The organism is Flavobacterium aerium (assembly GCF_030766725.1).
Classification (GTDB): Bacteria; Bacteroidota; Bacteroidia; order Flavobacteriales; family Flavobacteriaceae; genus Flavobacterium; species Flavobacterium aerium.
This window is the reverse complement of sequence record NZ_JARQWR010000011.1, coordinates 115343-158208: the sequence shown is the minus strand read 5'-3', so window position 1 is coordinate 158208 and position 42866 is coordinate 115343. Positions and strand designations below refer to the sequence as shown.

Genomic DNA, 42866 nt, shown 5'->3' with positions numbered 1-42866 from the left:
ATACTATCACAATTATTGATGAGAATGGATGTCAGCCAACGATAATTAAAGCTATGGCAATCAATTATCCACATTATTTTACACCAAATGCAGACGGTTATCACGATACTTGGAATATTATAGGATTAGGTGCACAACCTAACGCAAAAATTTATATATTTGACCGATATGGTAAATTAATAAAACAAATAAGTCCAGCAGGAGAGGGATGGGATGGAACCTATAATGGGCAGCCAATTACATCAACAGACTACTGGTTTACTGTTACATTCGAAGAAGACGGAACCACAAAAGAGTTTAAAGCACATTTCTCATTAAAACGTTAATCCCAATGAATTTTAAAAAGAGGTATTTAGTATTATTATTGTTTTTATCACAAATATCATTTTCACAAGAAGGAATCGCAGTATATTCAGATTATTTATCTGACAATTATTACCTAATCCATCCTTCAATGGCTGGTGCAGCGAATTGTGCAAAAATAAGATTGACTGCGCGTCAGCAGTGGTTTGGCCAAACAGATGCGCCACAAATGCAAACGATAAGTTTCAATACAAGTGTAGGAGAACAATCAGGTGTAGGGGTTATTTTATTTAATGACAAAAATGGTTATCATTCTCAAAAGGGAGCGAAGCTTACTTACGCACACCATATTCGTTTTTCAAGAGGAGATTATGATTTAAATCAATTATCATTCGGTATGAGTGCTGGTTTAATTCAGAGTCAATTGGATGAAACAAGTTTTACGGAGTTCGATCCAACAATTGGAGGAACTGTTCAGAAAGATTCTTACTTCAATGTTGATATTGGAGCATCTTATAACTATTTAGATTTTTATGCGCATTTTACAGTGAAAAATGCAATTGAAACAAGAAGAGATATCTATACAGATTTTGAATCTGATAATCTTAGAAAATATATCTTAAGTGCAGGTTATGTTTTTGGATATGGAAAAAGCTTACAATGGGAGCCTTCTGTAATGTTCCAATTAACAGATCAGACAAAAGAGAAAGCAATTGATGTCAATTTAAAAGTATATAAAGAAGTAGATTTCGGTAAAATCTGGGGTGGACTTTCTTATAGAAGAAGTTTTGATGGAGCTCAATTTGTTGATGGTAACAGTGTATCAGATCAAAAGCTTCAATACATTACACCAATTGTAGGTGTGAATTACAAAAACTTTATGGTAGCTTATACTTATTCTTATTTAACAGGAGATGTTAAGTTTGATAAAGGCGGTTTTCACCAAATCACTTTAGGGATGAATTTATTCTGTAAACGTGAGAAATACGATTGTAATTGTCCTGCAGTAAATTAATTTTTATAAGGTTATATATTAATTCCGTCCGCCCTTGTGGCGGACACTTTTTTTTAAAACGATGCTAATAAAATCTATTAAAGGTAAAAGTCCTATAATTCCAGAAGACTGTTATGTTGCTGAGAACGCTACTATTATTGGAGATGTTGTTTTTGGTGAGAATTGTAGTGTATGGTTTAATGCCGTAATTCGTGGAGATGTGCATTATATCAAGATTGGTAACAAAGTAAATATTCAGGATGGAGCAGTAATACACTGTACCTATCAGAAGCATCCTACAGTGATTGGGAATAACGTTTCAATAGGGCATAATGCCATTGTTCATGGTTGTACTATACAAGACAATGTTTTGATTGGTATGGGTGCTATAGTAATGGATAATTGTGTTGTTGAAAGTAATTCAATTGTTGCTGCTGGCGCTGTTGTTACTCAAAATACAGTAGTTGAATCGGGGACAATTTATGCGGGAGTTCCAGCTAAAAAAGTGAAAGATATTAATGCTTCTGCTTTCTCTGGAGAAATTGAAAGAATATCAAATAATTATATAATGTATTCCAGTTGGCTTAAAGAAGAAGAATAGAATACAGAGAGCACTATAATATTATAGAAAAGACTTTTAGACTTTAAGTAAGTTTAAAAGTCTTTTTCTATTACATCATATTGGTTTTCTAAAATTGAAGTAAGCACAGCTTTATTAGAGTTCACATAGAAGGTTTGTGTGCTATTAAGATTAGTGTTTAAAGCATTATGTTGTTGTAATATGAATTGAGTCTGTTTGGCTACAGCATCCCCTGAATCAATTATTTTAACGTGAGCAGGTATTATCTTTTTGATTTGTGGTACCAAATAGGGGTAATGACTACAGCCTAATACAAGATAATCTATATTCGCTTTAATCATGGGGGTTAAGTAGGTATGAAGCAACTCAGTCATTTCAGGCGAGTTGATATCTCCGTTTTCTATGAGTTGAACTAATCCAAAGCCTATTTGCTCGATGATCGTTACCTCATTGTAATGAGCAACCGCTTTATTGAATAAGTCACTGCTAAGAGTTCCTTTGGTGGCAAGCACACCTATAATTTGTGTTTTGCTGTTGTTTGCAGCAGGTTTGATGGCAGGTTCAATTCCAATGAATGGAACGTCATATTTAGCCCTTAATTCTTTAATGGCATTGGTGGTAGCTGTATTACAGGCCACAACAATTAATTTGGAATTTTGTTCTAGTAAGAATTCAGTGTTTTTAAAACTTAAAGCAATAATTTCATCTTTAGTTTTCTGACCATAAGGAGCATTTTTACTATCGGCTAAATATATGGTGTCTTCGTGGGGAAGTAATTTATGTATTTCTTTCCAGATGGATGTACCTCCAATTCCTGAATCAAATAATCCTATAGGTTGTATTGCTGTCATATAAAACAAATATAAAAAAAAACTGCTCATAATCTATGAGCAGTTTTTAGAAATATTTTTTAGAAAAAGATATTAGAAACCTAATTCTTTTTTTACGTCAGCAAGTAAGTTTGGTCCGTCAGCTAAGATAACACCACCACCATTTGAAGCATCAAGAACATATTGGTATCCTTTAGCTTTAGCAACTTTTTGGATAGCAGTTCTAGCTTTTTCCATTACTGGTTTAACTAGGTCAAGTTCTTTTTGTTGTAATTCTTTTGTTGCAGTATCTCTATAGTCAACAATTCTTTTTTGTAAATCTTGAACTTCTTTAGAACGATCATCATTTACTTTTTCTGTTACAGTAGCTGCTTCTTGATCGTATTTTTTCAATTTATTTTGATACTCTTCTACCATTGTTCTGTATTCAGCATCGTAGGTTTTGCTTAATTTTTCTAACTGACCTTGAGCCGTTTTCATTTCTGGCATTGTCGCCATTAATTCACTAATATCAATGTGAGCAACTTTTGCCTGTGCATTAATAGCTTGGTTTGCACCAAAAAACATAACAGCTGCGATTAATAAAGTTTTCAATTGTTTCATCATTTTAAAGTATTAAATAATTAATTTTCGTTTTTGTTTTCTTCTTTATTGTCTTGTTTCTCTTTAATCTTCTTTTCTCTTTCTAGCTTAGCAGCTTCTCTTTGCTCAAGAATTTTTTGTCTTTTTTCTTCAATAGCTTTTTTACGCTCTTCTAGTATTCTGTTCTTTTCTTCTAAAGCTTTTTTCTTTACTTCTGCAGCTTCAGCTTGTTTTTCTGTTGGAGCAGCTACGGTTGTACTAGGTTCACTCGTAGTATTTTTTTCTCCTTCAGGTTTTTTCTCGTCTTTCTTTTCCTCAGATTTTGGAGCTACGGTTGTTCCGTTTTTCTTAGCTTCTCTTTCTTCGATTATTTTTTGTTTACGTTCTTCGTATACTCTTTTCTTTTCCTCTTGTATTTTCTTTCTTTCTTCTAGAAGACGCTCTCTTTCTGCTTTACGATCATCCAATTTCTTTTGTCTTTCGGCAAGAGCTGGATTATCATCAACCATATCTTCTTTGTATTCTTTCTCTTCCATTTCTTTCAGCTCTTTTTTATTCAGCTGACTTCTTTTGGATGAACGAGTTAAAGCTCTTACAACTTGATCGCTAATGTCATGTCTCTTTGCGGCAAAAAGCATTGTTAAGTCTGAAGATTTATCAAAGATAAAATCATATTTTTTATTTTCAGAAATATCTTGAACAGCCGTGAAAATTTGATCTTGAATTGGTTTTACTAAAACTGCTTTTTGAATGATCAAATCACCATTAGGACCAAATCTTTTTTGTTGATAATCTAATAATTCATTTTCTAGAAAAGTAATTTCTTCTTCTCTTTCTTCAATTAATTCTTTAGTTAATAAAACTCGCTCTGTTTTTAAAGCTTCTTTGAGTTTTGTAACCTCATTTTTTTTAACCTCTATTTCTTGCTTCCATTTTTGAGCTTTTTGCTCCAATTGGTTTTTAGCTTCGGTATAATCTGGAACTTTTTGTAAAATGTATTCCATGTCAATATAACCAATTCTAATGCCCCTGGTTTGTGCATGAACTGTACCAGTAAATACAGTTAATAATATCAGTAATAAAAAATGTCTTTTCATATAGTTATATGTTTTATTAGAAAATACCGTGCCAAATTTTAAAATTGTTGACCAATGATGAAATGCGTCTCCCATCCATTTTTCTGCGTTTGTCCAGGTAAAGCATCAAATCCATGACCGAAGTCAATACCTAATAAACCAAACGCTGGCATGAATACTCTTAAACCTACACCCGCAGATCTTTTTAACTGAAATGGGTTATATGCTTTAAAGTTATCATAAGATGCTCCTGCTTCTAAGAATGTCAATGCATAGATTGAAGCGGCAGCTTTTAATGTAATTGGATAACGTAACTCTAATGAGAACTTATTGTAGATTGTTCCACCATCTGTAGAAGATAATGCCTGATTTGGATATCCTCTTAATTGTATAATCTCTCTACCATCTAAAGCATAGTTAGCTAATCCATCTCCACCTACAAAGAATCTTTCAAAAGGAACTAAGCCTCTATCTTGATTATAAGCACCTAGGAAACCAAACTCACCCAATGAACGCAATACTAATTTACCATAAATTGTGGTATACCAATCAGCTTTGAATTTAACTTTATAGTATTCTAACCAATTAAATTTCTTTTGATCAATTTTTGATTGATCCGGAGCAGCATCTTGATAATTAGTAACTCTGTTTCCTGTTTCGTTGATATAATCTCCAGTTGATACAAGGTTACCTGCACCATCAACGTAACTAGCTCCTTTATTTTTTAATTTATATTCTTGTTGATTTTTTAAATCAGCGTAATCTACATTATTTAATAGAGAGTAAGGTAAGGTAAATTTCGCAGATACACTAAATTCTGAACCATAAGTTGGGAAAACAGGGTTTACACCTTTACTGTTTCTACTTAACCCAATTGTGTATGCTAAGTTTTTTGAGCTACCATCACCAAATGTAAATAGACCTGTATTATAATTATTTAAATCATAGTATTGGAAACTTACAGCCTGTGATAGTACAAAGAAATCATCTGGTACATTTAATCTTTTTGCTAAACCAACCGATAATGTTGTAATGTTGAAACTTCTGTTACGGTCTACATCACGACTTTGATAGTTGTATAAGAACTGCTTACTGTGTGAAATAGAAGTAGAGAATTGTACTGGTTTTTTACCACCAAACCATGGTTCAGAAAACGAAACACTATACGTTTGGAAATAAGTACTTCCTTGTAATCTTAAAGATAGTTTTTGACCATCTCCCATTGGCAAAGGTTTGTAAGCATCTTTATTAAAAATATTTTTTAAGGAGAAGTTATTAAACGATAAACCTAATGTACCAATGAAACCACCTCCACCGTAACCACCTTGAAGCTCTACTTGACTTGCTCCTTTTTCAACTAAGTGGTATTCGATATCTACTGTTCCAGCAGCTGCATCAACATTTTTGAAGTCCGGTTTGATTGATTCAGGATCGAAGAAACCTAATTGACCAATTTCACGAATCGTTCTTACTAATTCTTCTTTACTGTATTTTTGACCTGGTTTTGTTCTTAACTCTCTGTAAATAACTTTATCATTTGTTCTGTCATTTCCTACTACAGATATTTTATTGAAATAAGCCATTGGACCTTCAACAATACGTACTTCAAAATCAATTGTATCATTGGCAGTTTTTACCTCTACAGCATTGATGTTTGAGAATAAATAACCATTGTTTTGGTATAAATTCGTTAAATCTTCACCATCTGGTTTAGTATTATCTGCAATCCTTTTTTGAAGTAATACTCCATTGTATACATCACCTTTTTTAACACCTAAAATACGTCTTAAAAGTTGGTCTGTATATACTGTATTTCCTAAGAATTTAATGTCTCCAACATAGTACTTTTTACCTTCTTCAAGGTCAATACTAATTGCAAGAGTGTTTTTCTCTTTATTATAGGTCATCGTATCTGATACAATTCGAGCATCACGATATCCTTTTTCTTTATATTTATTGACAATGTTATCTAAATCCTCTTTGTATTTACTCTTGATGAATTTAGAAGGTTTGAAAATACGCAATGGATTAAAAGGGCTCTTTGTTTTTGTGTTTTTCATGGCACCTTTTAACTTTCCTTCAGTTAATTGTTGGTTACCCTTGAAAGTAATAGATTCCACTTTAACTTTGCTGCCTTTATCAATATTGATAAGCATGTTTACCTCATTACCACTAGTGGTATCAGGAACAGTATTGATTACAACTTTAGTGCTGTAAAAACCATCTTTTTTATATTTATTTTCGATGTAGTTTCGAGTAGTAGTAATTAAATTGTCATTTACAACTTTACCTTTCGTAAGACTATTGTCTTTTATTAAGCCTTCTACTTTATTCTTTTTTACACCTTGAATTTTTACCTCTTTTAATTTAGGTAATTCATTGATGTTTAATTCTAAATAGATACTATCGCCTTCAACTTTATTGATATAAAAGTTAATATCATTGAAAAGACCAAGCTTCCATAATTTTTTAATAGCATTACTAATCTCTTCACCAGGAACAGTTATTTTTTGGCCTTTAGCCAAACCAGCAAATGTTACAATAGTTTGCTCGTTATAGCTTACTTTACCAGTTACTTCAACATTAGCTAAAATATATTGTTCTCCTTTATCGAAGGCTAAACTTTCTTGGGCATTGGCTTGAAAAATGCTCCCTAAAACTATAACCGTTAAGAATAGTTTAATACTCTTTTCTAACATTAAAAAATTATTTAATTTGTTCACTTGTTTTTCCAAATCTACGTTCTCTTTTTTGATAACTGATGATAGCTTCATATAAATTGTCTTCTCTAAAGTCGGGCCATAATACATCCGTAAAATATAACTCCGCATAAGCAATTTGCCATAGCAAAAAGTTACTAATGCGGTGTTCCCCACTCGTCCTAATTAATAAATCTACATCAGGTAGATTATGCGTGTAAAGATGCTGATTAATAATTGATTCGTCAATAGTGTCTATTGAAATTATATTATTTTTAACTTTACAACTAATATTTTTTATTGCACTGAGTAATTCCTCTCTAGCCCCGTAACTTAGGGCTAAAGTAAGCGTCATGCGTGTGTTGTCTTTTGTCTTATTTATGACTTCAAGAAGTTCTTTTTGTGCTGATTTTGGTAGTTTGTCAAGATTACCAATAGTATTCAAGCGAATATTATTGTCCTGAAGTGTTTTTAGTTCATTTTTAAGGGAACTAATCAGGAGCTTCATTAAAGTCTCAACTTCAAGTTTTGGACGGTTCCAATTCTCCGTTGAAAAAGCATAAAGCGTTAGATTTTCAATACCTAATTTTGCTGAAGTTTCTACGACTACTCGAACAGCTTTTGTTCCATTTTCATGGCCAAATGCTCTAAGAAAGCCTTTTTGTTTTGCCCAACGTCCATTTCCATCCATGATAATGGCCAAATGCTTGGGTAAATTGTCTTTATTTATCGTATCTATTAAACTCATTTTTTATTCTGCGCAATAGCAAGGTTTATTCCCAAAAGTATATGTAAGTGTAAACCCGCTAAATACATACCAATCATTACTATTTAAATTTCCAAATCGTAGACTTTTATACTTATCATCTTTAGGATAACTTCCATCTAGATTATCTGTAAAGGTATATCGTGCACTTACCTCAAATCCTAAAACAAATTGATCTGCTATCCTAGCTTTAATACCCACTGTCATTGGGATAGCTAATGATTTGTCATGATCATCTTCTCTTGTCTTTCCATTCAATACATATAATGTATTATAACTGAAATAACTAAGTCCAGTATATACATAAGGCGTCATTATGAAGCCAGGTTCGTGCAAATTAAAGTCAAAAAAATTGAATTCAAGGCCTAAAGATAATTCTTTTATATTATTTTCAAACGCATAGCCCCTTTGTTTTCTAGCTGGAGAGTCAGAATTGAGGTCATTTGATGAGATTTTCGACTGTGTGTATGAGATTCTATAAGAGTGTCTCGGGCTTTTATTCCACTTGTATAAAACACCTAAAGCTAGGTGATCTGGTGATATATAGGACGTTGGACCTACTTCACCGATGTAGTTACTACCTCCTAGAAATACACCTACTTCGTGTATTTGGGCGGTTGCAAACGTAAGTGTGAAAAAACAAAAAAATGTTAGTAATTTCCGATTCATTAATTCTATAAAATTGGGTGCAAATATAATAATTATCGATACGAAACAATCTACTAATGTCTAAATCTAATTTTTTTTATCAAAAGACATCATAATATTCTACAATTTGTAGATTGTGATTTCAATAAGAGTAAACGGAATTTATAACATATAAGTATGTATGTAGTCTTAAAAAATGAAGTTTAATTTCTTTTATCTTCTCCCCAAAGTAGTTTTTTTCGAATTGTTTTTAAGAAACCTTCCTCTGGAAATTCAATCATATTAATTTTAAAAGGAGTTTTCTTTATAGTCAATATAGTTTCGTTATTCATCGAAATAATGGTAGAATCTAATGAGACTAAATGTTGTGATTCTCGCCCTGATACCTTTAGTTTTATTTCAGTATTGTCAGGGATAACTAGAGGTCTGGCATTTAGATTATGAGGGGCAATAGGAGTAATGACTAAACTTTTTACATCTGGGGTTAAAAGAGGGCCTCCACAACTTAGTGAGTAACCTGTTGATCCAGTAGGTGTAGAAATAATCAGTCCATCTGCCCAATAAGAATTTAGATATTCCCCATTTAAATAAGTTTCTACAGTAATCATTGAAGTGGTATCTTTTCGATTGACTGTAATTTCGTTCATCGCAAAATTAATATTCTCTACAGCAGCATTTTTTGGAGAACACTTTAGGCTTAATAAAGTTCTTGGTGAAATAAGATATTTCTTTTGAAGTACTAAATCTAAGAATAACGCAATATTTTCCTGTTGAATATTTGCTAAGAAACCCAATCTTCCTGCGTTTATACCTAAAATTGGTACACCTGTATTTCGAATAAATGTAGCAGCTCTTAATATTGTACCATCTCCACCAATACTGATAAGCATTGCGTAGCTTTTGTTTAAATCTTTGTAGCTATTAAAAGTTTTGTACTCTTGTTTTATGATTTGATGTTCCGATAACATTTCACTGTACCGCTGCTCAATAACAATTTCAACTTTGTTTTGGTTTAAAAAATGAAGAATTTCACTGACAATTGGTTCAGTGTTACTTTGGTAATATTGTCCGTAGAGCGCAACTTTCATGGTAGGGAATTATATGTTCAAGTATTTATCTAAATAATCAGATCTTTCTTTTAGGTTTTGGATATAAATATCTTCCTGATGTTCTGAAATTATCTCATAATCGTAGCGTCTAAATGTTTGGATTATTTCATTGATTGCACCCAAACTTATTTTTACAGTAACTTGTATGCTTTCAGTAGTGGAACTAGAAATGAATAAGCCCAATAGTTTTCCGTTGTTGCTTTCTACAATTTGTGCAATTTCACTCATAGAATATTCAGAGATGCCTTTTTCTACAATAATAATTCCTCCTTGTTCGCGTAAGAATGGAGTTTCATGAAAAAATTTAATTACATCCAAAACATCATAATAGCCTAAATATGTATTGTGTTCATCCAATACAGGCATTATGTTTGTTTGGTTTCGAGCAAAATTTTCTAAAACATCTAACCAAATGGTATTGTTTCGAACCAAAAAACCTTCTAGGGCAAAGCGATAATCAGCGACTTTTTTGTCACTATCAAAAGTTTCAACATCTTCTGCTGCAATACTACCAATGTATATGCCTTCTTCAATGATAGGGAAATGTGAAAAAGGAACTTCTGCAAAAAAATCTTGAACAACTTCAATAGTTTCTTGACAGTCGATCGGTTTTATGTCGTTATTAATGTAGTCAGTAATAGCTGTCATAAGGTATAGGTCAAATATGGACTGCAAAATAATCAAAATTTAGGACAATAAGCCTTGTTTAACTTTGTATTTTTGTTGAAATTATAGTTGAACTTTATCTTTAAAATTGAAATATACAATACGATGACAAAATTAAGTGTAAATATCAATAAAATAGCCACACTCCGTAACTCAAGAGGAGGTGATGTTCCTAATTTGATTAAAGTAGCAAAAGATATTCAAATGTTCGGAGGGGAAGGTATTACGATTCATCCACGTCCAGATGAAAGACATATTCGATATCAAGATGCCCGCGATTTAAAACCTGTAGTGTATACAGAATATAATATTGAAGGAAATCCAGCGAAGAAATTTATTGATCTTGTTTTAGAAGTTAGACCAACGCAGGTAACTTTGGTTCCAGATGCCGATGATGCAATCACTTCAAATGCGGGATGGGATACGATTAAACATAGTGCCTTTCTGAAAGAAGTAATTCAAGAATTTCAGAGAAATGGAATTCGTACTTCGGTCTTTGTTGATCCCGTTTTATCAATGATTGAAGGAGCAAAAGAAATCGGAGCGGATCGAATAGAATTGTATACCGAATCATTTGCGCATGAATATGGTCTAGGAAATACAGATAGTATTAAGCCTTATATTGCTGCTGCAAAATTGTCAAATGAACTAGGGTTAGGAGTGAATGCAGGGCATGATTTAAGTTTGGAAAATATAAAGTTTTTTAAACAAAATATACCCGGCTTATTAGAAGTTTCCATAGGACATGCATTAATTGCTGAATCATTATATTTAGGTTTAGAAAATGTAGTAGCTATGTATTTAGAAAGAATGAAATAAAAATAAGGAAGTATGTTGTATTCAAGAATCGAAGGAGAAGGAAAACCACTATTGATATTGCATGGATTTCTAGGGATGTCAGACAATTGGAAGACATTAGGAAGTCAATATGCACAAGAAGGATATCAGGTGCATTTAATTGATTTGCGTAATCATGGGCGTAGTTTTCATTCCGATGAATTTAGTTATACCGTAATGGTCGAAGATCTTTTGTTGTATTGCGATCAAAATAATTTAAAAGAAATTAATCTTTTAGGCCATTCAATGGGTGGTAAAGTAGCGATGTTTTTTGCAACAACCTATCCAGAGAGAGTAGAGCGATTAATTATTGCTGACATTGGGCCAAAATACTACCGTCCACATCATCAGGATATTTTAGCTGGATTGTCTGCGGTTGATTTTTCTTTAAAACCAGATCGAGCTACCGTTGAAGAAATATTAAAAGGATATATTACAGATGTTGGGACACGTCAGTTTTTAATGAAGAACTTGTATTGGGAATCTGAAGGACAATTAGCTTTCCGGTTCAATTTACCTGTTTTTACAAAGGATACTGAGATTATTGGTCAAGCATTATCCGAAGACGCACGCTTTGGGAAGCCAACTTTGTTTTTAAAAGGAGATAAATCAAATTATATTCTTGCAGAAGATACTCAGACAATATTAAAGCATTTTCCAGATTCTAAAATTGTAACAATTGCTAATGCAGGACATTGGTTGCATGCTGAAAATCCAAAAGATTTTTTGATTGAAACAATTGGATTCTTAAAGCAAAGTTAATTTTTTTACTATATAGGTCTTTTTCATTGTAGAATTTAACATTTAACAAGGCCTAAAAAACAATCTTATACGGGATTATCATTTTTATTGCAATAAAAATGATAATCCCGTAATTTTTATAATGCTATTTTTAAGCCATTTTTATTATGTATGCATAATAAAATGAAATAAAATAGTATGAGTGCATAATAAAATGGTTAAAATTATTGTAAAATTCATATTTTGTTATAAATTTGAATATCGATTCTTTTTCGATTCTAACAAACAAACAAATTTTAACATTATGAGAAAACTGTTATCGTTAACTTTAATGACTTTTGCAACGTCAGTTGCAATTGCAGGAGGATATCGTGTAGCTCTTCAGGGTCAAAAACAATTGGCAATGGGGCATACGGGTGTTGCTGTGGTGAATAATGCCGAGGTTTTATTCTTTAATCCTGCGGGGATATCTTTTTTGGAAGATCGGTTTAACTTTTCTGTTGGAGGTAATGCTTTAGTTGCCAAGACAAAATTTCAGAATGAAACATACAATTGGAAAGCACATACAACAAACGTTGGGACACCTTTTAGTTTTTATGCAACATACAGAGCAACAGATTGGTTATCATTCGGTTTAGCAGTTTATACTCCTTATGGAAGTAGTGTTGAATGGGATCAAGATTGGCAAGGTTCTCATCTTGTAAATAATATTGATTTAAAAGCAATTTATGTACAGCCAACAATTGCTATTAAAGTAAACGAGAAGTTTAGTATTGGTGGTGGACCTATCTATGTAAATGGAGGGGTAAACTTTAATAGAAACTTGTCAAGAAGTTTAACAGATGAAACTGGTAATCGTTCAGATGTAACTATTGATGCACAAAGCGTATCGGCTTGGGGATATACAGTAGGTTTTATGTTTAATCCAACCGATAAATTGAGATTAGGATTTAACTACCGTTCAAAAATTACAATGGAAGCTCGTAATGGTGATGCTACATTCAATCACATTCCAGCGTATGCTCAAGGAACATTTACAAATACAACTTTTGATGCTGATCTACCTTTACCAGCAGAAATTACAGCAGGTTTGTCTTACCAGATTACAGATAAATGGTTAGTGGCTTTTGATTATAATAGAGCACAATGGGCAGCTTACAAAGCTTTAGTGGTAGATTTCCATAATAATGTACCAACATCAGTTAATCCAAGAAACTACAAAGATTCAAACACATACAGAATTGGTACACAGTATAAAGCAAGTGATAAATTTACATTTAGAGCAGGATGGTACAAAGATGAAAGTCCAGTACAAGACGGTTATTTTGCACCAGAAACGCCAAGAAATGACTCTATGGGGTATACAGGTGGTCTAACGTATCAAATTAATAAAAAATTTGGAGTTGACTTCTCATTCTTGTACTTACACTTTGATGAAACAAATAATTCTTATGATCATTTTGTTGAAGACGGACACGAAGTTTCTTTTGGAGGAACTTATAAATCAACAGTATTCTCTCCAGGTATCGGTGTATCGTACAGTTTCTAATTCTAAATAATAGTAAAAAATGAAAAATAAATATATATTTTTAGCACTTTTAGCGGCAGGATTCACAGCATGTACGCCAGAATTCGATAATCCTGTAGAGGATGGTAATTACAGTGCTGGTGAGGCTAATTTTACCTCATACGTAGCAGTTGGAAACTCATTAACAGCAGGTTATATGGATGGTACGGTTTCTAGATCTAGTCAATCGTATTCTTTTCCAAGTATATTGGCACAGCAGTTTGCAGTAGTTGGAGGAGGAGAGTTTACACAACCTTCTTATGCAGATGATGTGAATAATTTAGGAGGTTTAACATTAGGAGGGACTATTCTTGCTGGAACAAGATTAGTAATCGACGTTTCTGCTGGAGGTCCTGAAAACTTAGTAGGTACACCAACTATTGATATTTCACATTTACAAGCAAAAGCATTTAATAACATGGGAGTTCCAGGAGCGAAATCATTCCATTTATTAGCGCCTGGCTATGGTAGTTTAGCAGGAGTACAAACGGGTCAAGCAAATCCATATTTCGTGAGACACGCAACATCTGCAACAGCTACAGTTTTAGGAGATGCCATGACTAAAAATCCAACTTTCTTTACGAACTGGATTGGAAACAATGATATCTTAGCGTTTGCTACTTCTGGAGGAACTGGAGTAGATCAAACAGGAAATTTAAACCCTGCAACTTATGGGGCAAATGATATTACAGATCCAAATGTTTTCGCTAGTGCATACAGCACAATTGTAAATACTTTAACTTCAAATGGAGCTAAAGGAGTGGTAGCAACAATTCCAAATGTTACAACAATTCCTTTCTTTACAACAGTGCCTTATAATCCTTTAACAACTACAGTGTTAGGAGAAGGAAATCCTGCAACTGGAGTAGCTACAGTTCAAGCATTAAATGCACAGTTATACGGTCCTTTAAAACAAATATTGACGGCTTTAGGACAAGGAAATAGAATCAATTTATTGTCTACTACTGCACCAAACCCATTGTTGATTAAAGATGAGAACTTAACAAATTTAAGCGCTCAAATTACAGCAGTAGCTTCTACTATTCCACAATTAGCACCGTTAGCTACAGTTCTAGGACAAGTGTACGGCCAAGCAAGACAAGCAACAGCTTCAGATTTAGTATTGTTAACAACAAGAACAGCTATTGGAACAGCTCCTACAGCTCCAGTTCCGGCTCCGTTGAATAAATATGGAATTACATATCCATTAGAGGATAAACACATTCTGACTTCTGCTGAGATTACGTTAGTAAATACAGCTATGACAAGTTATAATAATACAATTAAATCAATCGCACTCTCTAAAAATTTAGCGGTAGCAGATATGAATGCCATCATGACACAACTAGTAAGTGGTTTAAGAACAGATGACGGTCAGATCTATACAAGCAATTATTTTGCAGGTACAGCGACATTAAGCACAGTATTATTCTCATTGGATGGTGTACATCCAAATGCAAGAGGATATGCAGTAATTTCTAATGAAATACTAAAAGTGATTAATGCACATTATAAATCAAAATTACCATTAGTAAGTGCAGCGGGTTATCCTGGGCCAACATTAGTACCAACTAATTAATGGATAAAAGAATATTTATTGGAAAAAGCACCGAGTAATCGGTGCTTTTTTTTTAAATTTATTAAAACATATAAAAATCTGAATTATGAAACTATTAATTAGAGTACTGTTAACAGCTGTTTTGGTCTATTTTATTGCAAATTTTCTTCCGGGAGTAACGGTAGATAGCTTTACTACGTCTATAATTGTAGCTGTAGTTTTGGGGTTATTAAATTTGTTTATCAAACCATTATTGGTGTTGTTTACATTGCCAGTGACTATTGTAACGTTTGGGTTGTTTCTATTAGTAATCAATGCAATTGTTATTATGCTGTGCGATAAGATTGTTGGGGGCTTTGGAGTAAGCTCATTTTGGACGGCTTTATGGTTCAGTATTTTGCTATCCGTTTTCCAGTCGATTATCTTCTCATTGATGAAAGAAAATCAATAATATGAATTAATATTTCAATTAAATTAAAGACTTAAATAGTTAATTGAAATTCAATAGATTAAAAAGTTGGTTGGGTTGTAAAAATATTATAATTTTGCAACCCAATTTTATAGTATAAAAAAAGTAGAAATGAATATCACAAGAGAACAACTAGATGCATTAAATGCGGTTGTAACTATAGCGGTTACTAAAGAAGATTATTCTAATCAAGTAGAGAAGGTTTTACTAGACTATCGTAAAAATGCAAGCATCCCTGGATTCAGAAAAGGTGCGGTGCCAATGAGTTTGATTCAAAAACAATATGGTAAAGCTGTACTTCTTGATGAAGTAAATAAAATATTACAAGACTCTTTAAATAATTATTTAAGAGAAGAAAAAATAGAAGTTTTAGGGAATCCATTACCAAAAATTAAAGAAGATTTTGATTGGGACGCGGATGATTATTCTTTTGAATTTGAATTAGGATTAGTTCCGGAATTTGAAGTTGATTTAGGTGCAAAAAATAAAATTGTAAAATATACAATTACTGCAGATGAAGATATGATCAACGAACAAGTTGTACGTATTCAAAAACAATATGGAAAAATGATCTCTAAAGATACTGTGGAAGCAGAAGATGATATTAGAGGTGTTTTTACAAATGAAGAAAAAGAAATCAACAGTGAAGCAACTTTCACATTAGATATTTTCAAAGATAAAAAAACAATCAAGAAATTTATTGGTAAAAAAGTTGGTGACGTTGTAACAATCGGAACAAAAGGACTTTTTGCTGATGATCACGATTTAATGAAATACTTGAATGTATCTCATGATGACGTTCATGGATTAGATGTTGACGTTAATTTCACAATTGAAGAAATTACGACAAGTGAGTTAGCTGAAATGAACCAAGAATTATTAGACAAATTATTCGGAGAAGGAAAAGTAACTTCTGTTGAAGAAGTAAAAGAAAAAATTAAAGAAGATGCTGAAAAGCAATTTGCTACTCAAGCAGATCAAAAATTCTTAAATGATGTAACAGAATCATTATTAGAGAATACAAAATTTGAGTTGCCAGCAACATTCTTGAAAAAATGGATTCAAACTGTAGGAGAGACTCCATTAACACCAGAACAAGCAGAAGAAGAATATGCAAAATCTGAAAACGGATTACGCTACCAATTGATCGAAGGAAAAATTATTACAGAGAATAACTTACAAATTACTTTTGATGATTTGAAAGCATATACTTCTGAAGTAATCAAAAAACAAATGGCTCAATTTGGTCAAATGAACCCAACAGATGCTGACGTTGAAAACATCGTTGCTAGAGTTTTATCTAACCAAGAAGAGGTGAAAAGACTTTCTGAGCAAGTGATGAGCGAAAAAATGGTAAGCCTTTTCAAAGAGAAAGTAAAAGTAAAAACCAAAGAGGTTACATACCAAAACTTTATTAAAGAATCTTACGGAGAATAAATTTTGTAAAAAATCAGTATATTTAGGGCGTCAAACTTTTTTAAGTAAGACGCTCTTTTCTGTTTAATATAAAACAAAAAAATACTATGAACTACGGTAAAGAATTTAAAAAATATGCTACTAAGCATCACGGAATAAACAACATGTATTACGATAAAATCGTAAGCCAAGTGACACCAGTAGGGATGACACCTTACATTATGGAAGAACGTCAAATGAATGTGGCACAATTAGATGTATTCTCTCGTTTAATGATGGACAGAATTATCTTTTTAGGAACAGGTATTGACGATCAAATTGCAAATATTGTACAAGCACAATTACTATTCTTAGAGAGTACAGATGCTTCAAAAGATATTCAAATCTACATTAACTCACCAGGAGGTGGAGTATATGCAGGTTTAGGTATTTATGATACAATGCAGTACATCAAACCAGATGTTGCTACAATTTGTACAGGTATTGCCGCTTCAATGGGAGCAGTATTATTATGTGCTGGAGCAGACGGAAAACGTTCGGCTTTACCACATTCAAGAGTTATGATTCACCAACCATTAGGTGGAGCACAAGGACAAGCATCTGACATCGAAATCACAACACGTGAGATTTTGAAATTGAAAGATGAATTGTATGAAATCATTGCCAAACACTCAAAACAAACGATTGAAAAAGTACACCATGACAGTGATCGTGATTACTGGATGAAAGCAGATGAAGCGAAAGTTTACGGAATGATTGATGAAGTATTAGTAAGAGGATAATTGTTTGTTGAGTTTAAAATAAAATTATGGCTAAAGAAGTATTAGAGTGTTCATTTTGTGGAAGGAAAAAGCCAGAAACTAGTTTATTGATTGCTGGAATCAATGCACATATTTGTGATAAGTGTATCGAGCAGGCACATGGAATTGTTTTAGAAGAATTAAAACAGACAAATAACTCTAGTTTGTTGACTGATCTAGTATTGAAAAAGCCAAAAGAAATTAGAGCTTTTCTAGATCAATATGTAATTGGGCAGGATCAAACCAAAAAAGTGATGTCAGTTGCTGTTTATAATCACTATAAACGTTTAATGCAACAACAGGAGGATGATGAAGTTGAAATAGAAAAAAGTAATATTCTGATGGTAGGTCAGACTGGTACAGGAAAAACATTGGTTGCGAAAACAATTGCAAAAATGTTGAATGTTCCATTGACTATTGTAGATGCTACAGTTTTGACAGAAGCAGGTTATGTAGGGGAAGATGTTGAAAGTATCTTAACGCGATTGTTGCAAGTGGCAGATTATGATGTTGAGAAAGCTGAAAGAGGAATTGTTTTTATTGATGAAATTGATAAAATTGCCCGTAAGAGCGATAATCCATCCATAACAAGAGATGTCTCTGGTGAAGGTGTACAACAAGCTTTATTGAAATTACTAGAAGGAACCGTTGTTAATGTACCGCCAAAAGGAGGTAGAAAACACCCAGACCAAAAGTTTATTGAAGTAAATACACAAAACATTTTATTCATTGCTGGTGGTGCTTTTGATGGAATTGAACGCGTAATTTCAAAACGTTTAAATCGTCAGGCAGTTGGATATAGTGCTTCAAAGAATGTAGATAATATTGATAAGGAAAACCTATTACAATACATCATACCAAAAGATATTAAAGATTTCGGATTGATTCCGGAGATCATCGGTAGATTACCTGTACTGACTCATATGGATCCTTTGGATAGAGCAACTTTAAGAGCAATCTTGACTGAACCTAAAAATGCTTTAATTAAACAATATACAAAGCTATTTGCAATGGATGATGTTGACTTTGAAATTACAGATGAAGCATTGGATTTTATTGTGGATAAAGCCTTAGAATACAAACTTGGAGCAAGAGGATTACGTTCATTGTGCGAAGCAATTTTAACCGATGCAATGTATGAACTACCAAGTTCGGAACATAAAAAATTAAGTATCGACCGCGATTATGCTGAAGATGCTGTAAATAAAAATATGTTACAACGTATGAAAGCAGTTTCATAAGGATTAAAAATAAAAAGCCCCGATACTTATCGGGGCTTTTTTTATGCAATTCACAGTCATTTAAACATTGGATAAATCCATGGCTTTTAACTGTTCCAAATAATTACGTTGATTCGATAACCTTGGGATTTTATGTTGACCACCTAGTTTATCATTATCTTTTAGCCAGTCATAAAATAAATTAGTTCGAGCAATATTGATAACCGGAGGGTTCAATGTCATATTGTTATAACGTTTGGCTTCATAATCAGAATTTAGAGATTGTAAGGTCTTATCTAATATCTGATTAAAGGCAAATTGATCTTTAGGAGATTTTCGGAATTCTATAATCCATTCGTGCGCACCCTTTTCTCTTCCTTCCATAAAAACGGGAGCAACAGTATAATCAGATACTTCGGCTTCTGTCTCATGACAAGCTTTGGCAATAGCCTGATCTGTGTTTTCGATGATTAATTCTTCCCCGAATACATTGATGTGATGTTTTGTTCTCCCAGTAATTTTTATACGATAAGGGTTCAGCGATGTGAAACGTACGGTATCACCAATTTGATAGCGCCATAGGCCAGCATTCGTTGTGATAACAATCGCATAATTCTTAAATAACTCTACTTCAGATAAACGTACTATCTTTTGATCAGGAGTTCCATACGTATCCATAGGAATGAATTCATAGAAGATACCATAATCAAGCATCAGTAATAATTCGGAAGAATTATTCAAATCTTGAATCGCAAAGAAACCTTCCGAAGCATTGTAAATTTCATAATAGTTGAAAGATGTGCTTGGGATTATTTTTTTGTATTGTTCACGATAAGGATCAAAACTGACACCGCCATGGAAATAGACTTCCAGATTTGGCCATATTTCTAATAAGTTTCCTTTGCCAGTTTCTTCCAATGTTTTGTTTAGTAAAACAAGCATCCACGATGGTACACCGGCAAAACTGGTTACGTTTTCCTGAATAGTTTCTCTAACGATAGCAGAGAGTTTGGTTTCCCATTCGCTCATCAAGGAAACCTTATTACTTGGTGTACTACTAAATTCAGCCCAAATAGGCATGTTTTCAATAAGTATAGCCGATAAATCACCGAAGAAACTATTGTTATCCTCATAGAGTTGCTTGCTACCACCTAAACGAAGGCTTTTCCCAGTGAATAATTGCGATTCTTCATTATTGTTGAGGTATAAGCACAATAAATCTTTTGCAGCCTTGTAATGGCAGTTTTCAAGAGCTTCATTGCTTACAGGAATGAATTTGCTTTTTGCATTAGTTGTACCACTCGATTTTGCAAACCATTTAATTGGCGTTGGCCAAAAAACATTTTGTTCCCCTTTACGGGTAAGTTCAATAGAAGGCTCTAAATCCTCATAAGTAGATACAGGAAGTCGCTCGGTAAAAGTCTGATAAGATTTAATCGATTCAAAGTCATACTGTTTGCCAATTACAGTGCTTTCGGCAGTGCGAATTAAACTCAATAATAGTTCTTCTTGTACCTCATTTGGATATTTGATAAATAATTCGATTTGGTGAATTCGTTTTTTTAGTATCCAAGATGCAATTGAATTGATTATTGGTAATGCCATATTTCTCTTATCTTTATGCCATAAAAATAACAAATTTTATTCATGCAATACGAAGGAGTACTCACAAAAATGCAAACTGAGTTTGGAAATCCTATTCAATACTACTTAGTTTTTGAAAATAGCTTTTTGAATGTCAATCAATTATTAAATAAAGAGATTGAGATTAACTTTCTGAAATATCAATGTTTGAATTGTGGGAAGACAAAAAAGATTTTCAGACAAGGATTTTGTTACGATTGTTACAATAGTAGTGCACAAGTAGGAGACTGGATTTTTAGACCTGAATTAAGCACTGCGCACTTAGGAATCGAAGATCGAGATTTGGCTTATGAGGAAAAAGTACAATTACAACCTCATATTGTTTATTTAGCTTCCTCTAGTGAAGTGAAAGTAGGAGTGACTAGGAAAACACAGATTCCAACACGATGGATTGATCAAGGGGCAACAGAAGCAATTGCTATTGTAGAAGTTCCAAATCGCTATTTGGCAGGAATATCTGAAATTGCATTAAAAGATCATTTTGTTGATAAAACCAATTGGCGCAAGATGCTACAAAATGATATTGTAAAAGCGGACTTGTATGCAGAACGATTGAAGCTAGTGGAATTTTTACCAGAAGAAGTCAGAGGTTATTTTAATCCAAATTTCATTGACCATTTTGAGTTTCAGTATCCCGTATTACAATATCCAAAAAAGATCAACAGTTTGAATTTAGACAAGACACCATATTTTAAAGGCAAGCTGATGGGGGTGAAAGGACAATATTTGCTTTTTGAAGATGGAACCGTATTTAATATTCGAAATTCAGAAGGATACGTGGTTAGTATCGCGGTATAATATGAGCCACTTATAAACATAAAAAACCTACAGAACAAATGTGCTCTGTAGGTTTTATGATTTAAAATACGTGTATTTATTCTTTCTTCTTCTTGCTAAAGAGTCCTTTAAGAGCGTCAGAAGCTTTTGTTTTTATATCCTCATTAGGAGCAGTTTTAGTGGTGTCAGCTGGTTTTTTACCACCCAATAAATTACCCAAAGCATTCGTTCCTTGATTAATCAACTTGTCTTTTTGCTTACTAACCAATTGTGTGGTCACATTAGTTACAGCCTTAGTAAGATCTGTGTTCACTTTTGGACTTTTGAAATTACCGGTCAGATTTGCTGTAATCGGTACGCTAATTTTATCAGCTTCATTAGGATTTAATGAACCCAATAATTTAGTAACATCACTACCCAAGTATTTTGCAGGTACATCAAATTTGATATCATAATTCATGTTTTGATCAAAACCATGTTGTCCGCCAATGTTTACTTTGATATCCTGATATTTAATATCGAAAGGTTTTACATTTACCTTTCCATCACTAAACGTAAGGTGTGTTTTCAGATCATTTAAATTTACTTTTTTCAAATCAATAAATTTTAAATTAGAACCCAATGCATTTAAAACATTAGAATTATTTGCATTTATTGTTGTGGAAAGTAATTGCGCTAACATATCTCCTGAAATTGTTTTTAAATCAGGTGTCATTTCTTTGCTGTCCAATTTACCAGATAATTTAATCGTAGAGTTCATTTTACCATTAATCACATTGGCAATTGGAGCAATTGATTTTAGCATATCAAGCTGGGTGAATGATTGTGCAATATCAAAAGAATTAATACCTAAATCCATATTAAACGTAGGCGTTGCTTCTTTTGTAGAAACTGATCCATTTACGGCGACCTGTCCTCCAAATATTGAACTTTTTAAGTTTTCCAACTTCACAGCTTCATCTTTAATGATCATTTTTCCTGAAACATCTTTCAATGTTAAGTTATCATAGAGTACCGTATTGGCTGTGGCAGTTAAAGTGCAATTTAAGAATTTTGGGATTTTTACAGCATCTTTGGAAGCAGTAGCTTTTGTTCCTGTTTTTTCTGTATCACCCTTCTCCGTTGTTTTTGCAGGCTCGGCTTTGGTCATGAAATCAGCCACTGCAAATTGATTGGATTTTAAATCAAAATTACCTTTCAACTCTTGTTTTTTGAATAAGAAACCATAGAAGTTGTCCAGTACTCCTGTTACCTTTAAATCGGTCTTCCCAGTGGTAGCATCCAATTGTTGTAAATTGATGCGAGAAGGCGTGAATTGAACTGTAGCTTGATTGATGTTGATTGCTTTATTAGTATCATCCACATATTTGAATTGTGATAAATTCATTGTACCCGAATTTTGAATATTCTGATACTGATTCGTTTCAACAGATTTCATGTCAAATTTGGTCACCACATCCGCTTTCAAAATACCAGTCAATGGTTTGTCTAATTTGATTGGGTAAGCTTTAGATAGGTTGGCAAGATTAATAACACCATTTAACGAGGCATCTACTAAAGCATTTTCGCTTAGATTTCGAATGTTTGCTTTGGCATTAAATATATCTTGATCAATTTTGAAAGATAATTTATTCAAGTTGACATACGTATCATTCATTTTCCCAGTTTCGTTAATGATTTTTGTATCGATAATGATATTCGTTACAGATTTTGGTAAATCAGGATATTTGAAAGAAGCATTGTTTGAAGCAATAGCAACATTAAATTTTGGGACAGTAGTGTCACTTAATAAACCATTTGCTTTTCCTGCAATCGTAAAATCTCCAGTCGTTTGAACCTTGTCTAAATTTCCTGCATAAGCAGAAGGAATAACGCCTAAGAAATTTTTGAAAGATGAGGTAGGTGTTTTGAAAGTCAAATTGTATTCTTGACCTGCTTCTACCATTTGAATAGAACCATCAAATTCTAAAGGCAATTGGTTAATTAAAGCTTTGTTTTCTTTAAATGTATAAAGACTTTTATCCAAGTCAATCCCTAGAATAGCGTCCAATGTAATTGGAATATTTTTCATGAAATTGGTTTGATCCATATCCAATGAAACGGTTGCTGTGGTTTGTGTTGTTAAATCCAATTTGGAAGCGGCAAAGTCACCCTTTCCTTTATGGTTTAATTGATCGATAACCATTTTTATTTTAGAAGTCTCATCGTAGTATTTGATTTTGAAATTCTCAATGGCATAATCCTGTATATTTAAAGCTAGTGGATCATCACTTTTCCCATCGTCTTTTCCTTCCTCTTTTTTGATTGCGATATCGTAGTTCGCAACACCATCTTTGTTGACATGAATATTAACCAACCCATTTTTAGAATGAACAGACTTGATATTCATTGCTTCGGTTTTACTTTTCCATAGCTCTTTAACCGACATCTTTAAGTTTAACTCGTCAAAGTATACCAAGGTATCGCCTTTAAAAGGTGCTTTATTGATGATACTTAAATGATCAATAGTTACATTGGCTTGAGGAAAACTTTTAAGTAAACTCAAATCTACCGCATCAAAAGCCACAGTAGCATCTACATTTTTGTTGATCGATTCAACAATCATTTCTTTGATCTTGTCCTTGAAGAGAAAAGGAATTGAGGCTAATGCAATGATGCTTACCAATAGAAAGATGCCTACTCCAATTAGAATTTTCTTTAACATAGGTTTAGTTTTAGTCAATTTATAATAATAAAAAATGGGTTGAAAAGACTCCAACCCATTTAGTTATGCAAAAATCTTGCCTTTTGTTAAAATTAGTGTTTTTAATTGATATTTATCTCAAAAGGCATTAAAGTTTGTAATCCTTTTTGACTGCTTAAACGTCTCATTTGTTGAATTACAAGATAATTCTCTTCACCAATTTCTTCTTTGATGAATTCTTCCTTTGTTTTAGAAAAAGGAGAACCACTAAGATTACTTAAGATTCCTTGGAAATCTTTCTCGTATTCTGGGAAATTGATTGTTTTGTATTCTTTGATTTTGGCCATAGTTGCAGCTTCTTTAATAGCAGCATCCAATCCTCCAATTTTATCGATTAATCCAATTTTGATTGCATCGGCACCAGTCCAAACTCGACCTTGCGCAATAGCATCTACTTGATCAAATGTCATATTACGACCTTTAGCAACACGGTTTACAAAAGTAGTATAGATGTTCTCAATACTTTCTTGAACAACCTCTTTGTAATTTTCATCTAAAGGTTTGAAAATGCTGTATCCTGCAGAATTCTCATGTGTTTTTACTACTTCGGTATGGATACCAAGCTTATCCGTTAATCCAGTTACATTTGGGAGAGTTCCAAAAACACCAATTGATCCCGTGATTGTATTCGGTTCTGCAAAAATCTTATTGGCATTACAAGCAATATAATACCCTCCAGACGCTGCTAAGTTCCCCATAGATACGATAACTGGTTTTGTCTTTTTTGCCAATTCTATTTCTCTCCAGATTAATTCTGAAGTTAAAGCACTTCCTCCTGGAGAATCGATACGCAATACAATCGCTTTAATATCTTTGTCTTTGCTGGCTTCTTGTAATGATCTTCTCATAGATCCTTCTCCAATAACATTTACATCACCCTCGCCGCCAAGAATAACACCTTGTGCATAAATAATAGCAATGTTACCATCTTTTCCACTTTCACCTTTAGAAGTTAAAGCAATATCGGAGACATAATCTAAAATGTCAATTACATTATAGTCGTCTTTTTGATCCACTTTTAATGCCTTTTTAATTCCAGCATGGTATTCATCTTCATATCCAATTTTATCAATTAGATGTTTTGATTTTGCCATTTCCGGTGTGCGGGCAGATAAATGATCAGCATATGAATTTAAGCTATCCAAAGATATTTTTCTACTGATAGAAATATCCTGAGCCATAGAATTCCAAACCGATTTCAGTAATACCGAAATTTGTTCTCTATTCTCTGGACTCATTTCGTTAGCCAAGTATGGTTCAACAGCACTTTTGTATTTTCCATGGCGAATCACTTCCATTTTTAAACCTGATTTATCCTGGAAATCTTTGTAGTACATCATCTCCGAAGACAATCCTTTAAAGTCTAATTCTCCAATTGGATTCAGGTATACGGTATCGGCAATAGAATTTAAATAATACTCTTTCTGTGAATAAGCATTCGAATAAGAAACTACGAATTTTCCTGATTTTTTAAAATCAATTAATTGATCACGCAGTGCTTTACTCTGTGCCATTCCTAGCATTGTTGAGGTATTTAATAAAGAGATACCTTTAATTTTTTTATCTGTTTTTGCTATTGCAATGGCGTTAATGACATCAGATAAACCATTAGTTTCCTCTGAGTTCAGAAAGCTGTAGTCTTCATAGATGAATTTTCCAGCATAATCGTTGGTAACTTTATCAAGATTTAATTCAATAACAGAATTGTCTTTTACAATGACCGATTTTGAACTTCCTCCAAAAATGGCACCGATGATAATAATTCCAAAAAACAATAACATTAAAAAAATGAACAGCCCTATTATTGTGGCTAATACGTTTCCTAAAAATTTCATACGCTTTTTTATTTATAAGTAGTGTAATGTCTATAAAAGTTACAATAATGTTTTTTAAATATTCCTTAAAAGAGAAAAAAAATTAAAAACAGAATAAAAAAATTTATCAACAGTCCTTGCAAATATACCGTTTTTCTAATTTTCTTTTAGTTAATTTGCCCTTAATATGAAGGAGCAAAATAGAGTAGTTTTATCAATAGGAAGCAATCAAGGGGATCGACTAAACGTTATAGAACAATGTATTAAATTGATTCAGAGGGAAGTCGGTACAGTTGTCGACGTGTCCAGAATATATGAAACTCCAGCTTGGGGTTTTGAAAGCGAGCCTTTTTTGAATTGCGCTATACTTCTTCATTCCTACAAATCGGCTCAAAATATTTTAGAGGATGTGCTGAATGTTGAAAAACAATTAGGACGAATCCGAAAAATTTCACCAGAATACCAAGCCAGAATTATTGATGTTGATGTAATCACTTTTAATGAAGATGTTATTATTACAGATACATTAATTGTGCCACATCCACACATGCAAAACAGACTTTTTGTTTTGTTACCGATGCAAGATTTGAAAATGGATTGGACCCATCCGAAATTGCAAAAAACAGTTACTCAGTTAGTCGTAGAGTCGAATGATGCAAGTGAATGTAAAGTATTTAAAGTAGTAAAAAAACCACTTGAGGAATATCAATTTGTACACTACAATTATATTGCAATAGAAGGGAATATTGGGGCAGGAAAAACGACTTTGGTCAATAAAATAGCCGATGACTTTAATGCAAAAACAGTTTTGGAACGTTTTGCAGATAATCCTTTTCTGCCGAAATTCTATAAAGATCAGAATCGCTATGCTTTCTCCTTGGAAATGTCTTTTCTCGCAGATCGATACCAACAGTTATCAGACGATTTAGCGCAATTCGATTTATTTAAAGATTTTATCGTAGCAGATTACCACATTTTTAAATCACTGATTTTTGCTAAAGTAACATTGACAGAAGATGAATACCGACTGTACAGAAAATTATTTGATATCATCTATAAAGAAATGCCAAAACCAGATTTGTATGTCTACTTGTACCAAAATACAGATCGTTTGCTGCAAAATATAAAAACAAGAGGTAGAGAATACGAAAAAGATATTGCACCCGATTACTTAGAGCGTATTAATCAAGGATATTTAGACTACATCAAATCTCAAACAAATTTGAACGTTTTGATTATCGATATGTCTGAAAAAGACTTTGTTGAAAACCACGAAGATTATCTTTTTGTTCTCGATGCTATTCAGAATAAAATAAAAGACAGTTAATTCGAATTAGAAACGCATCTTTTGGAATAAATCCCATACAACAATCCCCGCGCTTACTGAAATATTCAAGGAGTGTTTTGTTCCTAATTGTGGAATTTCAATAGAACCGTCACAAAGTGCCACTGCTTCTTGAGAAACTCCTTTTACCTCATTCCCAAAAACAAGCGCGTACTTTTGATTTTCAGCAGGAACAAAGTTTTGTAAAAATACAGCACTCTCTACTTGTTCAATAGCTAATACTATTACCTTTTCTTGCTGTAATTGAGCAATTACGTCTAATACATTTTCAGAATATTCCCAAGCCACAGTATCTGTAGCGCCTAAGGCCGTCTTGTGAATTTCTTTGTTTGGAGGAGTTGCAGTAATACCACACAGATAGATTTTTTCCAATAGAAAAGCATCAGCAGTTCTAAAAACTGAACCAATATTGTGAAGACTACGGATATCATCCAATATGATTGTGATTGGAGTTTTGTCAGCATTTTTAAACTCTTCAATGTTTTTTCGATCCAGTTCGGCGTTCTCTAATTTTCTCATGGTGCAAAGATAAGAAACGAAAATAGCTGAAGAAACTCCAAGATAAATTTTATTGAGACTTCGAAAAGAAATAATCAATTTGAACAGTATGAATAATTGGTCATGATTACCAACTTATGGAACTTTTTAACAAGAAATAGAGGAGTAAATTTGTAATAATAAGATTTAAGAATGTTTAAGTAATAGATTAAAAGAATCGTGTTGTCATGTTTACAAAATTGATTTTCAGTGAAAAAACAATCTTAATAATAGTTTAGAAGTAATATGCAGATTGAAGGTTGAAAATTCCATTCTTATATAGATTATTTGTGGGGAATCTCGGGGGAGTTAGCAGATTTTCGAAATAAAGAAGGAGTTATACCACAGTTTTTCTTAAAGAAGCGACTGAAGTGTGTAATATCATTAAAGTTCAGTAAATATGAAATTTCCTTTATGGTTTTTGAGGTATATTTCAATTGATACCGAGCCTCTTGAATAACACGAAAATGAATCATGGATAACGCAGTTTGACCTGTTTCAGTTTTCACAATTTCGCTCAAGTATTTAGGACTAATTGTTAAAAGATCTGCATATTCTTTTACAGTTTTGGAAGTGCGAAAATGTTTATCGATAAGTTCTTGGTATTGACGAATCAATTGTTCACCTCTTGGAAGTGAAGATTCGAGGGGAAAAGGATCTTCAATACACAATCTGTTAATTCGATATAACAATTCGATAAGCATATTGATTAGAATATTACGGCTAAAGAATTGATCAAGGTTGTATTCGTCATTAATGCGGCCATACAAATCATACATAGTGTCGAAGCTATTCTCATCCAATTGAAAATAAGGAGGATATTTTGGGCTTAACAGTAAAAGTTGCTCAATTATGTCAGAAGAAATAGGAGTGTCAATGAAAAAAGAAGGTAAGAATGTGATGACTAAACAATGAATATCAGTACTCACATCAAAAAATACCTGCTGTTGATTAGGTCTTGTAATGTGGATGGAATGCGGTGTGATATTAAAGGTATGTGGTCCTGAAGTTTTGGTGTAGCTACCCTTAATGCATAAAATGATAGAGTAGGATTCCGTTTTGAAAGGAATATTTTCTTTGATATTGTTTTTTATTTCAAACAGTAATAAATCGTTATTATAATTTGAAATTGGATTTTTTTGTCCAAAGGAAGAATCGGTAGTGTTATTTTCTATGAATAGTGCATGAGCCTCTTCCGTATTTAAAATGTGCTTTTTTTTCGCATTCATCGCGTTCAGTTTGGTTATAAATATGGGGGGAGAGAACTTCTTTTTATCAAAATATATACCACAAATGTTAAATGTTTGAAATTAAGTATAAAAATAAGACTAGTATTCAGGTTTTAGTGCTGAATATAATATGATATTGATGCAACTTTGTTTTTAATTGTTTTTTATCTAAACCAACAAAAGTGATTTTTTTGTTGGTTTTTTTTATGAATTAACCTCCAAGAGAAATATACTTTTAAAGTCTTTAGCCAGATAAGACTACTGATTTCCCGCATTTTTTTTTAACTTCGCAACATATACTAATGCGTTAAAAATACACGTTGTGGCTAAGAAATCTACTTCCAATACGGACAAAGCACCCAAAGAAACACCATTAATGAAACAATACAACACGATAAAGGCGAAATACCCTGATGCGTGTTTATTATTTAGAGTAGGGGATTTTTATGAAACCTTTGGAGAAGATGCGATACGTGCTTCCAAAATTTTAGGAATCGTTTTAACGAAAAGAGGAGCAGGGTCGGAAACTGAAACGGCACTGGCAGGTTTTCCTCACCACTCCTTAAATACCTACTTACCAAAATTGGTAAAGGCGGGACTTCGTGTGGCGATATGTGATCAGTTGGAAGATCCAAAAATGACTAAAACGATTGTGAAGCGTGGTGTGACAGAATTGGTTACCCCTGGAGTTTCGATGAATGATGAGGTGTTACAATCAAAGTCAAATAACTTCTTAGCATCCGTTTATTTTGGAAAGAAAACAGTAGGGATCTCTTTTCTAGATGTTTCTACAGGAGAGTTTCTTACGGCACAAGGAAATGAAGAGTATATTGATAAATTATTGCAAAATTTTGGGCCTAGTGAAGTATTAGTACCAAAACAAAATAAGAATGATTTTAAAACGCATTTTGGCGAAAACCATCATACCTTTTACTTGGAAGATTGGATTTATAAGCAAGATTATGCTTTTGAAACGCTAACAAATCATTTTCAAACCAATTCTTTAAAGGGGTTTGGAATAGAGGAATTGGCTGAAGGAATCATTGCCTCTGGAGCGATTTTATATTATCTATCCGAAACACAACATAATAAGTTACAACACATCAGTACTATTAATCGTATAGCTGAAGATGCTTACGTTTGGATGGATCGTTTTACTATTCGTAATCTAGAGTTGTATTACAGTACAGCGCAAAATGCTGTCACGCTTTTGGATGTAATTGACAGGACACTATCCCCTATGGGAGGTCGATTGTTAAAACGCTGGTTAGCCTTACCATTGAAGGATATTCATAAAATTAGAGATCGCCATCAAGTGGTAACCTATTTTAAAGATAATCCAGAAGTATTACAAAAAATTCAATATCAGATTAAGCAGATTTCAGATTTAGAACGTCTAATTTCTAAAATTGCTGCGGGCAAAGTAAGTCCTAGAGAAGTAGTTTATCTGAAAGACTCTTTGGATGCAATTATTCCCATAAAAACACTAGCCTTAGAAAGTCCAAATCCATCAGTAAAAGCGATTGGAGATAAGTTGGAAAGCTGTGAATTGCTGCGTGAAAAAATAAAAACAACACTAAATCAGGATGCGCCGGTAGCTATTGCAAAAGGAAATGCTATTGCAACAGGAATTAATCAAGAGTTAGATGAATTGCGTAGTATTGCTTTTTCTGGAAAAGAATATTTGGAAGGAATAGAAGTTAGAGAATCACAGAGAACAGGTATTACTTCGTTGAAAATATCATTTAATAATGTTTTTGGATACTATATAGAAGTTCGAAACACACACAAAGATAAAGTTCCGCCAGAATGGATTAGAAAACAAACGCTAGTAAATGCAGAACGATATATCACGGAGGAACTGAAAGAATACGAAACAAAAATACTAGGTGCCGAAGATAAAATTCATCAATTAGAAGGACAGTTGTTTGAGCAATTGGTCGGATGGATTACAGGATATATTAAACAAGTTCAGTTGAATGCTAGTTTAGTAGCGCAGTTAGACTGTTTGACTTCGTTTACGCAGTTGGCAATAGAGAACAAATATGTTTGCCCAACGTTGGAAGAAAGCTTCGAATTGGATATCAAAAATGGAAGACATCCTGTTATTGAAAAACAATTACCAGTTGGAGTTCCCTATATTGCAAATGATGTATACTTAGATAATGTAACTCAGCAATTAATCATGATTACGGGGCCTAACATGTCTGGTAAGTCGGCGATATTACGTCAAACGGCTTTAATAGTACTGTTGGCTCAGATGGGGTCTTTTGTGCCGGCAGAAAGTGTTAGAATGGGTGTGATCGATAAAATTTTCACACGTGTTGGTGCTTCAGATAATATTTCGATGGGTGAATCTACCTTTATGGTTGAAATGAACGAAACGGCTTCCATTCTAAATAACTTATCCGATCGCAGTTTGGTTTTATTGGATGAGATAGGAAGAGGAACCAGTACCTATGATGGAATATCTATAGCATGGGCTATTGCAGAGTTTTTACATGAACATTCTGGAAGACCAAGAACACTATTTGCAACACACTATCATGAATTAAATGAAATGTCGGATATTCTGGAACGTATTCAGAATTACAATGTAGCGGTAAAAGAATTGAAAGACACCGTTCTGTTTGTTCGAAAATTAGTCAAAGGAGGAAGTGAGCATAGTTTTGGTATTCATGTGGCTAAAATGGCAGGAATGCCTCAAACCGTAATTCAGAAAGCGCAAAAACTTTTGAAGAAACTAGAAAAAGACCATTCAGGAGAAGCATTAAATGGAATTAAGTCGGAAAAAGAAGAAATGCAATTGAGTATTTTTAATATGGATGATCCATTGTTGGAAGAAATAAAAGAAGAAATACTAAGTTTAGACATCAATACCTTAACACCAGTAGAGGCTTTAATGAAGCTGAATGAGATAAAAAGGATGCTTACGAAGAAATAAATTAATATTTCAGAAAAAATATTTGGGTTTAATATTAACGTTATCAGAAAGTTATATTTTTAGGTAAATTTTTTTTCAAAAAAGGCTTGTGTAATTGAATAAATGTACTAAATTTGCAACCGCAATACAGAACAAGTAATGCGGTTCATTTGAAAAATTGATAACGCGAAAATAGCTCAGTTGGTAGAGCGCGACCTTGCCAAGGTCGAGGTCGCGGGTTCGAATCCCGTTTTTCGCTCGGCTACTTATAATGCTTGGATGGTGGAATTGGTAGACACGCTGGACTTAAAATCCAGTGAACAGTAATGTTCGTGCGGGTTCAAGTCCCGCTCTGAGTACTCAGAAAGCCCGTATTTATACGGGCTTTTTCTATTTATACCCATTACGTATTTATAGATTTAAATTAGATAAAAAAAAGCTCCTAAGAAATTAGGAGCTTTTTTTTATGGCCATTTTTTATTGAAAAATTCTATAAAATAATTTAATTGGGTGATTGCGGCATTGGACCAATAGGCTGCAGTATGTCCTCCGGGACGCTCGATATACTCGTGTGGAATCTTATTATTTAGCAAAGATTGATGAAATTGCCGATTTTGATCAATCAATGGGTCTTCCGTTCCGCAATCAATAATAATTTTTTGCTGTGTATTTTTGAAAAAGGAAATACGATTAGCAATAACATATTGTTCCCAGACAAAACCATCTTGACCTAGCACTTTGTCTACTTGATAATCCTTGATAAAAGGTCTGAAATCTAAGGCGCCACACATACTCCCGATAATGCCAAAGGTATTTTGATATTCGCTTCCAATTAACAATGTACCATAGCCACCCATACTCCATCCTAGTAATCCTCTTTTGTTTTTATCATTATGAGTTGGGAAGTGATTGTCGATGTAGTCTACCAATTCTTGTCCAATAAAAGTCTCGTATTGGGAAGAAGATTCAATAGGGCTATTTACATACCAGCTGCTAAAGTTACCATCGGGAAGAATAAAAATGGTATGATCAATATCAGCGCGTTTCGATAACGTTGGAATGTCCTGTTCTAAAGTGCGGGTTGGGTTGCCGCTATACCCATGAAGGATGTATACGCTGTTTAATTTTTGGTTTTTAGTATAATCGGGTGTAATTACTATAACAGGAATACTTTTGTTCATAGCGGTGCTAAAAACGCTTATAGTTTTTGTGTTTGCCGATTGACAGAAGGTGCTGATGCATAAAAATAAAATAACCCAAGTATGTGGAATGTGTTTCATGATTTTGGAATTAAGATTATTTACTTTTTTTGTAGGCGATAGCATCAACTTCGATTTGCATGCCGTCAATAGCCAAACGGGGAACTGGAATAAGTGTGCTTGCGGGAAAATTTTTCGGTTCCCATACCTTGTTCATTTCTTCCGACCAGATTTTTAATTTCTCAGGAGAATGATCTACGATTAAGATTGTGATTTTTGTAGTGTTTTGTGGTTTGAGTCCATGAGAATCCAGTACGATAACAAGATTTTTTAAAGCAACTTGAACCTGCGTTCTAAAATCAGAACTTAAGATGTGGGATTTTCCTTGGCCTCCACTTTGTCCAGAGATGAAAATTAATTCGCCTTGCAAAGGAACTGAGACGGAGTGATTGAATCCGTAAGGAGTCGGATCGAATAATTCTGCTGGATTTTTGAAATTTTGAGCCTGACTAAAGTACCCACAAAATAATAATCCTAAGGATAATATGCGTTTCATAATTTTAATGTTTAAATTTTATAGGACAAAATTCTGACATTAAAAAATGGAAAACATTTACATATGTTGATGTTTTAAGATAAATCTAAATCCTTGCGAATTCGACTTAATTGAGTAGGAGTAATGCCTAGAAAAGAAGCAATATGATGTTGTTTAAGACGATGTTCTATAGTGTGGTAATCCTGTTGAAATTGAAGATACCGTTTTTTGGCAGTTTCGTATTTTAATGTAATTTCTGAATTTTCTTTGGCTACAATCCAGTTCTTTTCAATATATCGGATGTGGTACAGCGCTAGGTCATGATGTACTTCAAGTAATCGTCTAAATTCAGAAGCGCTAAATTGTATGACTTCAGAATCTTCTAAAGCATAAATAGAGAATAAACTCGGCTGTTGTTGTATAAGTGCTGAGGTTGATGCGACAAAAGAATTTTCTGCAAAAAAGATTTTGATGACCATATCACCATTTTCTGCAAGATAATAATAGGAAAATAGTCCTTTATTAACGAAGTAATACTCTTTAGGAATCTCTCCTGCTTTCAGTAAAAAATCACCTTTTGAGATGTTTCTTTTGATGAAAGATGTTGCGAGATCTTTTTTGCAAGCCTCGGAAAGAGGATAGTAAGAATCCATTTGTTCGAAAATAGTTTTCATAGTGGCGTTCTCAGGGTAGATAGATTAGACTTTTTTAAGTACTAGGGGTTTGTGTTTATGTTCGAAAATCATTTTTGTAAGATTTTGTGCTGTGGAACAAACAGTAGAATGCTTTTTCAGATAGATTTTAAGCTTATGTTGGCTTTTAATTGGCTCGATGCGGTTAGTGGTTATAGGTATTTGGAATAATGGCTTAGAAGTCAAATTTAAGGAAAAATACGAAATGGATGGATTGATTTTTTAAATTTTAAAACAATAGGAAGCTGTGATCGATGTTGAAAATTATGATAAACTTAAGAGGTTAAGGCTGTGTGTTTTCCCTTTTTGTGCGTTATAAACTTTATAAGCATGTTTTTAATTTGTAAAATTTGTAAGTATTTTTGTAAAAATCGACTATATTGTGAGGTGTGTCGATAGAGTGTAATTTGAATGATATTAGTTATGGGAGCGTTTGTTATAAGCAAAAGAGAAAATGGGGAATATAAGTTTGTTTATACCAATAGAAGAGGAAATACAACTTTAACCAGTGCAAAGTATGCTACGAAGGTAGAATGCGAAGAAGATATTGAAACGATTAAAGCAAATACAGAATATTGTTATTATGTACGCTTTAAGGCATCAAACGGTAAATTCTTTTTCAGGATAATATTAAACGGACAGGTTTTGGCAACCAGCAGAAAATTTAATACTGAATTGAGAATAGCAAAAGGGATTGATGAAATTAAATTATATGCCTCAAAAGCAGAGACTTTAGATTTTTCTGAAAATGATTTCTTCTTTACAGAGGAAGAGCAGGAAGAGAAAGTGGCTTAGGGCTTTGTGATGATTAAGATATATAAGGTTTGACTTTTTGAAGTTGAACCTTTTTTTTATGGAATAAGCTAGCGAAAGAATAGGTTTTGAAAAGTATATAAAATAAAAAAGCCACGCTAGGCGTGGCTTTAAATGCTTTGACTAATTAAATATTAGTGAGCAGCTTTAACTTCTTCTACAGCTTTGTCAGCAGCAGCTTTAGTAGCATCTACAGCTTGAGTAGCAGCAGAATCAACAGCTTGAGTAGCCTCAACTGCAGTTTGTTCAACTGTTTCAACAGCCTCAACAGCTGGAGTTTCTTCTACTGGAGCTTCTGTAGCAGCATCTTTACAAGAAACTACTGTCATCATAGCAACTAATGCTAAGCTTAATACAACTTTTTTCATCTTACTAAATTATAAAGGTTAATTATTAATTCGAGGCAAAGATATAAATTTTTTAATACGATAAAATAATTCTAATAAAATTTTTTTAAAGTTTTTGAAAATAAATAAATATGCTGTTTTTCAATGCTTTAACGCCGATTTTGAGGTGTTTTTTTTAAGAATTTGACAAAAATATCGTTGAAAATTAGTTATTCTCAGTTAAAATACATTCGGATTAATTCTTACAACACCTTTTTTAATTATTTTCGACCTATTTTTTCTTTGGGTGAACGAGTTTCATTTCGTCAATTAAGTGCTTTGCACCCGCATATTTATCAATAATAAATAAGACATATCTCATGTCTACCATAATGTTTCTACAAATTGCAGGATCATAATAGATATCACTCATGGTTCCTTCCCATACACGGTCAAAATTTAAACCAATTAAATTTCCTGAAGCATCAATTGCTGGGCTACCAGAATTACCTCCAGTAGTATGATTTGTTCCAATAAAGTTTACAGGCATTTTCCCATTTACACCATATTGACCAAAATCTTTTGCGTTGTAGAGTTGAATTAATTTCTCTGGAACATTAAATTCATAATCTCCTGGAATATATTTTTCCATTACACCTTCTAAATACGTTACAGGTTCGTAGTGTACCGCATCTTTAGGCTCATATCCATCAACTTTACCATAGGTTACTCTTAAAGTACTATTTGCATCAGGGAAAATACGAGAATTTGTATTCAACTCTAATAATGCTTTCATATAGGTACGTTGTAAAGCTGTAATTTTTAAGTTGATCTCATCATATTTAGGGCTAACGTTTTTAAAGTAATTATCCGCTAATGATTTTACGAATAAAAAGCCTTTGTCTTTATTTATTTTTTTGATCACTTCTTTTGCGTCTCCTTTTAATAGATTCTGGAATCCATTGTAGTCCGTCAATTGAGATTTACCATATATTTCAGCCGTTAATTTTTTGTAATTAGCATTCTGCAAAGTAGCTGGTAAAAATTGTTTAGGTGATTTTGTTCCGTATAATTGAACCAATTGTTCAAAAACTTTTTCATCTACATTTTTATTGAAATCCTTATAGAATTCCTCTTGTCCCTTAATTAGGTTTGCTTTACGATCATTAAAAGATTGTTCTCCTTTATTAAGGTAAACTTGCTCTAATTGATAAAGTTTAAATCCAGCGCTTAAAAGCTCAGTATTACGCAATACAACTTCAGTAAAGTAATCTCTACTTAAGGCATAAGGAGCAATCTCTTTATAGTTTGTTTCAAAATCAGCTAACAGAGTACCATATTCAGACTCTTTACCCGCTTTAGTTACTTTTTGTTGGAATTCTTTTTCAGCAGTTCTTTTTATTGCAATTGCATTCGATTTTTTAATTCCTTGTGTTTCTCCAATCCATTTTTTCCAATAGTTTGCAATGCTAGCATATTTTGAAGCATATTGAATTTTGATAGCATTGTCTTTTCGCATGAAACCATCTGCTATTTTTAAAGCCGCATCACGCACTTCAATTTTTGCAGGGTTTAACTCATTTACGATTTGCTCAATAGCGATAGAAGGTAAATACTCTGTTGTTCTACCTGGATATCCAAATACTAAAGTGAAATCATCTTCTTCGATACCATCTAAAGAAATTGGTAAGAAATGTTTTGGTGTATAAGGTACATTGTCTTTAGAATAAGAAGCTGGACGATTGTTTTTGTCAGCATATATTCTGAATAGACTAAAATCCCCTGTATGTCTTGGCCATACCCAGTTGTCTGTATCAGATCCGAATTTTCCAATAGAGGAAGGTGGAGCACCTACTAAACGAACATCTTTGAATGTTTCAGTAACAAATAATAAGTACTGATTGCCTTCATAGAACGTACGGATTTTATTTTCCTGCCAAGCTTCTTTTTTGAATGAAGCTGTAACTTTAGCAATGTTTTCTTGAATTTTTTGTTGTTTTTCCTGTTCAGTAGGCAATAACAAGACACCGCTCAATACTTGTGAAGTTACATCTTCAATCTTAACGATAAAAGTAGCTACTAAATCTGGATTTGGTAATTCATCCTCTTGTTTCATTGCCCAAAAACCATCTGTAAGATAATCATGGTCAATTGTAGAGTGCGATTGAATTTCTCCAAAACCACAGTGGTGATTCGTTAATAATAAACCTTTTGGAGAGATAACTTCAGAGGTACAACCACCATTAAAGTGTGGTACAGCATCTTTTAAGCTAGAATTGTTTGTGTCATAAATATCTGAAGCAGACATTTTCATACCTAAACTTTTCATTTCTGTTTCATTCATCCCTTTTAATAAAGAGGGAATCCACATTCCACCTTGCTGCGAATAAATTGGCAGAGCAATCAGTAGAACAAATAATTTTAAAAATCTCATAGTTAAAAATTTAATTGGGTGTGTTTACAATGGCAATGTTTAACGAACAATGTATTTCATTAAATCTCTATTGTGCATTGTGAAATCGTTGGCAATATACAATTTTTGGGCGTTTTTGTTGTGGTTTTCTACTTCTAAATAGACTATTTTTAGTGATAGTTTAAGAAATTCTTCTCGTAAGAAAGTCATTGCCTTTTTTCCGGCACCTTTACCTCTGGCAGTCTCGGCTAAATATAATTCATCCAAGAAAGCAATGCGGCCATTGTATTCGAAGCTAAAAACAAACGTGATAATACTATATCCAATAGGAGTGTTGTTATCAAGGATTAACCAACCTCTCCCTAAGTTTTCATTACTGATGAATTCATGAAGTAATTTTTTGGAATTTTCCTTTTCAATTGGATAATTGTCAATGGCATAAAAATCCTGCATCATATCGGCTAAGATATCGATGTCTGAATGGTCGATAGCCTTAAATTCGATTTCCGTTTTCATTTAAAATTTGTTTTAAAATAATTGTTGTAGCGTTTTTATTCATTTGCACAAATGTGCTGCAAATGTGTCCTTTTTCATATCGTACGTCAATATTGAAAATTAAATCTTCAAAAGTGTCTTTTAATTCTTCCCGGGTTTGAATTGAAATGCAACCTCCCATATTAACCAAAGCAGTAGCTTCCGCAAAGTGAGAATAATTTGGACCAATGATTATTGGGATTCCAAAAGCAGCAGGTTCTAATATGTTATGCACACCAGGGTTACCAAATCCACCACCTATATAAGCGATGTCAGCATAACTGTATATTTTAGTCAAAATACCAATTGTATCAATGATAAAAACGTCGTAATCGGCTAGGTTTTTTCCTTCTTTTTCAGAAAATAAAATTACCTTTTTCGATAGGCTATTTTTCAATTGAGCAATTTGATCCGGTTTTATATTATGTGGCGCAATAATAAATTTAGTATCCCAACTATTATTATTGATTAATTCGATGAGTAGATTCTCATCTTTTGGCCAAGAACTCCCCACGACAACGGTAGTAATATCATTTTTAAATTCACGGATAAACTCAAGAGAATTATCTTTTTCCATGATTTCAGCCACACGATCAAATCGAGTGTCTCCACTTACGGTAACATTGGTTTTTCCCAAGCGATTTAATAATTCTTTTGAGGTTCCATTCTGTACAAAAAAATGATTAAATGTGTTTAATGCATTGCGATAAAATCCGCCATACCATTTGAAAAACATCTGATTTTCTCTGAAAATCCCTGATATAAGATAAGTAGGGATTTCTTTATTCTTTAATTCTTTCAAATAGTTAGGCCAATACTCATATTTGATAAAAAACACCATTTCTGGATGAATCGCGGTAATGAATTTTTTAGCATTCGAAGGAGTGTCCAAAGGAAGATAACAAATTACATCAGCAACAGTAGCATTTTTTCGGACTTCATAGCCAGAAGGAGAGAAAAATGTAATGACAATTTTATGCTGTGGAAAATGCTTTTTGATTTGTTCTATTACAGGAAGACCTTGTTCATACTCACCTAAAGAAGCAGCGTGAAACCAAATAGTCTTATCTGTGGGATTTATTTTTTGATTTAAAGTAGGGAAAACTGTTTTCCGACCATCCACAAAAAGTTTTATTTTGGGGTTAAAAAGAGCAATCAATTGAAGTAATTGTTGCGCTACATAGGTCAGTAAATTGTAGATTATAAACATAAGCGATATATTGTGTGGCTAAATTACATCACTTTGCATTAATTTCATTGGTAGGCAGTCATTAAATTAGTAATTTTGCTTGTTTTAAATTTTATTTTAGATGAAAAAAATTCAAATGGTTGATCTTAAAGGTCAATATGAAAATATTAAAGAAAAAGTAAATAACTCAATTCAAGAGGTTTTAGATACTAATGCTTATATCAACGGACCTCAGGTTCACCAATTCCAAAAAGACTTAGAGCAATATTTAGAAGCAAAGCATGTCATTCCTTGTGCGAATGGTACTGATGCATTGCAAATTGCTATGATGGCTTTGGACTTAAAGCCAGGAGATGAAGTTATTACAGCCGATTTTACATTTGCTGCAACAGTAGAGGTAATTGCTTTATTGCAATTAACACCGGTATTAGTAGATGTTGAAATGGATACTTATAATATTTCCGTTGAAGCGATAGAAAAAGCAATTACGCCAAAAACAAAAGCAATTGTTCCTGTGCATTTATTTGGACAAACGGCTAATATGGAAGCTATCATGGCTTCGGCAAAAAAACATAATCTATATGTTATTGAAGATAATGCTCAAGCTATTGGAGCAAATTATAAGTTTGCAGATGGAACGAAGAAAAAAGCAGGTGTCATTGGACATGTAGCTTCTACTTCATTTTTCCCATCAAAAAACTTAGGTTGTTATGGTGACGGTGGAGCAATTTTTACGAATGATGATGCATTAGCACATCAGTTGAGAGGAATTGTAAACCATGGAATGTATGTACGTTATCACCATGATGTGGTAGGAGTGAATTCTAGATTAGATTCAATTCAAGCGGCAGTATTGAATGCAAAATTGCCAAATCTTGATACCTATAATGAAGCAAGAATAGCCGCTGCAACAAAATATAGCAAAGCATTAGCAAACCATAAAAATATTGTAACACCAGTGGTTACAGGTGATGCGGATTCTCATGTATTTCACCAATATACGTTAAGAATTGTAAACTCTAATCGTGATGGTTTAATGCAACATTTATTAGACAAAGGAATTCCATGTGCAATCTATTATCCAATTCCATTACACAGTCAAAAAGCATATTTAGATTCTCGTTATAAAGAAGAAGACTTCCCCGTTACAAATCAGTTAGTACAAGAAGTTATTGCATTACCAATGCATACTGAATTAGAAGATGATCAAATTAAATTTATTACGGATTCAATTTTAGAATTTTTAAATAAATAATAAAAAAAAATTAAATGAAAATTCTTGTAACTGGAGGTTTAGGATTTATTGGCTCGCATACAGTAGTTGAATTACAGAATGAAGGCTATGAAGTTGTAATTATTGATAATCTTTCGAATGCTTCAGAAGAGGTTTTGGATGGGATTACTAGAATCACAGGAAAATCTCCAATTTTTGAAAAATTAGATTTACGTAATAAATCAGAAGTTCAGGAGTTTTTCAAGAAATATGAAGATATTTCTAATGTCATTCATTTTGCAGCATCAAAAGCTGTTGGAGAAAGTGTTCAAAATCCTTTGATGTATTATGAAAATAATATTAATTCATTAGTTTACCTTTTACAAGAATTACAAAATAGAAAAGAGGCTAAATTTATTTTTAGTTCTTCATGCACCGTATATGGGCAGGTAGATGTAATGCCAATTACTGAAAATGCACCGATTCAACCCGCTTCGTCACCTTATGGTAATACAAAGCAAATTGCAGAAGAAATAATTGAAGATGTTGCTAAAATTTCAGATTTCACGGCAATTCTTCTTCGTTATTTCAATCCAATTGGAGCACACTCTTCAGCAGAAATTGGAGAATTACCAATTGGTGTTCCGCAGAATTTAGTGCCGTTTATCACACAAACAGGAATAGGTTTACGCAAAGAATTATCTGTTTTCGGGTCGGATTACCCAACGATTGACGGAACTTGTATCCGAGATTATATCCATGTAGTTGATTTGGCAAAAGCCCATGTTGTGGCGCTGCAAAGATTAATTGGCAATAAAAACGATACAAAAGTCGAAACGTTCAATATTGGTACCGGAGCAGGAAGCACTGTTTTACAAGTTATAGAATCTTTTGAGCAAGTTAGCGGACAAAAAATCCCTTATAAGTTTGTGGACAGGAGAGCAGGTGATATTGTTGAAGCCTATGCGGATACGCAAAAAGCAAATACAGTTTTAGGATGGAAAGCAAAACAATCACTAAACGAAGCCTTAGAAAGTGCTTGGAAATGGGAACAAAAAATTAGAAAATAATTGTTTTTACAATAAATAAAAAGCCCGATATGAATTTCATATCGGGCTTTTTTGATGTTTAATGATAATAGTTACGCAGAAGCGACTTCTGCATTTTTATCAATTTTTTTGATCAAACCTTGTAATACATTTCCAGGACCAACCTCAGTAAATAGTGTAGCGCCATCTGCAATCATTTGTTGTACAGATTGTGTCCAACGTACTGGAGCGGTTAATTGGATGATTAGGTTTTTCTTGATTTCGTTTGGATCAGATACCGCACTTGCCGTTACATTTTGATATACTGGACAAATAGGTTGAGAGAAAATAGTGTTTTCAATTGCTGCTGCAAGTTCTTCCCTAGCAGGCTCCATCATTGGAGAGTGGAAAGCACCACCTACAGGTAGTAATAAAGCACGTTTTGCACCTCTTTCTTTCATCACTTCACAAGCCTTATTAACGGCTTCAATTTCTCCAGAGATCACTAATTGACCTGGACAGTTATAATTTGCAGCGACTACAATGCCATCAATACTAGCACATACTTCTTCTACGATAGAATCTTCTAATCCTAATACAGCTGCCATTGTTGAAGGTGTTATTTCGCATGCTTTTTGCATGGCTAAAGCACGTTGAGAAACTAAACGTAACCCATCTTCAAAAGATAATGTACCATTTGTTACTAGAGCAGAAAACTCTCCTAAAGAGTGACCTGCCACCATTTCTGGCTTGAAGCTATCCCCTAATGTTTTGGCTAAAATTACAGAATGTAAAAAAACAGCTGGTTGTGTAACCTTAGTTTCTTTAAGCTCTTCGGCAGTACCTTCAAACATAATGTCTGTGATTCTAAAACCTAAAATTTCATTTGCTTTTTCAAAAAGCTCTTTGGCTAGTGGCGATTGCTCATATAAGTCTTTTCCCATTCCTGTAAATTGGGCACCTTGACCAGGAAATACATATGCTTTCATGTGTTACATTTAAAATTTAGAGATTGAATAATACAATTCAATCCGAAGGCAAAAATAATCTT

The 42866-nt window shown here is 33.2% G+C and carries 38 protein-coding genes and 2 tRNA genes; 19 read left to right on the top strand and 21 right to left on the bottom strand.

Annotated features, from left to right (window positions below; all coding sequences use genetic code 11):
• From P6733_RS15370 to P6733_RS15360, 3 genes are all read left to right on the top strand, one after another.
• Positions 1-326: T9SS type B sorting domain-containing protein (locus P6733_RS15370; protein WP_306353815.1), on the top strand; the 326-nt coding region annotated here is incomplete at its 5' end.
• 5 nt (positions 327-331) lie between these two features.
• Entirely contained in the window at positions 332-1318 is a 987-nt protein-coding gene (locus P6733_RS15365; RefSeq protein WP_306353814.1) for a PorP/SprF family type IX secretion system membrane protein, read from the top strand.
• 61 nt (positions 1319-1379) lie between these two features.
• Complete coding sequence (locus P6733_RS15360) at positions 1380-1898, top strand: gamma carbonic anhydrase family protein (RefSeq protein ID WP_306353813.1); 519 nt, start codon at positions 1380-1382, stop codon at positions 1896-1898.
• Between the two features lie 53 nt (positions 1899-1951).
• Here P6733_RS15360 and murI read toward each other — a convergent pair whose 3' ends face one another.
• The 8 genes from murI to P6733_RS15320 all read right to left on the bottom strand — a co-directional run bounded on the left by murI (position 1952) and on the right by P6733_RS15320 (position 10235).
• Entirely contained in the window at positions 1952-2728 is a 777-nt protein-coding gene (gene murI / locus P6733_RS15355; RefSeq protein WP_306353812.1) for a glutamate racemase, read from the bottom strand.
• A gap of 72 nt (positions 2729-2800) precedes the next feature.
• Positions 2801-3310, bottom strand: a complete 510-nt coding sequence (locus P6733_RS15350) for an OmpH/Skp family outer membrane protein (RefSeq protein ID WP_306353811.1) — start codon at positions 3308-3310, stop codon at positions 2801-2803.
• A gap of 20 nt (positions 3311-3330) precedes the next feature.
• A complete protein-coding gene (locus P6733_RS15345) occupies positions 3331-4386 on the bottom strand; it encodes an OmpH/Skp family outer membrane protein (RefSeq protein ID WP_306353810.1) in 1056 nt (351 codons plus the stop codon).
• A gap of 38 nt (positions 4387-4424) precedes the next feature.
• Entirely contained in the window at positions 4425-7139 is a 2715-nt protein-coding gene (locus P6733_RS15340; protein ID WP_306353809.1) for a BamA/OMP85 family outer membrane protein, read from the bottom strand.
• Positions 7072-7812: an isoprenyl transferase gene (locus tag P6733_RS15335; RefSeq protein ID WP_306353808.1), complete on the bottom strand. Its 741-nt coding sequence runs from the start codon at positions 7810-7812 to the stop codon at positions 7072-7074. The genes P6733_RS15340 and P6733_RS15335 overlap by 68 nt, the downstream gene beginning before the upstream one ends.
• Before the next feature lie 3 nt (positions 7813-7815).
• Positions 7816-8499, bottom strand: a complete 684-nt coding sequence (gene porG / locus P6733_RS15330; protein WP_306353807.1) for a type IX secretion system protein PorG — start codon at positions 8497-8499, stop codon at positions 7816-7818.
• 182 nt (positions 8500-8681) lie between these two features.
• Entirely contained in the window at positions 8682-9566 is an 885-nt protein-coding gene (locus tag P6733_RS15325; protein WP_306353806.1) for an NAD kinase, read from the bottom strand.
• Positions 9567-9575: 9 nt separating this feature from the next.
• Positions 9576-10235 carry a CBS domain-containing protein gene (locus tag P6733_RS15320; RefSeq protein ID WP_306353805.1) on the bottom strand — a complete coding sequence of 220 codons (660 nt, stop codon included), beginning with the start codon at positions 10233-10235 and terminating at the stop codon, positions 9576-9578.
• Positions 10236-10358: 123 nt separating this feature from the next.
• Between P6733_RS15320 and P6733_RS15315 the strand changes: the two genes are divergently transcribed.
• From P6733_RS15315 to clpX, 8 genes are all read left to right on the top strand, one after another.
• Positions 10359-11072 (top strand): pyridoxine 5'-phosphate synthase, encoded by a 714-nt coding sequence (locus tag P6733_RS15315; protein WP_306353804.1) that lies wholly within the window; start codon positions 10359-10361, stop codon positions 11070-11072.
• A 12-nt stretch (positions 11073-11084) separates the two neighbouring features.
• Entirely contained in the window at positions 11085-11852 is a 768-nt protein-coding gene (locus P6733_RS15310) for an alpha/beta fold hydrolase (protein WP_306353803.1), read from the top strand.
• Between the two features lie 283 nt (positions 11853-12135).
• Entirely contained in the window at positions 12136-13380 is a 1245-nt protein-coding gene (locus tag P6733_RS15305) for an OmpP1/FadL family transporter (protein WP_306353802.1), read from the top strand.
• Positions 13381-13399: 19 nt separating this feature from the next.
• Positions 13400-14977: an SGNH/GDSL hydrolase family protein gene (locus tag P6733_RS15300; RefSeq protein WP_306353801.1), complete on the top strand. Its 1578-nt coding sequence runs from the start codon at positions 13400-13402 to the stop codon at positions 14975-14977.
• Positions 14978-15062: 85 nt separating this feature from the next.
• Entirely contained in the window at positions 15063-15407 is a 345-nt protein-coding gene (locus P6733_RS15295; protein WP_306353800.1) for a phage holin family protein, read from the top strand.
• A 129-nt stretch (positions 15408-15536) separates the two neighbouring features.
• Positions 15537-16862 (top strand): trigger factor, encoded by a 1326-nt coding sequence (tig, locus tag P6733_RS15290; protein WP_306353799.1) that lies wholly within the window; start codon positions 15537-15539, stop codon positions 16860-16862.
• An 86-nt stretch (positions 16863-16948) separates the two neighbouring features.
• Positions 16949-17623, top strand: coding sequence for an ATP-dependent Clp endopeptidase proteolytic subunit ClpP (clpP, locus tag P6733_RS15285; protein WP_306353798.1), 675 nt, complete (start codon positions 16949-16951; stop codon positions 17621-17623).
• Positions 17624-17649: 26 nt separating this feature from the next.
• The gene (clpX, locus tag P6733_RS15280) at positions 17650-18882 is read left to right on the top strand and encodes an ATP-dependent Clp protease ATP-binding subunit ClpX (RefSeq protein ID WP_306353797.1); all 1233 of its coding nucleotides are present in this window, start codon (positions 17650-17652) and stop codon (positions 18880-18882) included.
• A 60-nt stretch (positions 18883-18942) separates the two neighbouring features.
• Here clpX and P6733_RS15275 read toward each other — a convergent pair whose 3' ends face one another.
• Complete coding sequence (locus P6733_RS15275) at positions 18943-20466, bottom strand: GH3 auxin-responsive promoter family protein (RefSeq protein WP_306353796.1); 1524 nt, start codon at positions 20464-20466, stop codon at positions 18943-18945.
• A gap of 42 nt (positions 20467-20508) precedes the next feature.
• Between P6733_RS15275 and P6733_RS15270 the strand changes: the two genes are divergently transcribed.
• Complete coding sequence (locus tag P6733_RS15270; protein WP_306353795.1) at positions 20509-21303, top strand: DUF2797 domain-containing protein; 795 nt, start codon at positions 20509-20511, stop codon at positions 21301-21303.
• A gap of 76 nt (positions 21304-21379) precedes the next feature.
• Here P6733_RS15270 and P6733_RS15265 read toward each other — a convergent pair whose 3' ends face one another.
• Together P6733_RS15265 and sppA are read right to left on the bottom strand one after the other, a co-directional pair.
• A complete protein-coding gene (locus P6733_RS15265) occupies positions 21380-23986 on the bottom strand; it encodes an AsmA-like C-terminal region-containing protein (RefSeq protein WP_306353794.1) in 2607 nt (868 codons plus the stop codon).
• Positions 23987-24087: 101 nt separating this feature from the next.
• Positions 24088-25860 carry a signal peptide peptidase SppA gene (sppA, locus tag P6733_RS15260; RefSeq protein ID WP_306353793.1) on the bottom strand — a complete coding sequence of 591 codons (1773 nt, stop codon included), beginning with the start codon at positions 25858-25860 and terminating at the stop codon, positions 24088-24090.
• Between the two features lie 166 nt (positions 25861-26026).
• Between sppA and folK the strand changes: the two genes are divergently transcribed.
• A complete protein-coding gene (gene folK, locus P6733_RS15255; RefSeq protein ID WP_306353792.1) occupies positions 26027-27166 on the top strand; it encodes a 2-amino-4-hydroxy-6-hydroxymethyldihydropteridine diphosphokinase in 1140 nt (379 codons plus the stop codon).
• 6 nt (positions 27167-27172) lie between these two features.
• Here folK and P6733_RS15250 read toward each other — a convergent pair whose 3' ends face one another.
• Together P6733_RS15250 and P6733_RS15245 are read right to left on the bottom strand one after the other, a co-directional pair.
• The gene (locus tag P6733_RS15250; RefSeq protein ID WP_306353791.1) at positions 27173-27703 is read right to left on the bottom strand and encodes an RNA methyltransferase; all 531 of its coding nucleotides are present in this window, start codon (positions 27701-27703) and stop codon (positions 27173-27175) included.
• Between the two features lie 302 nt (positions 27704-28005).
• Entirely contained in the window at positions 28006-28950 is a 945-nt protein-coding gene (locus P6733_RS15245; RefSeq protein WP_306353790.1) for a helix-turn-helix domain-containing protein, read from the bottom strand.
• Between the two features lie 376 nt (positions 28951-29326).
• On the opposite strand from P6733_RS15245, the gene mutS reads away from it, so the two are divergent.
• The 3 genes from mutS (at position 29327) to P6733_RS15230 (ending at position 32232) form a co-directional block, all read left to right on the top strand.
• Positions 29327-31894: a DNA mismatch repair protein MutS gene (gene mutS, locus P6733_RS15240; protein ID WP_306353819.1), complete on the top strand. Its 2568-nt coding sequence runs from the start codon at positions 29327-29329 to the stop codon at positions 31892-31894.
• A 165-nt stretch (positions 31895-32059) separates the two neighbouring features.
• Positions 32060-32132: transfer RNA gene (locus tag P6733_RS15235), tRNA-Gly, on the top strand.
• Positions 32133-32146: 14 nt separating this feature from the next.
• Positions 32147-32232 (top strand) — tRNA-Leu (locus P6733_RS15230).
• A 105-nt stretch (positions 32233-32337) separates the two neighbouring features.
• On the opposite strand, the gene P6733_RS15225 is transcribed toward P6733_RS15230, so the two are convergent.
• From P6733_RS15225 to P6733_RS15215, 3 genes are all read right to left on the bottom strand, one after another.
• Positions 32338-33153, bottom strand: a complete 816-nt coding sequence (locus P6733_RS15225) for an alpha/beta hydrolase (RefSeq protein WP_306353789.1) — start codon at positions 33151-33153, stop codon at positions 32338-32340.
• Positions 33154-33169: 16 nt separating this feature from the next.
• Positions 33170-33628 carry a RidA family protein gene (locus tag P6733_RS15220; RefSeq protein ID WP_306353788.1) on the bottom strand — a complete coding sequence of 153 codons (459 nt, stop codon included), beginning with the start codon at positions 33626-33628 and terminating at the stop codon, positions 33170-33172.
• Between the two features lie 74 nt (positions 33629-33702).
• Positions 33703-34281 (bottom strand): Crp/Fnr family transcriptional regulator, encoded by a 579-nt coding sequence (locus P6733_RS15215; RefSeq protein ID WP_306353787.1) that lies wholly within the window; start codon positions 34279-34281, stop codon positions 33703-33705.
• A 441-nt stretch (positions 34282-34722) separates the two neighbouring features.
• Between P6733_RS15215 and P6733_RS15210 the strand changes: the two genes are divergently transcribed.
• Entirely contained in the window at positions 34723-35094 is a 372-nt protein-coding gene (locus tag P6733_RS15210) for a YegP family protein (RefSeq protein WP_306353786.1), read from the top strand.
• Between the two features lie 152 nt (positions 35095-35246).
• On the opposite strand, the gene P6733_RS15205 is transcribed toward P6733_RS15210, so the two are convergent.
• The 4 genes from P6733_RS15205 to P6733_RS15190 all read right to left on the bottom strand — a co-directional run bounded on the left by P6733_RS15205 (position 35247) and on the right by P6733_RS15190 (position 39595).
• The gene (locus P6733_RS15205) at positions 35247-35480 is read right to left on the bottom strand and encodes a hypothetical protein (protein ID WP_306353785.1); all 234 of its coding nucleotides are present in this window, start codon (positions 35478-35480) and stop codon (positions 35247-35249) included.
• A gap of 250 nt (positions 35481-35730) precedes the next feature.
• Entirely contained in the window at positions 35731-37872 is a 2142-nt protein-coding gene (locus P6733_RS15200; RefSeq protein WP_306353784.1) for a S46 family peptidase, read from the bottom strand.
• Positions 37873-37911: 39 nt separating this feature from the next.
• Positions 37912-38367: a GNAT family N-acetyltransferase gene (locus tag P6733_RS15195; RefSeq protein ID WP_306353783.1), complete on the bottom strand. Its 456-nt coding sequence runs from the start codon at positions 38365-38367 to the stop codon at positions 37912-37914.
• Positions 38345-39595 carry a 3-deoxy-D-manno-octulosonic acid transferase gene (locus tag P6733_RS15190; protein WP_306353782.1) on the bottom strand — a complete coding sequence of 417 codons (1251 nt, stop codon included), beginning with the start codon at positions 39593-39595 and terminating at the stop codon, positions 38345-38347. Before P6733_RS15190 ends, P6733_RS15195 begins: the two co-directional genes overlap by 23 nt.
• Before the next feature lie 100 nt (positions 39596-39695).
• Here P6733_RS15190 and P6733_RS15185 point away from each other — a divergent pair, with 100 nt between their 5' ends.
• Both P6733_RS15185 and galE read left to right on the top strand, forming a co-directional pair.
• The gene (locus P6733_RS15185) at positions 39696-40829 is read left to right on the top strand and encodes a DegT/DnrJ/EryC1/StrS family aminotransferase (protein WP_306353781.1); all 1134 of its coding nucleotides are present in this window, start codon (positions 39696-39698) and stop codon (positions 40827-40829) included.
• Positions 40830-40843: 14 nt separating this feature from the next.
• A complete protein-coding gene (galE, locus tag P6733_RS15180) occupies positions 40844-41857 on the top strand; it encodes a UDP-glucose 4-epimerase GalE (RefSeq protein ID WP_306353780.1) in 1014 nt (337 codons plus the stop codon).
• Positions 41858-41928: 71 nt separating this feature from the next.
• Here galE and fabD read toward each other — a convergent pair whose 3' ends face one another.
• Entirely contained in the window at positions 41929-42804 is an 876-nt protein-coding gene (fabD, locus tag P6733_RS15175) for an ACP S-malonyltransferase (RefSeq protein WP_306353779.1), read from the bottom strand.
• Between the last annotated feature and the right edge of the window lie 62 nt (positions 42805-42866).

Coding starts and splice junctions, on each gene's coding strand:
- P6733_RS15365 (WP_306353814.1), top strand. CDS start 332: ATGAATTTTAAAAAGAGGTATTTAGTATTATTATTGTTTTTATCACAA.
- P6733_RS15360 (WP_306353813.1), top strand. CDS start 1,380: ATGCTAATAAAATCTATTAAAGGTAAAAGTCCTATAATTCCAGAAGAC.
- murI (WP_306353812.1), bottom strand. CDS start 2,728: ATGACAGCAATACAACCTATAGGATTATTTGATTCAGGAATTGGAGGT.
- P6733_RS15350 (WP_306353811.1), bottom strand. CDS start 3,310: ATGAAACAATTGAAAACTTTATTAATCGCAGCTGTTATGTTTTTTGGT.
- P6733_RS15345 (WP_306353810.1), bottom strand. CDS start 4,386: ATGAAAAGACATTTTTTATTACTGATATTATTAACTGTATTTACTGGT.
- P6733_RS15340 (WP_306353809.1), bottom strand. CDS start 7,139: ATGAAGCTATCATCAGTTATCAAAAAAGAGAACGTAGATTTGGAAAAA.
- P6733_RS15335 (WP_306353808.1), bottom strand. CDS start 7,812: ATGAGTTTAATAGATACGATAAATAAAGACAATTTACCCAAGCATTTG.
- porG (WP_306353807.1), bottom strand. CDS start 8,499: ATGAATCGGAAATTACTAACATTTTTTTGTTTTTTCACACTTACGTTT.
- P6733_RS15325 (WP_306353806.1), bottom strand. CDS start 9,566: ATGAAAGTTGCGCTCTACGGACAATATTACCAAAGTAACACTGAACCA.
- P6733_RS15320 (WP_306353805.1), bottom strand. CDS start 10,235: ATGACAGCTATTACTGACTACATTAATAACGACATAAAACCGATCGAC.
- P6733_RS15315 (WP_306353804.1), top strand. CDS start 10,359: ATGACAAAATTAAGTGTAAATATCAATAAAATAGCCACACTCCGTAAC.
- P6733_RS15310 (WP_306353803.1), top strand. CDS start 11,085: ATGTTGTATTCAAGAATCGAAGGAGAAGGAAAACCACTATTGATATTG.
- P6733_RS15305 (WP_306353802.1), top strand. CDS start 12,136: ATGAGAAAACTGTTATCGTTAACTTTAATGACTTTTGCAACGTCAGTT.
- P6733_RS15300 (WP_306353801.1), top strand. CDS start 13,400: ATGAAAAATAAATATATATTTTTAGCACTTTTAGCGGCAGGATTCACA.
- P6733_RS15295 (WP_306353800.1), top strand. CDS start 15,063: ATGAAACTATTAATTAGAGTACTGTTAACAGCTGTTTTGGTCTATTTT.
- tig (WP_306353799.1), top strand. CDS start 15,537: ATGAATATCACAAGAGAACAACTAGATGCATTAAATGCGGTTGTAACT.
- clpP (WP_306353798.1), top strand. CDS start 16,949: ATGAACTACGGTAAAGAATTTAAAAAATATGCTACTAAGCATCACGGA.
- clpX (WP_306353797.1), top strand. CDS start 17,650: ATGGCTAAAGAAGTATTAGAGTGTTCATTTTGTGGAAGGAAAAAGCCA.
- P6733_RS15275 (WP_306353796.1), bottom strand. CDS start 20,466: ATGGCATTACCAATAATCAATTCAATTGCATCTTGGATACTAAAAAAA.
- P6733_RS15270 (WP_306353795.1), top strand. CDS start 20,509: ATGCAATACGAAGGAGTACTCACAAAAATGCAAACTGAGTTTGGAAAT.
- P6733_RS15265 (WP_306353794.1), bottom strand. CDS start 23,986: ATGTTAAAGAAAATTCTAATTGGAGTAGGCATCTTTCTATTGGTAAGC.
- sppA (WP_306353793.1), bottom strand. CDS start 25,860: ATGAAATTTTTAGGAAACGTATTAGCCACAATAATAGGGCTGTTCATT.
- folK (WP_306353792.1), top strand. CDS start 26,027: ATGAAGGAGCAAAATAGAGTAGTTTTATCAATAGGAAGCAATCAAGGG.
- P6733_RS15250 (WP_306353791.1), bottom strand. CDS start 27,703: ATGAGAAAATTAGAGAACGCCGAACTGGATCGAAAAAACATTGAAGAG.
- P6733_RS15245 (WP_306353790.1), bottom strand. CDS start 28,950: ATGAATGCGAAAAAAAAGCACATTTTAAATACGGAAGAGGCTCATGCA.
- mutS (WP_306353819.1), top strand. CDS start 29,327: ATGAAACAATACAACACGATAAAGGCGAAATACCCTGATGCGTGTTTA.
- P6733_RS15225 (WP_306353789.1), bottom strand. CDS start 33,153: ATGAAACACATTCCACATACTTGGGTTATTTTATTTTTATGCATCAGC.
- P6733_RS15220 (WP_306353788.1), bottom strand. CDS start 33,628: ATGAAACGCATATTATCCTTAGGATTATTATTTTGTGGGTACTTTAGT.
- P6733_RS15215 (WP_306353787.1), bottom strand. CDS start 34,281: ATGAAAACTATTTTCGAACAAATGGATTCTTACTATCCTCTTTCCGAG.
- P6733_RS15210 (WP_306353786.1), top strand. CDS start 34,723: ATGGGAGCGTTTGTTATAAGCAAAAGAGAAAATGGGGAATATAAGTTT.
- P6733_RS15205 (WP_306353785.1), bottom strand. CDS start 35,480: ATGAAAAAAGTTGTATTAAGCTTAGCATTAGTTGCTATGATGACAGTA.
- P6733_RS15200 (WP_306353784.1), bottom strand. CDS start 37,872: ATGAGATTTTTAAAATTATTTGTTCTACTGATTGCTCTGCCAATTTAT.
- P6733_RS15195 (WP_306353783.1), bottom strand. CDS start 38,367: ATGAAAACGGAAATCGAATTTAAGGCTATCGACCATTCAGACATCGAT.
- P6733_RS15190 (WP_306353782.1), bottom strand. CDS start 39,595: ATGTTTATAATCTACAATTTACTGACCTATGTAGCGCAACAATTACTT.
- P6733_RS15185 (WP_306353781.1), top strand. CDS start 39,696: ATGAAAAAAATTCAAATGGTTGATCTTAAAGGTCAATATGAAAATATT.
- galE (WP_306353780.1), top strand. CDS start 40,844: ATGAAAATTCTTGTAACTGGAGGTTTAGGATTTATTGGCTCGCATACA.
- fabD (WP_306353779.1), bottom strand. CDS start 42,804: ATGAAAGCATATGTATTTCCTGGTCAAGGTGCCCAATTTACAGGAATG.